We start from the raw sequence: 57,671 nt of genomic DNA on the forward strand, positions 1-57,671 counted from the left end.
AACTTCTAGGTTTGTTGGCTGGAAGTCTTTTGTTCCTTTATCAAATTTAATTTCCTTTAATTCTCTCAATATTTGAACAAGAGCAGTTGATGGATTGTTAGCCCTATGAGGATAAGCAACATGGCCCTGAATACCTATAATTGAAAGTCTGCCAGTCATACTTCCCCTTCGACCAATTTTAATCATTTCTCCCAATTTATTTGGATTAGTTGGTTCTCCAACTAAACAAAAATTAATTTTCTCTTTTCTTTTTTTTAAGTATTCGACAACTTTTTTTGTACCGTTAATAGCAATTCCTTCTTCATCACCTGTAATCAGTAAGCTTATAGAGCCATTAAATTCTTTGTTATTTTTAACAAAAATGCTGACAGCAGAAACAAAAGCTGCAATAGAGCTTTTCATGTCATTTGCTCCTCTTCCAATTAAATGTCCTTTTTTAATTGAGGGTCTGAAAGGATTTACTGTCCAATCTTTTAAGTTTCCAGCAGGTACAACATCTAAGTGACCAGCGTAGCAAAAATTTGGACCTTTGGTTCCAAGTCTTGCATAAAGATTTTTTACTGGTTTAGTGTTTTTTTCTTTAAACTCTAATATTTTAGTTTTGAAACCAAGTTTTCTTAATTGTTTTTCCAAGAATTTCATTACTCCAGCATCTATTGGTGTTATAGACGGGTAACGAATTAGCTCTTTAGCTAATTGTAATTCATTAATGGTTTGCATTTTAATCTCTTAAAAGATCGTTTACTGATGTTTTAGATCTTGTTTTTTCATCAACTTGTTTGATGATTACTGCACAATATAACGAGGGTGCAGCAGGATTATTTTTGTCTGGTAATGATCCAGGAACAACGACTGAGTAAGGAGGTATTTTACCGTGAGTTACTTCACCAGTTTTTCTATTAACGATTTTAGTTGATTGGCCAATATACATACCCATACTTAGCACTGAACCTTCACCAACTATTACCCCTTCCACAACTTCTGACATGGCACCTACAAAAACATTATCTTCAATAATGGTTGGAAGTGCTTGTGCTGGTTCTAAAACTCCACCAATACCAGTTCCTGCTGAAATATGACAATTTTTTCCAATCTGACAGCAACTACCTGCACGACTAAATGTATCCATCATTGTTCCTTCATCTATGTAAGCACCAATATTTACATAACTTGGCATTAGAACAACATTTTTAGCAACATATGATCCTTTTCTCATTGCAGTATTTGGTACCATTCTAAAACCTGCTTTTTCAAAATCAGCATTTGACCATCCGGCTGTTTTTCCTTTTAACAAATGAGCTTTATCTCTCCAAGCTGAGTAGGGACCATCTAAAGTTTCCATTCCATGAATTCTAAAACTTAGCATAATTGCTTTTTTTAAGTGTTGATGAGTTACCCATTCACCATCAATTTTTTCAGCAACTCTAGATTTACCACTATCTAGATCTTCTATTACTTGATTAATAGTATCTTTTAATTTTTGATCTGAATTTTGATTAACTTGATCTTTGTTCTCCCAAGCTTCATTTATAATGTTTTCTATACTCATAGTTTTATTGGTTTTTTAATAACCTTATTTCTTTTAAAAATAAAGTAAGATTTTCAATTTTATAATCAATATATTCTTTATCAGATTCTTTTTTGCCCCATTCCTCATCATTAATTAACCAAGCGGTAATTGTTCCTCGCTCTTTACCTATCGATAAGTTTTTTGCTATATCTTCAATGTACAAAGTTTCTTTTGGATCAATTTTGAATTTTTCTATCATTAAATCAAAAGCTTTGGCTTCTGGTTTTGGGTGATATTCTGCATCTACGATATCAAATATACCTTCAAATTGGTCGTGAATTCCTAGGGTTTTAGTGATATGCTTTACATGGTTGTGACTACCATTAGTAAAGACAAATTTTCTTAAATTTATATTCTCTAACTCATATCTTAATGCTGTATCTTTTTCTAAAAAAGATAAATCAATATCATGAACAAAATCTAAAAATTCTTTAGGATCAATTTCATGATGTATCATTAGACCATTTAAGCTTGTGTTATATTTGTGAAAGTAATTTGTCTGAAGTTCTTTGGCTTTTTTTAAATCTACATTAAGTTTACTTGAGATATATTCAGTCATTTTTCGGCTTACTTGACCAAATACAGCCTCTAGGTCGCTATATAGGACACCATCACAATCAAATAAAATATTTTTAATATGGCTTAAATTTTTCATTGTCTAATTAAAGTTCCAGATCCCTCATCTGACAAAAGTTCAAATAGAACAGAATGATTTTTTCTTCCGTCTATTATAACAACTCCTTTTACTCCGTTTCTAGCAACATCTAAGCAATTATTTATTTTTGGAATCATGCCACCAGTAATTGTTTCATTATCTATTAAGTCTTTTATAGATTCTGAATTAATTTCTGGAATTAGATTTTTATTGTTATCTAAAACGCCTTCCACGTCACTTAATATAATTAACCTTCTAGCATTAATTTTTTTAGCAATATAGCCAGCTGCAGTATCTGCATTGACGTTATAAGTTTGATCATTTTTATCTAAACCCAAGGGTGCAATAATAGGCACTTTTTTATCTGCTATAATTTTATCTATTATTGATTGATCTACATTTGTAGGAGAGCCCACGAAACCAAGCTCTTCATTTTCTTGGATAACTGTTAAAATATTATTTTCCTTGGAATTAATAGTCTGACTTTCGCAATTTTGTTTATCTAGAGCATTTATAATTTCTTTATTAAAATCAATTAATACTTCTTCTACAACTTTAATAGTTTCTTTATCAGTTACCCTCAATCCTTTTATAAATTTACTTTTTAAACCTATCTCATTAAGTTTATTACTTATTCTTTTCCCGCCTCCATGAACAATAATAGGAGTGAAACCTAGTTTATTTAGAGTTGAAATATCCTGAATAAAAATATCAAAAAGATTTTGATCAATTAAAACACTACCACCACATTTAATAACAATATATTCATCGTTATATTTTTCTAAGTATTTTTTAACTTCTTCAGTTGATGGACCATCTAGTGGTAGAATTGTTTTTAATTCTTCTTCTTTAATATCCAACATTAAGTTGTTGTTTTAACAGTGGTTCTTTTCATTATGAAAACTTGTTGTGCCATGGTTAAAATATTATTTACTGTCCAATATATTACCAACCCTGCTGGGAAAGGTGCTAAAATTATTGTTAGGAATAATGGAAAGAACATAAATATTTTTGCTTGCATTGGATCTGTTGGTGCAGGATTTAATTTTTGTTGAACCCACATAGAAACACCCATTGCAACAGGCCATGCTCCAATGACTAAAAATGATGGCACATCATAAGGCAATAATCCAAATAGATTAAACAAAGAGGTAGGGTCTCTTTCAGATAAATCTTGTATCCAGCCATAAAAAGGCATTTGTCTCATTTCAATTGTTACAAATAAAACTTTATATAAAGCAAAGAAAACTGGAATTTGCACAAGTATTGGCAAACAACCAGACATTGGGTTTACTTTTTCTTTTTTATATAGAGCCATCATCGCTTGTTGCAATTTCATTTTGTCGTCTTTGTGTAGCTCTTTCAGCCTCGCCATTTCAGGCTGTAAGGCTTTCATTTTTGCCATGCTTCTAAACGAAAAGTTTGCAAGTGGAAAAAATGCTAATCTTATACAAATTGTAATTGCTATAATCGCTAGGCCATAATTTCCAAGTAATTTAAAGAAATAATCTATTCCAAAAAATAACGGTTTGGTAATAAAGTATAAAAATCCCCAATCAATTGTTAAGTCAAATTTATCAATGTTTAAAGATTCAGCATATCCGTCAATTACATCAACTCTTTTTGCAGCAACAATGATTTGTAATGTTTCTTCAATCAATGAATTTTCATTAAGCTCTAATGGCTCTGTTGATACAAAATTTGCTCTGAACTTATCTTTATAATCAAATGTTGTTTTAAATTCTTTTTCTCTAGGTGGAATTAGCGAAGTTACCCAGTATTTATCTCCAATCCCTAACCATCCTTTTTGAGCTGTTCTTGAAAATTTTTTCTCTTGTATATCATCGTAATCTTCTTCAATAAGTTCATCATCAAGTGTTGCCACTAATCCTTCATGAAGGATATAAAAGTTAGATATATCAGGCATTTCATTTCTAATGATTTGCCCATAAGTATAAAAATCATATTTTTTATCTGTAGGATTAATTACACTTTGTTTAATTGAAAATAAATATTTGTCATCTAAGGCGATCTCTTTCTCAAATGTTATACCTTGATCATTTGTCCAAGATATTTTTATAGGTGATTGATCTGTTAACTTATTATTTCCTGAAACTTTCCAAATAGAATTTGAATTTGGAATTTCAACATTTTTATCAGATGTAATAAAACCACTTTCAATTAAATAACCATCTTTTGAATTTCTTGGTGAAAGTAGCGTAACTTTTTCTTGAGAGTCTAGACTGACATTATATTGCTTAAAAGTTAGATCATCAATAACACCACCTTTAAGTGAAATAGAACCAACAATACTCTCATTTTCAAAATTAATTCTTTCACTTTGATTTAAAGCTTCTTCTCTAGAAATTTCAGCAACATTTTCTTTTTGATCTAGTGAAGGTGTATCGCTGTTTTGTTCAACTTTATTTTCTTCAGCCATATTTTCTTTAGTAATTGGTGGAGGAGCAAAAAATAGTGAATACAAAACTATAACTGCTGCTGATAATGAAATTGCTGCTACTATATTTTTAGTATCCATATTATTTTAATTTTGTGTTTTTTTTAACAGGATCAAAACCTTCACCACCACCTAAAAATTTGATTGGGTGACAAGATAAGATTCTTTTAATGCTTAAAAATGATCCTTTTAACAGACCAAATTCTTTAAGTGCATCAATACTGTATTCTGAGCAAGTAGGTAAATATCTACAAGAATGTCCAAATAAAGGGCTAATCAAATATTTATAACCTTTGATAATTTTAATTAATATATTTGTAAAAATATTCATTATTTTATTTTTTCAAAATCCTGAAATAGAGTTTCTTTTATTAATTTGTATTCATTATTTAGCATAGATGACTTAGCGATAACAAGGAATGAATAGTTAAAATTTATTGATATTTTTTTAACTGCCTCATTTAAAATATTCCTTAATCTTCTTTTAATCTTATTTCTCTTAACAGCATTCCCTAATTTCTTTTTTGTTACAAAACTAATATTGAGTTTTTTATTATCTTTATTCATTAATTTACCAAAGAAAATAGTTACGTACTTATTTGAAAACTTTTTTTGTTTAAGTAAATTTTTAAATTCTTCGTTTTTTGAAAGAGCAACAATTTTGCTTTTCATTAATTTACACTGATACAGTTAAAGATTTTCTTCCTCTGGCTCTTCTTCTAGCTAAAAGTTTCTTTCCACCTTTAGTCTTCATTTTTGATCTAAAGCCGTGTTTTCGTGCTCTTTTTTTATTTGAAGGTTGGTACGTTCTTTTCATAAATAAATTGATTAAATTTTATAAATTTTTGCCCCTTTATATTAGCAATAATAAAAATAGCAAATAGAAGATTTAGGAATAAAATAACAATATTCATGGAAAAAACAAAAAAAATTAAATTATTTATAGGTTTATCTTACTTATTAATTGTTAGTTTATTTTTATATTTTTTCTTTTCAAAATTCAGTCTTCAGGAGATTACATCTTATGATTTTTTGAGAAATAACAGATCTTATTTAATTGATTTGAAGAATTCTAATTTATTTTTAGTTTCAATTTCTTTCTTGTTTCTAACAGTGATTTGGGTATTTCCTTTTCTGGGCTTTGGATCTCCCGTAGCACTTATGGGTGGTTTTATCTTTGGGAAATGGATTGGAACACTAGTTGTGGTAACTGGTTTAAGTGTAGGCGCAACTTTTTTGTATATATTTGGAAATTATTTTTTAAAAAATTTAATTAGAGAAAAATTTCTTAATAAATTTCAAAATCTTGAAATCAAATTTAAAAAATCTGAATTTTTTTATTTGCTCGTTTACAGATTTATTGGAGGAGTTCCTTGGCAAATAAGCTGTCTATTGCCAACATTATTTAATGTAAGAGTAAAAAATTTTCTATTAGCAACTTTTTTAGGAATAATACCTCAGATTTTTTTGGCAGTTTCAATTGGAAGTGGGATTGAAAAAGTAATCGATCAAAATTCAGAAGTTCCTGGAATAATGGATATTATATTTTCTCCAGATATCCATGTTCCTCTTTTAGCATTTTTTGTACTAATTGTGATTTCAATCATTTTTAGAAAAAAATTTTACAGAAATTAATGGTGCTCCCACCCTGTACTGACCAGGGAACTAGTCATTACCAATGACTTGTTATGCCATTTAACTACAGGAGCTAAAATACATTTAGTAATTTATTGATAATAAAGCATTTTTTTCTAATTATTGCCTTAATTTTTTGATTATAATGATCTATATCTACTAAAAAAAATGTTATGGGAATTCACTACGATTATAAATCTACAAAAGGTAACAAGCTTATGGAGAAGCAAGCTAAAAGAGAAAGAAAGCTTGCTGAAAAAAAAGCCAAACGTTTAGCTAAAGAAGGCCCAAAAAAAGAAGAGCCCACATCAAAACCATTAGATCCTAATAAACCAATATCGTTAGATTTTTTGACTAATCCCAACAAAGAATGAGTTCAAAAGATAAAAATGAGCGTTTGAGCTTAGCTTTAAGAAAAAACTTAAAAAAAAGAAAACTATTCCAAAAAAAAAACAAAAAAAAATCTAAGTAATGTCTATTCAGCCTGACTCGTGGATTAAGAAGATGTGTAAAGAGCACAACATGATTGAACCATTTTTAGATCATCAAGTTGCAGAGGGAAAAATATCATATGGATTAAGTAGCATGGGTTATGATGTTAGGATCTCTGATGAATATAGAATATTCACTAATGTAAATAATTCCTTAGTTGATCCAAAAAATTTTTCAGATGACAATTTTATAGAGAAAAAGGGACCACATTGCATTATTCCTCCAAACTCATTTGTTTTAGCTAAAACAGTAGAATATTTCAGAATTCCAAAAGATGTACTTTGTATATGTGTTGGTAAAAGCACTTATGCTAGAACAGGTATAATTTGTAATGTAACTCCTATTGAAAATGAATTTGAGGGAAATATAGTTATAGAGCTAAGCAACACTACACCCAATCCAGCAAAAATTTATTCTAATGAAGGTATAGCCCAATTTTTATTCTTTAAATCAGAGACTCAACCAGAGACAACTTATAAATCTAAGAACGGTAAATATCAGGGACAAACTACTATTCAGGTTGCTAAAATTAAAAAGTAAGTTATGGACAAATTTCTGATTGATGGTCCTAGCAAAATCAAGGGTAAAGTTTCAATATCAGGTTCTAAAAATGCTTCACTGCCAATATTAGCAGCAACATTACTTTTCGATTTACCAGTAACTCTTCATAACCTTCCAAGAGTAAAAGATATTAGTACTATGCTTAATTTACTTAAATCTCTTGGATCAAAAATTGAACTTTCCAAAGATAAAAAAACTGCAAAAATTTCAAACAATAAAAATATGAAAACTTTTGCTAGTTATTCATTAGTTAAAACAATGAGAGGTTCAATTTTAGTATTAGGACCATTAGTTGCAAAATATCATAAGTCAAAAACATCACTACCAGGTGGTTGCTTAATTGGTGCAAGACCAGTTAATTATCATTTGTCAGCTTTAGAAAAACTTGGGATGAATTATGAAATTAAGGATGGTTACATATTGGCAAAATCTTTTGGCAAACTTAAAGGAGGGTTAATTAGATTTCCAAAAATTACTGTTGGCGCAACTGAAAATTCTATAATTGCTGCATGCTTAGCAAGAGGAAAAACAGTGTTAAGAAATTGCGCTGTTGAGCCAGAAATAAAAGACCTTACTAATTTTCTTAATTCAGCTGGTGCAAAAATTAATTGGAATGGGAGAACTTGTACTATTAACGGAGTAAGTTCTTTAAATTCAACAAATTATTCAGTGATGGCTGATAGAATTGAAGCTGGTACTTTTTGCGTAGCAGCAACTTTAGCTAAAGGAACTCTAGAAATTAATAATTTAGATCCAAAAATAATAAATACAGAACTTGATTTATTAAAAAGAACAGGAGCCAAAATAAAAGTAAGCAAAAATAAAATTCATATTAATGGACCAGAAAAAATTAAGTCTATTAAAAATATCAAAACAAAAGAGTTTCCTGGAATTCCAACAGATCTACAGGCTCAATTAATGGTCTTAATGTGTAAAGCAAAAGGAAAAAGCTCAATCACTGAGAATATTTTCGAAAACAGATTTATGCATGTTGCCGAATTACAGAGATTAGGCGCAAATATTACAACCAAAAATAATAAAGCTTATATTGAGGGTAATACGAAATTTATTGGTGCAGAAGTTATGTCTAGTGATCTAAGAGCATCAGTGGCACTTGTCTTAGCAGCTTCGGTTGCACAAGGGAAATCTGTAATTAACAGGATTTATCATTTAGATCGTGGTTATGAAAAAATTGAAAATAAATTAAAAAATATTGGTGTTAAAATAAAAAGATTAAAAAGATGAACAAATATTTAGCCAAAATTATTGCTACAGACAAAGAGGGATTGCAAATGATTTCAGCTTGTAGCTCAGGAGCTAAAGTAAAAGTTTCAGACATTAAGTATCTAGAATCTAATAAAGTATTTCTATTATCAATTGAACGTATTAAAGTAGAAAATGAAAATGAGGACAAAAAAGTCAATAGTATCTGCAGATTTGATTTTGTTGATAAGGTAAAGTCAAAAAATATTGATCAATCAAATCAAGAATTGGTTTTAGAATTAGTAGGAATAGATTATTTGAAAAATAACGATGTTTATGAAATAAATCTCTTTTTTAGTAATAATGCTCATATCGCTTTGACCGCCGAAACGATTGAAGCAATATTAGAGGATCAAAGCGAAATAAATTAGAGATGAAGGTTTTAGATAGCAGTAAGAAAAATTTTGGTAAATTATTAGATAATTTATTATTGCAAAGAAAGAGAAAAGTTCAATCAAGCTTTGTTTCAGTCACTAACATTATTAAAGATGTTAAAAAAAATGGTGATAAAGCTTTATTAAAATATGAGAAAAAATTTAATAAAAATTCAGTAATCAAGCCTAGCTCAAATCAAATTCAAAAATCAATTCAATCATTAAATTCTATTGTAAAACAATCTATCGATACTGCTTACAACAGGATTTATAAATTTCATTCATTACAAAAGTTTAAAAATATTTCTTACACTGATAAATTTAAAAATAAACTTGAGTATAAATATTTACCTTTAGAGTCGGTTGCAATTTATGTACCTGGTTCAACTGCATCCTATCCATCTAGTGTATTGATGAATGCAATTCCAGCTATTGTTGCTGGTGTAAAAAGAATAGTTATGATCAACCCAGGCTATAAAGGAAAACAAAATCCTGCAGTATTATATGCTGCCAAAAAATGTAAAATTAAGGAAATTTATTCAATTGGTGGACCATCTGCTATAGCTGCAGTTTCTTATGGAACAAAAAAAATTAAAAAGGTTAATAAAATTGTAGGTCCTGGAAATGCTTACGTTGCAGCTGCAAAAAAAGAAGTTTTTGGAGATGTTGGAATTGAGGGCATGACTGCTGGTCCTTCAGAAGTTACAATAGTTTGTGACAAGCATTCTAATCCAGAATGGGTTGCAAGTGATTTAATAGGACAAGCAGAACATGATGATCTTGCACAGTGTATATTAATTTCAAAAGATAAAAACTTATTAAATAAAGTTAGAACTGAAATAATTAAACAATTAAAAGAAATTCCAAGAGAAACTATTGCAAAGAGAAGTTTGCAAAATAATGGTATTTTAATGCATGTAAATTCAGATAAAAAAATTATCGATATTGTTAACAAAATTGCTCCAGAGCATTTAGAGTTAAATGTTAAAAATTATAAATCTATTGTTTCAAAAATAAAAAATTCAGGATCAATTTGTTTAGGAAAATATGCTATTATGGCTATGACGGATTATAATGTTGGTTCAAACCATGTTTTACCAACTAACGGATCAGCAAAATATTCAAGTGGTATAAGTGTAAACGAATTCTACAAAAGAATTTCATACATAAACCTATCAAAAAAGGGTATTGAAAGTCTTGGACCATCAGTTATAACACTTGCAAATTATGAAGGCCTGGTTGGGCATGCTCAATCAGTATTAAAAAGAATAAGGAGAAAATAAATTTGTCAAAACAAGACTTACTTGAATTTAAGGGGACTGTGATAGACTTACTTCCGAATGCAATGTTTAGAGTTAAGCTAGAGAATGGTCATACGGTTACAGCTCACACAGCAGGTAAGTTAAGAAAAAACAGAATTAGAGTTCTTCAAGGTGACAATGTAACTGTGGAGATGACACCTTACGATCTTACTAAAGGAAGAATTATCTTTAGAGGATAAATAAGGCTGAGTAGCTCAGGAGTAGAGCAGAGCCCTGAAAAGGCTTGTGTCGGAGGTGCGAATCCTTCCTCAGCCACCACCACAAAGTTTGATCTTGAAATACCTGTAAAAGAAATTAACTTAATTAATATAATAAATAACAAAAGGACGAAGAAATAAGATGAGTACACTACAAGGTAAAATAAAATGGTATAATGGTAAAAAGGGATATGGCTTTATAGAGAGAGACGACAAAGAGAAAGATGCCTTTGTACATGCTTCAGCTGTAAAAGCTGCTGGAATGAGATTTCTTAATGAAGGTGATAAACTTGAATTCACATTAGAAGACGGTCCTAAAGGTCCTTCTGCAGTAAATTTAAAAAAAATAGACTAATTTTCGTAAAATTTCTAAAGGACGTTATTTCTACATTTAGTAGATTAACGTCCTTTTTTTATTTAAGCCTTGAATATTAATAATTTTTGTCTAAAAGGCTGCACATGAATATAAATATTACATACAGAATTACTTATAGAAGTACTCATAGAAACTGTTTCCATAGCCATTAGGCTATTTATTTATATTATAATTTTCATTCCACATAAAATAAGATAATAACTAAAGGATAAGCTTTGGTGGTGAAATAGTATCACGTCGGTTTGTGGATCCGAAGTCGTAGGAGCGTAACCTACCCAAAGTACCACTAAAATGGAAAAAGATAAAAAACTCAATCCTTCCTTACCATCTGGATTTGAAGATCGTTGGAATAAAAAGTTAGTTTTAAAAAAACAACTTTTAAAAGTGATTGAAAAAAATTTTTTAAAATTTGGAGCTGAACCATTAGAGACACCTTCTTTTGAGATCAGCGAAAATATTGGTTCGTTTTTAGCAGAGGATGAGGATAATCCTATGTCTGATGTATTCTCATTTAAAGATGGTGATAAAAATATTACTCTTCGATACGATCTATCTAGTCCTTTAGCTAGATTTGTTGCTCAAAACAACCAAGAGCTTCCATCAATTTACAAAAGATATGCAATTCAAAATGTTTTTAGAAATGAAAAAGCAGGAAATGGAAGATACAGAGAGTTTATGCAGGCCGATTTTGATATTGTTGGAAATGTTAATTCAGCTCAAGCTAATGCAGAACTTTGCAATTTAATCTCGAGTACACTTTTAGATTGTGGTTTGAATAAAGATCAATTTACGATCAATATTAGTAATAGAAAAATTGTACAAGGTTTAATTGATGATTTAAAAATATCTGAAGATAAACAATTAAAAGTAATTAGAGCTATTGATAAATTAGACAAACCTGGATTTGGTTTAAAAGGTGTTGAAGATCTTCTTAAAAAAGAGAGAAAAGATACAAGCGGTGCAGTTACAAAAGGGGCTGATCTAACAGATGAACAAGCATCACAAATATTAAATTTTTTAAAAATAAAAGACTTAAAACAACTAAAAGAAAATTTAAAAAATCCATTGTCTCAAAAAGGAATTAAAGAGCTTGAGGAAGTTTTTGAAATTTTAGGATTTAGTTCTAATTTAGAACAAGTACAAACCAATTTTACTATTGTTAGAGGTCTAGCTTATTATTCTGATTTTATTGTTGAAACTAACTTAAATTTTAAAGTTACAAATAATAAAGGAAAAGAAGTTGATATTGGCAGTATTTGTTCTGGAGGTTCTTATGCTAAACTTATCTCAAGATTTAAAGGGGTAGATATTCCAGGTACAGGGATTAGTTTTGGTGTGGATAGATTGTTATTTGCACTTTTACAATTGGATCAGATCAAGGTCGATGATGAAAAGCCTGTTTTAGTCTGTGTGATGGATGAAAAATATCTAAAAAATTATTACGAAATTGTAGACCAATTAAGAGAAAATAACATTAATGCAGAAATTTTTTTAGACACAAAGAAAAATTTAGGTAAGCAATTAACCTTGGCAAACAAGCGTGAATTAAATGTAGCAGTTATATGTGGTGACAATGAATTTGATGAAGGTACAGTAACGATAAAAAATCTTAAAGGTGTTAAAGGTGAAAATAGCAAAACATTTCCAAAATCAAATTTAATAGATGAAATCAAAAAACTTATCTGAAAACATTCTTAGATCAGTAAAATCTAAGGGTTACAAATATATAGATTTACCCTCAGTTATTGAGGCCAATCATATCGTTCAAAGGTCAGGAGAAAACTTTAGAAAATTCATTTTTTCATTTACTGATCAAAATGGTAGTGAGTTATGTCTTAGACCAGATTTAACAATTGCTTCTTGCCTAAGATACATAGAAAATAATTTAAAAGGAAAAGAAAAAATTTTCTATAGTGGTCAAGCTTATAGAAAATCTGAAAATAAAAGTGATTCTATTATCCGAGATCAAATTGGATTTGAAATTTTAGGTTCTAAAGATGAAAAAAATGATGATAAAGAAATTATCAATACCTCACTAAAATCTCTTCAAAATATTAAATATTCTTCAGGTAAGTTAACAATAGGGAATGTTGAGATATTTAATTTGTTAATTTCAAAACTAGATATCCCGAAAAGATGGAAATTAAGATTATCAAGACATTTTTGGAGAGAAGATTACTTTAATGATCTTCTAAAAAGATTAGAAACAAACTCTGATGTAGATCCAACTATAGTTGAAATAGATAAAAAGCGTTATTTAAAAATGCTAAAAGAAGATCTATCAAAAGTAATAGCAGGTAGAACAATTAATGACATATTAAATCGATTTGATAACAAAATTAAAGATCCAAGAAGAGCTAGTAAAGGTAAAGGTGTTTCAAAAATTATTAAAGACTTCTTAAAAATCAAATGCCCAATAAATGAGGCTGCATCTGAGTTAAACAAATTTTTTAAAAAAAATAGAATTAATTTGTTGGTTGATCAAAGGTATTTTCCTGTCTCTAAAAATAAAGTTTCAAAACTAAATGTAGTATTTTCAACTTCTTTTGGAAGACAATTGGAATATTACACAGGAATGGTTTTTAAAATTGATGTTAAATCAAAAAATAAAATAAAAAATATTATTAATGGTGGTCGTTATGATCGATTAATTTCTGATCTTGGGTCAAAAAAACAAATACCAGCAGTTGGGGCTGCATTAAATTTAAATTATTAATGAAGAAAAATATTATAAATATTGGAATTCCCAGCAAAGGCAGACTCAGAAAAGATGTCTTAAACATATTTAAAAAAAATAAATTAAATCTAATTTCAGAAAGAGGAGAAAGAGATTTATTAGGCTCAATTAAACAAAAGAAAAATGTTAAAATTTTATTCCTTCATGCAAGAGAAATTATAGAAAGACTTGGAGATGGTTCATTAGATCTAGGGTTTTCTGGTTTTGATTTATTACAGGAAAGTGAGATAAATATTCAAAAGAAAATTAATGTTATTAAAAAATATGACTTTGGGAAGGCCACGTTAGTAGTTGCAATTCCAGATCCTTGGATTGATGTCCAAACTATTGCTGATTTAGAGGAAATAGCATTTGAGTTTAGAGACAAGAAAAAGAGAAGATTAAGAGTTGCAACCAAATATCCAAATCTAACAAGAGAATTTTTATTTTCTAAAGGGGTTACTCAATTTAAATTGGTAGATAGTTTAGGTGCTACCGAGGCATATCCTTTTACTGGTTCATCAGAAATAATTACTGACATTACTTCAACAGGAGAAACTTTAAAAGCTAATAATCTAAGGATTTTAAAAGATGGTGAAATATTAAAATCAGAAGCTTGTATGATGAAATCAAAATCATCGTCTAAAAATAAATCTCTTCAAAGTTTAGCTAGATTACTTTCTAAGAATTAAATCTTTCCAATAAATAAGAATAATTTTAATAATATCTAGGTTTCGAAGGATTGCATAAACCCCAACAAGTATTCCTAAACTGATAATAATTTTAAGTATTAATAATAATTCCATTACATATTTTATATATGATATAAAGTGATTCATGGAAGCTATATTTTTAGTTATTTTAATTCTGTTACTGGGAGTAGTTTCAGCTATTCTTTACTTAAATTTAAGATCTAAGCCTCAAGATCAAAAAGAAAATAAAGAAGCTGAAGAAATTGCTAACCTAAAATCTGAAATTTCAAGTTTGAAGGATACGTTAAACACAACAATCAATAGCTCACTTGGAGCAATGTCCACTTCATTTAATAACCTGTCTACTGGAGTAACAAAAGATATGACAGCAGCTTTGACTAAAGTAGATGAAAAAGTTGGAAATTTTAATCAACAAGTTCAACTATTAAACCAAAGCCAAGAAGGAATAACAAAAATTTTGGCTGGAGTTAAAAAATATGGAACTCTTGCAGAGTTTAGTTTGGATGCACTGATTAAAGATTTACTACCAGCTTCTCAATTCATGACAAATGTGAAAATGAAAGAAAATACAAGTGAGAATGTAGAATTTGCAATCAAGCTACAAGGTGATGTTTTAGTTCCAGTTGATAGTCATTTTCCGGTGGAGAAATTTAAAGCAATTACCGATGGTCATGACGCGGAAGACAAAAGGTTAGTTGCCGATGCTAGAGCAAAATTAGCTACTGCATTTAAAGCAAAAGCCAAAAGTGTAAATGAAAAATATATAGTACCACCAAAAACTACTGACTTTGCAATTGTGTATGCTCCTACAGAAAGTTTATACAAAGAATTAACTGAATACCAAGACCCAAGTACAAAAGAATTATTAACTCAAGAATTAATGAAAAAATATAAAGTTGTAATTTGTGGCCCTAATACTTTATCAGCATATTTGCAATCTTTACACATGGGCTTCCAATCCTTGAAAGTTCAAAAGGGGGCAACTGAAATCTATAATCATTTAAAAACAATAAGCACAAGATTTTCAAAACACTTTGACAATATAGTAGTTCTTAGAAAAAAATTAGAAGATGCTATGGGTGTAGTTGATAAATTTGGAACAGATGCAAGATCAATAAATAGAACTTTGGAAAGCATAAAAGATCCAGAGCAGGTAGAGAAAGCTGTACAAACAGACAACGTTGAAAAATTCGTTGATAAACAAAGACAAATTAAAAATTAATTTCTTTTTTTTGATAATACCATTTATAAGAAATCTCATGCAATGGAATCGTAAATATGATTATCCAAAATCTTCAAGAGCAACAGTTGATGGTATTAGAAGATACCTTTTGGGAGAAGAAAAATTACCAAGTGTTACTTCAATTTTAGATGTTACTAAATCTGAGGAGGATAAAGCAGCACTAGCAAATTGGAGAGAGAGAACAGGATATAAAGAAGCTGAAGCTATCACAAAAGCAGCAAGCAGCAGAGGCTCACAGATGCATAACTACTTAGAATCTTATTTACTTGGAAGAGAAAATTTAAGTTTTTTTGATGATAATGAACAATATAAATTGATGGCAAAAGAAATAATAGATCATGGTTTAAAAAATAGATTGGAAGAAATATGGGGTGTTGAGTGTACATTGTACTATCCAGATAAGTATGCTGGCACTGCGGACTGTGTTGGAGTTTATGAAGGAAGAGAAACAATTATAGATTTTAAACAAAGCAATAAACCAAAGAAAGCTGAGTATATCGATTCATGGTTATTACAAACCAGTGCTTATTCTTTGGCTCACAATGTTGTGTATAACTCTAATATCACTTCTTGTGTAATCTTGGTCTGCACTGTAGATAAATTATTCCAAGAATTTAAAATTCAAGGACATAATTTAGTCATCTATCAAAATTTGTTTTTAGGAAGATTGAAAAAATTTCATGAACTATCTAATTTAACTTAAAATATAAGAAAATATGGACAAATTTGTAATCTACGACACTGAAACAACTAATAGCACTATTTGGGGATCAATTATTGAGGTTGGAGCTGTTGTTGTTGATAAAAATTTAAATGAAATTGGTAAATTAAATATCAGAGGCAGAATGCCAGAAGGAGAAGTGCCAAGTGCTAAAGCTCTATTGGTAAACTCAACAAGTATCGATTTACTTACTAAAGGAAATTATTCTCATTATGAATTTTTAGGAGCAGTTGAAAACTTTTTTTCAAAAGCTGCCCCAGCATTATTTATGGGATGGAGTAACTTAAATTTTGATAGACGAATGTTCCATTTCAATTTCTTTAAAGGTAACAGATATCCTTACATTACTCATTCGTCTCCAAATAAAGAACACGATGGTCTTCATGTTGCAAGAGCTGCACAAACAATTAATTCTGAAACTTTAAAAACTGAATTAACAGATGCTGGAAATGAAAGTCTTGCTCTTGAAGGTTTAGCAAGACAACAAGGATTTGATACTTCCCAACAACATACTGCGTATCACGATGCATTTACTAGTTTAAAAATTTTAAGAATTATAAAAGAAAAGCATAATGACAATTGGGAAAAATTTTTAACCACTTCCACAAAGAGTAGTGTGGAATCTATTTTAAAAGGAGAGGGTATTTATTCAATTTTTGAAAATGTTAAAGGAAGAAATATGATGTATTTAGTATCAACATTACATCCAGAGCATTGTTTTCATCCATCTTATGCTTCCTGGGGATATCTTTGGGACTTAAGAAGAGATCCAGAACCTTTTTTAAACATGTCTGTTAATGAGCTTAAAGCTAATCTTAAAAAAATAAGCCCTAAAGCTTTAAGAGTTGTTAAAACAAATAAAGCGCCTGTAGTATTAGATAAAAAATTTGCTTTAAAAGAAAAAGCCTATGCAGATCTTGATTTGGAAACAATTCAAAAAAGAGCCAAATTAGTTAGATCTAGCGAAAACTTATGTAAAAACATTCAAATTATTAATAGAGAAGCTGCTGAAGAAAAAGCGCAAACTCAAAACCAAGAAGATTTACTTCCTGAGGAAACTTTGTATGAGAAATTTATTCCAAACAAAGACACTGCCTTATTCAAAACTTGGCACAGTTCGTCGTGGGAAGACAAATTAAGATTATTAGATAAATTTCAAGATAAGAGATGTGCATGGTTTGGACAAAAAATTATTTACCAAGAAGCACCTCACGTATTGCCACCTGATTTATATAAAAATATTAAAAGTGAGATAGCTAGAAGAATTTTAAGTAAAAATAGAGAAAAGTGGCAAACTATAGCAATGGCATACACTGAAATAGACACCTTAAGAGATCAAGCATCTAATAGAGATGATGAGGAAGAACTTAAAAAATTAGATGAAATAAATGAATTTATTATGTCTATTGAAAAAAAATATGAAATTGCATAGTTGACTTTAAAACTTTAATTTATAGAAAGGATTTATGCTTATAGATTTTAAAGATGAAGATTTTGATAGTAAAATCAAAAATGAAGATGTTTCAGTAATCCAGTTTTCAGCTGCTTGGTGTGGTCCTTGCAAAGCTTTAAAACCAGTCATGGATAAATTAGCTGATGAATACAAAGGTAAAGCTGGTTTTTATTATGCTGATGTAGAAGATGGTGGAATAAACACTGGAAGTGCTGCTGGCATAAGAGGCGTACCAACTGTTATTATTTACAAAAAAGGTGTTGAAGTAGATAGAAAAGTTGGTGGGGTACCCGAAAGCCACATGAAAGAATTTTTAGAAAAAAATATCTAATTCAAATTAAGTATTTCTCCAGCTAGATAAAGAGAACCTGTAATTAAGATTATATCGTTTTTCATGACCGAAATAGACTTGATTGCATCAAATATATCTTCTTTGTACTGAACATTTTTGAATGAATTTAGTTTGTTTTTTAATTCTTTTCCACCAATTGAATTAGGTTGGTTTGGAATATCAATAGTGGTCAAGGTTGAGATATTTTTAAAATAACTAATATACTCATTATGATCCTTGTTGGACATCATACCTAAGATTATGTGTTTATTACAATCTAAAGTTTGGAGGTATTCATTTACCACTCTAGCTCCATCAGGGTTATGATCCCCAGAAACTAATAATGTATTATTTTTTACAAGTTCTTTTAGTTTTCCAGATTTAATTTCCTGTAATCTTGCAAGATTATTAATATTTTGAATACCACTTTCTATTTCATTGCTTTGAATTCCAAGATTTAAAGTTCTTATAGTTGCAATAGCAGTTGATATATTTTCTAATTGAAACTGACCAAGAACGTTCGGTAGAGGAAGTTTCATACCTCCCAATTTATCCTCGTAGTAAAAAAAACCATTCTCTTGAATTGAATAACTATAGTCTTCATTAAAAAATAACTTATTTGAAGAGTTATTTTTTATAGTTTTTTTAATACATTCCATTGTCTGTTCTTTATTTTGTTTAGCAATAATAATATTTGAATTAAGTAAGGCTGATGTTTTTTCAAAAACAATTTGCTCAATTGTTTGATTTTCTTTTGGAAGCCAGTCGAGATGGTCTTTACTTATAGATGTTACTATACTTGCAAGATTACTCTTTAAAATATTGGTAGCATCAAAACGGTGGAATAAACCACTTTCTATTAAGTTGATATTGTCAGGATATTGGGCAGCTTTATAAAAAAAACAAGCTGATAACATTTCAAAAACAGTTATTGGTTCGTTATTATTAACTTTTTCAACCTCTTCTAATAAATCAGCTAATTCCTCGTCATTTAATTCCTGATTATTAAAAATAAATCTTTCATTAATTTTTTGTATATGTGGGCTCGTATATACATTGCATTTTAAATTCTTCTCCTTAAGAATTGCATAAATAGCCTGGATGGTAGAGTTCTTTCCATTAGTTCCTACAACTGATATGGCCTTAATTTTATCTTGAGGGTTTCCTAATTTCTTACAAAGATTTTGAATTCTATCTAAAGATAAATCTATTTCTTTAGGATGCAACTTTTGAAAATTGCTGAGTATCTTCTGAAGTTTCATTTTGCTCAGAACTTATAGCAGAATTTTGTTTTAACAATATTGATAATAAAGTTCCTATTTTAGATGCTAGATCTCTTCTCTCTACGATTAAATCAACAAACCCAGTTTTCTCAACATACTCACTTTTTTGAAAACCTTCAGGCAATTCTTCTTTTACTGTTCCTTGAATAACTCTGGCACCTGCAAATGCAATTAAAGCACCAGGTTCAGCAATATGAATGTCTCCTAACATTGCATAGGAAGCAGTTATTCCTCCTGCGGTAGGGTCTGTAATACAAACTAGGTAAGGTAAACCATTTTTCTTTAATTCATTAATTGCAAGTGTAGTTCTTGTCATTTGAGATAATGAAATTAAACTTTCCATCATTCTCATTCCTCCACCAGCACTTATACATATAAATGGCGTTTGATTTTCTATTGCATGTTGAATTCCATATAAAAATGCTTCACCTTCTGCAGCAGCCATTGATGCCCCTAAAAAATCAAAATCAGATGCAACAGCAGTAATTTTAATATTATTAATTGTCCCAGATGCAACCATCATTCCACAATCTAATCCAGTTTTCTTACGAGCACTTTTTAACCTATCTTTGTAAGATTTAGAGTCTGTCCAATTTAAAGGATCATCTTTTGGAATTGGTGTTTTAAAAACTTCATAGTTGTTTTTTCCAAACAAAATATCAAATCTTTGTTTTGGTTTAATTCTATGATGTTTATTACAATCTGGACATACCCAAAGGTTTGCTTCTAAATCTTTTTTTAGAATAGGACCACGACAACAACTTGTCCATTCACTTTTTGCGATATCTTCTTTAGTAGCTCGTTCACGTATAGCAGTTTTTATCTTTTCACCTGCTTTAATAATTTTGGTTATCCAGTTCATTGAATTTTATTTCTTAATCTTTTAACGATATTAGTAACATTTGTGACAGTATTTTGTCTTCTTTCAATTGATTTAGATATTTCCTTACATATCGCACTACCAACTACTAGACCGTCAGCTTTTTTAAGAGATTTAATTGTCTTTTCTGTAATACCAAAGCCAATCACCACTTTTTTTGATTTATTTTGATTTTTAATTTTATTGTATCTTTCCAAGATTTTCTTTGGTGAAACTTTTAGTTTACCCCCTGTAGTTGACAACATGCTAATATAGTAAACCATATCATGCGAGTCTTTTATTATTTTTTTTAATCTAATTTGAGAAGTAGTAGGTGACACCAGCTGTATAAAATTCACTCCACTCTTTTTACATCTTGATGCAAAACTTTTGTTTTCAGGATAAGGCAAATCTACAACAATTAGTCCATCTACTTTTGATTTTTTACATTTATCTAAAAATTTATTTTCATCGTACTGAAAGATCATATTGTAATAACCCATTAGTATAATTGGAGTTTTTTTTTTTGATTTTTTAAAATTTTTTGCAATTGAAAATACATCCTTAATTTTTATACCATTTTTAATTGCTCTATAGGCACTGGTCTGGATTTGACCTCCATCAGCTATGGGTGTGTTGTGAGGAAAACCCAATTCACAAATATCAGCATAGTCTGAAATAGACTTAAGAATTTCTAAAGATTTTTTTTTAGTATTATCACCTGCAACTGTATAAGTCAGTAAGGCAGGTCTGTTTTCTTTTTTTGCATTTAAAAAAGCTTTTTTAAGTAGAGAGCTCATTAATGTTTTCCCAATCTTTCTCTTAAAATATCTCTATCTTTTTTTGCATCACCACAAGAGTTAACAATTATAATTGTGTCTTTGCTTAATTTTGGAGCAATTTTTATTGCCTCAGCAAAAGCATGACTTGGTTCTAAACTTGGATTAAGTTTTTCAAATTTAGTTACCATTACATGTGCATTAAGTGCATCCTCATCTGTTGCATAAGTATATCGTGCTCTTTTAGTATCTTTTAAAAAGCAATGAATAGGACTAACTCCAGGATAATCTAAACCAGCACTTATAGATTCTGTATCATTAATTTGTCCTTCATTATTTTGGCAAACATACGAAGCTGCTCCGTGCAAAATACCAACTTTTGCATTTCTACTTAGTGGTGCTGCATGAAGTTTAGATTTTTTAGGACCCCCAGCTTCTACACCAATTAATTCTATTTTTTTTTTATTAAAATCAATAAACTCACTCCAAAATCCATATGCAGAACTACCACCTCCAACACAATTAATTAACTTAATTTTATTTGGAATTTTTTTAAATTCTTCTTTAAGCTGTGTTCTTAATTCTCTAGAAATTTGTGCAGTTGACCAACCACATATTTTTACAAAGATATTCGGTCCAACAGTACTACCAACGCACATGTGTGTATTATCACAATTAGATACCCAATATCGCATACATTCACTCACTGCATCAACTAAAGTTTGACTACCAGAATAAACAGGTACTATTTCAGCACCATTTTTTCTCATAGCGTCACAATTTGGTTTTTGTCTTTTAATGTCTTTTGCACCCATAAAAATTTTACATTTAAGCCCAAATTTTTTAGCTGCCATACTTAACATTTTTCCTGCATATCCAGCACCAGTATCGCCAACGATATATTTTTTACCCATAGCTTTACAAATTAGTGCATGAACAGTGGCATTATAGATTTTATGCGCACCTCCATTTGCCTCAGAAACTACTTTTGCCCAAATTTGAGCTCCACCTAAATGATTGGACAAATTTTCTAATTTCACAAAAGAGGTTGGAGATCCAATATAATTTTTAAAATAATAATCTCTTTTTTTTAAAAAGGCTTTATTATTTCTAAGTTTCTTAAATTCTTTTGTTAAATCCTCTACTGGTTTTTTTAAAGTTTCAGGTATAAAACTACCTCCGAATTTTCCTCCCCAAAATCCTTGTTGATCATGTTGATCAATTAATGGAATACCTTTTTTAAGCTTCATTTTTAATTTCATTAACTTTATTTAAAAAAAATTCTATTTTGGATAAGTCTTTTAATCCAGATGTTTCTACACCACCAGATAAATCTATAAAATTTGCCAAATTTTTGAAACTTTTAAGCTCTTCATTGTATTGAATATTTCCAGCAATCATTAATTCTTTATTTAATTTGATATTTTTAATCAAGTCATGATCAAAAGACTGGCTTTTCTCGTAGCCCTTACTATCAAATAAATAAATATCAGTATAATCAGAATATAATTTATAATTACTCAAATCAGACTTTGATTTTATTGTGAAAGCTGTAATAATTTTCTTTTGATATTTTTCTTTTATCTCTTTTATTTCCTCTGGTGTACAATCATATAGTTGATAGTAATCAAAAGGTAAGTTTTTAATTTTCTCTAAAATATTTATATTTGGTTTTACCAGCACAGCAACATAGTAACTTTGTTTTGGATTATTGATTAAAAGTTTTTTTAAATTTTCATATTCAACATATCTAGAACTTTTTGGATAGTTGCAAATAAATCCTATAAATGTTGGTGGGTGAGGGTGATTAATTAAAAAATTTAAAGTATCAGGATCAGAAATCCCACAAATTTTACAACCCTTAATCATCAGTATAAATGATTAATTAATTTTTTAATATTATTCTTAATATTACCTTTTGTAAGAGATCTTCCAATTACCACCCCCGAAACTTTATTTTTGAAAGCATCTTTTGGTGTCATTACTCTAGCTTGATCATTTGTATTGTCACCTGGCAATCTTATACCAGGCGTGATGACTAACAAATTTTTGTATTTTTTTCTAATCATTTTTGCTTCTTTTGCAGAACAAACTATCCCATCACATCCTGATTTTTTAACAATACCAGCTTGTTTTAAAACTAGTTGGTTAACTGTTTTAGTATGACCAATTTCTTTTAACGATTTATTGTTAAGACTAGTCAACACAGTTACTCCGAGTACTTTTAAATTTTTATTAATTTGTTTAGTTTTTTCCTTGATAGCTTTAAGCATATGAAGTCCACCATTTGCATGCACAGTAATGTATTTACATTTTTTTAAATCTTTCAAACTATCAACTGCAGAAAGAGCTGTTTGTGGAATATCATTTATTTTTAAATCCAACCAAAAATCTGATTTGTATTTTTCTAAAAATTTTCTTCCATTTTTTGAGTAAAAAAACTGTAATCCAAATTTTGGAATAATTTTTAACTTCTTTGTATTAATATTTTTAAGAATTTTCTTTATTTGATCTAAATTTGAAGTATCACATGCAACGAATATAATTTTATTCCTCATTATTGATCTTTTTAAACATTTCCTTGCTCATTTTCCATGATATTACTTTCTTTTCAGGAACTGCAACTTTTTCGCCGGTTTTTGGATTTCTTCTAATGGAGGCCTTTTGAGTCTTAACTCTAAATGTTCCAAAATTCCTTAATTCAACTCCATCTCCTCTGCGAAGTGATCTTTTTATTTCATTTAAAATTATATCAGTAAATTTCTCTAAATCTTTTTTTAAGAAATTTGGGTAGTTTTGCGAGAGTTGTTTTAAAAGCTTTGATTTTACAATAGCCAATTTATAACTTCTTCAATTATTCTTTCTCTTCTTCTTTTTTCTTTAAATCTTCAGATAATGATGAAAAAGGCAGGTTTTTACCAGAACCTTCAGATCCATATTTTTCAAGAGCTTCTTTTTTCTCAATTTCTTCAAGTAACCTAATGCTTAATGTTACTTTTCTCTTATTCATGTCCAAATCTGCGATCGCACAATCTAATTTCTCACCACCTGTCCATCTACTTGGTCTAGCATCAGCAGCATTAATTGCTATTGCAGATTTTTTAATCTGGAAGTCCATTTCACAACCCTCTGGTCTTACTATAAGTCCTTTGTTATCAGTTGAAACAACTTTAACAGTTATTGTTTGATTTTTTGACTTATCTCTAAACCAGTCAAATGGATCTGTTTGAGTTTGTCTTAAACCAACTCTAATCTTTTGTTCTGAAGATTTTATTTCTAATACTTTAACTTTAAGCTTATCACCTTTTTTATACTTAGACAGTTCTTCTTCACCATTATTTGAATAAGTTAAATCATTGCAATGTAAAAAAGCGTCAATATCTAAATCTTCAATTTTAACAAATAAAGAATATTCATTTTTATTTACAACTTCTCCCTCAACAATTGTACCAACAGGATATTTTTTCTCAAATGTTTCAAAAGGATTATCTTGAGTTAATCTATGTGATATTGCAACACGTCTTTTGTCTTTGTCAATTTCAGTAATTACACAATCTATTTCATCTCCAACTTTAAACATTTTTTTTGCTGAAATATTTTTTTTTGTCCAGCTTAGTTCGCTTGAATGAAGCAAGGTAGTTAAACCTGGTTCTAGCTCACAAAAAGCTCCAAAGTCCATTAATTTTACTACTTTAACTTTGTAGATTTTATTTAATTCGTAATTTTCAATATGCTCAAAAGGATCTGGAGATAATTGTTTTACCGAACATCCAACTTGTAATTTTTCTTTATCAACACTGATAACTTTTAGGTCGTGTTTTTCACCTATATTAAATACTTCATCAGGATGATTTACTCTTGAATAAGAAATTTCTTGTAAATGTACCAATACATCTAATTCACCGTTTACATTAAAGAAGCAACCAAATGAACTGTATCCTTTTACTTCGGCACCTTTTATAATGTCTCCGACTTTATATTTCTCAACTATTTTTGCTTTATCCTCTTTCTTGAAAGATGAAATTATTTCTCTCCTTGATACGCAGGCATTACCTCTTACTTTATCTAATTTAATTAAAGCAAATTTCTGCGGCTCATTCATTAGATGACTAATATCTTTTAAAGGTTTGTCACTAATCTGCGATCCAGGTAAAAACATTAGTGAACCTGTGTCTATATGTTCGACAATACATCCACCTTTACACTTAGATGTAATTTTTCCCATAATGGGTTCATTTTTTTCATATGCTTCAACTAATTTGTCCCAACCTTTAATTTTTTGAGCTTTACTAGCAGAGACCAAAACTTCACCATTTTTATCTTCAATTTTTTCAAGTAAAACTGGAATTGTTTCCCCAACTTTAATTTTATCTGAAAGACCCATGCTCTTTAATTCATTTATATCAAGAACTGGTTCTGATTTTAGACCTTCAACAAATAAAAATACAAATTTCTCTGTAATTTTATTTATTTTACCTTCAATTATTTTACCTTCTTCTATTTGAACTTTTGAGAGTTGACTATTTAGTAATTTTTCGAATTCTTGTGATGCTGGATTTGATAAGTCTTTGTAAATTTCCATTAATTATTAATTTTCCTATCTATTATTTTTTTTATTTTTAAAAAACATGACCTTTTATTAAGGTTTGTTGTATTAATCAATAGTGAATCTTTTGTTTTCATTAATGGAGATATTTTTCTATTAAAATCACTTTTATCACGTATTTTAATGCTTTTTAAGACTTCTTTATAAGTAATTTTTTTCTTTAATCCTTTTAATTCTTTATATCTTCTTAATGCTCTGGTTTTTACATTTGCAGTTATATAAAACTTTAAATCAGCATCAGGTACAATTTTATATGTAATATCCCTGCCATCTAAACAAGAACCTTTGTATTTTTTGGGTGGGTTATAAGCAAAATTTACTTGTAGAGAATGTACCATTTTTCTTAAAGATTTAATTTTAGAAATTATTGAGGCCTCTGTTCCAATCTCATCAGACAGTAAATTCTTGTTCGAAAGATCTTTTATTTTTAAAGACATAATTTTTGATTTTATAAATTTATTATTAAATTTTTTTGGATATTTTATTTTTAAATAAGCAACAAATCTGTAAATTTTACCTGTATCAAGATAAAAAAGACCATAATGTTTAGAAATAGCTTTTGCTAAAGTCCCAGCGCCTGCAGCAGCAGGAGAATCGATAGCAATTTTTAAAATATTTTTTCTTTTAAGCACTTTTTATATTTTTAATTATTTTTAAAAAATTAGGAAACGAGGTGTTAATTGAGTCTTTATCATGAATAGTCCATCTTCCCCCAAAAGTCAAAGCCGCAATCAAACTTGTCATGAATACCCTATGATCTTTCAAATAGTTTTTAATAATGATTTTTTTGTCATAATCTAAATTTAAATTTGGGTTACCATAAATTTTAATTGAATGATTTGTTGTAATTGTTTTTATACCTAAATTTGCTAAAATTTTTTCTGCCCATTTTAATCTTGGACTTTCCTTTTGATTTAGTTCACTAAGGTTTTTAAAATAAGAAATACCTTTGGCTTTGGCTGCAACTAAAAAAATAACTAAAAACTCATCAATAGCTCCACTATTAAATTTTGTAGGACAATTAATAGCTTTTATATTTTTTGCACTGACTACTCTAATGTCTGCTTTCTTTTCCCCTTTATAAATTTTTTGTTTTTTAAATTCAATTTTTACTCCCATTTTTTTTAAAATATCGATAATACCTGTTCTTGATGGATTAATATTAACATTTTTAATAGTTAACTCTGAGTTTTTTGTTAGCGCTGTTAAAACAATAAAGAATGCGCTAGAGCTGATATCCGACGGAATGTTATAATTTATAGTTTTAATTTTTTTTATTTTTTTGATTTTAATCTCATCAAAATTTTTGTGACTTTTGATACTTATTGGTAATCTCAAGTGTTTACATAATAGTTCTGTATGATTTCTTGATTTTTTTGCTTTGATTATTGTAGTACCTTCAGTTCTCATTGCTGCAAACATAACCGAACTTTTGCATTGAGCTGAACCTCTATTTTCGTTGTATTTAATCGGTTTTAATTTGGAAGATCCACAAATTTTTAAAGGTAAAAATTTTTTATCTTTTAATTTAAACTTAGCACCAAATTTACTTAAGGGTTTACATACTCTTAAAAAATCTCTTTTGGATAAACTTTTGTCCCCAATTAATTTGATTGGCTTTGTAGAATTTACTAACAGTCCCAATATTAGTCTTCCTAATGTACCTGAATTTTTTGCATCTAATATGAGATTTTTTTTATATTTGTATCCATCAATCCCCTTTCCAAAAATTATACATTCTTTTTTTTTTATAAGTATTTTAATACCTAGTTTTCTAAGTGTATATATCGTGGCCATAACGTCCTCAGACATTAAAAGATTTTTTGCTTTTGATTTACCACTTGATAACGAAGCAAAAAGTACCCACCTAATACTCAAACTTTTGTCGCCTGGAACTTTTATTGTTTTCTTAAAATTTTCGATTTTGTTATTTATTTTAACAATGTTTGACATTAAAAATTAATTGATTTTAAAGTTTTCACCAAAATATGCATTTTTGGCATTTATATTATTTACTAAATTAGAAGGTGTGTCTTGAGCAACTATTTTGCCGTTGTTTAATATCATAGCCGTGTCAACACATGCAAGAAGGTCTCTTGCTTGATGATCACATATAATAACAGTTATAAGATTCTCTCGTTGTAAATTTACAATAATTTCTTGCAGCATTTTTATTGTTAAAACATCTAAGGCGGCGAAAGGTTCATCTAAAAGTAAAACTTTAGGGTCGCTTAATAAAGCTAATGCTAAAACTAATTTTCTTTTTTGACCGCCAGAAAGATATTTTGCTTTAATTTCTTTTAGGTTATCTAACTCAAATCTAGAAACTAAAAAATCAATTTTTTTACTTCGTAAGCTTTTTTCTTTAATCACTATTTCACTTATTGCTTTTAAATTGTCAATTAGACTAAGATCTGAAAAAAAACCTCCATATTGAGGGCAATAGCTAGTTTTGAATTTTTTTGTTCTAAAATAAACTGGATATTTATTTACTTCAGAACCACTAATTTTTATAATTCCAGAATTAGGATTTATTAGACCAACAAGTAGATTGAAAATTGTACTTTTACCAACTCCATTTGGACCTAACATACCAAATATTTCACCTCTATTAATTTTAAAATTTATATTATCTAAAATTAATCTATTACCATATGAAAGAGATACATCATTGAACTCAACAATTGAATCTGTACTTTTGAAGGATTTAATTCTAAATTTTTTAATTATTGCCATCTGAGTAATTTTTACTTTTTATATTAACTTTTTTATTTTCTTCATACATAAAAATTTTTGTATCTTTAGTATTTATATTTAATTCAATTACATCACTCTCCAAAATATTTTCTAAATTTGTAAAAATTACATTTCTTGAAACAGTCATTCTATTTTGTGAAAGCGAAAAATCTAAATATTCACCAGTAATTTTATTATCTAAATAAGTTATTACTACATTTTTAGAAAAAATTGTATCATAATTATTTGAATTATATTTTCCAAAGTCTGAAATAATATTTATTTCATCTTCATTTTTTAATTTAATTAAGGATTTTACATTTTCTAAAAATATTACATCACTATTGTTAATATCTATTTCACCCTTTTCTGCAATTATTGTATATTCATTTCCATCAGCATCTTTTGCAACATATTTAATGTTTTCAAGTAAGTTCGAATTTTTTAAATTATTTTCATTTGATATTAAGTTTTCATTTTTTTTTTCTGGAATTAATTTTAAATATGAGAATAAGAGAATTACAAAAATGAAAGAAAAAACGCCAATTTTTTTTATCATTTTAAGTTATATTTGACTGCAATATAGTATGAATGTGAACTATGCCAATTGTTTTAAAAGAATTTTTTTTACTATAAACAACTAGTGATGTAATTTTTTTTCTATTCATCAAAGCAAGAGCTTTTGCGGCAAGTTCATTTTTAATTATATAAATAGGTTTCTTAGTCATAATTTTTTTTACAGGCAATAAGTGGAACTCAGAGTTTTTTTGACTAAACCTCCTAATTTGTCCATCAGTAATAATTCCAGAAGTTTTTTTATTTTTATCTCTTACAATCAGCACTCCTAAATTTTTATCAGTCAGAATTCTAAGAGCTTTACTCATTTTTAAACTTTCATTTACAAATGGGATATCTTTTCCAGTAATCATAATATCTTCTACAGTTTTAAGTTGAGCCCCTAGACTTCCAGCAGGATGAAGTTTTTTAAAATCCATTTTACCAAATTTTTTAAATTTCATTGCTGTTATTGCAAGGGAATCGCCCAAAGCTAGTTGTGTTGTTGTGCTCGCGGTTGGTACTATTCCCTCAGCTTCATCAACTTTCGGAATAAGTAATTTGATATCTGATGACTTGTAAAGAATAGAGTCTTTTTTTGAGACAATTCCTATTAATAGAATTTTATTTCTTTTTGCAAACTGAATAATATTTTTAAGCTCTGCTGTTTCACCTGAGTTACTAATCAATACTAAAATATCTTTTTTAGAGATCATACCAAGATCCCCATGAGATGCTTCGCTAGCATTAAGACTAAATGAAGGTGTTCCTACAGAAGCCAGAGTAGCTGCAATTTTAGAGGCAATTAAACCACTTTTTCCAACTCCGCACAGCACTACTTTTGATTGACAATTTGCTATATGAAAAACTGCTTCATTAAATGATTTGTTTATATTTTTTTTTAAACTTTGTAAGGCTTTTATTTCAAGATTTATGACCTCTTTTGCAGTTGATATAAATTTCTTCTTATTCATTAATGTGACCAGATATCATCTTTAAACAGTGCAAGATCAAGATCCACTCTTGTTTTTAAAAATTTTAAACAATCATTGTAAAGTTGCATCCTTTTTTCTCGTTCTAATATTTTTTTTAATTCATTATGAATTTGGTGCAAATAAATTACATCGTTAGCACAATATTTAAGTTGTGCTGGTGTTAATTCACCTCCGAAATCAGAGCTCTGAAATTGTTTATTGATATCTATATTTACAAACTCCTTAATTAATGTTTTTAAGGAGTGATTATCAGAGTAAGATCTTGCAAGTTTTGATGCAATTTTTGTATCTAAAATATTGTTTGTGTCTGTTTTCAAATAATATTTAATATGAGCCATATCTGCTCGTCCATAATGAAAAATTTTCGTTATGTTTTTGTCATTAAGTAATTTAATTAAATTAGGTGCTTGATAATTTTCCCTATCAAATTGCACTATATGAGCATCAGAGTTACCTGAAGACACTTGAATTAAGCATAAGGGATCACGTCTGACATTTAGACCCATAAATTCACCATCTACGGCAATTATATTGCCTAAATTTAAATCATCTGGTAGATCGTTTTTGTGAAGTTGAATATTATTACTCATTTTTTAAACATATATATATGAAAGCAAAAAATTGTCTAATTTTTGGTGGAAGTGGTCAAATTGGTCGAAATTTAATTAGGAAGCTTACAAAGAACAATTATCAGGTAACTGTTGTAACTAGAAATATTCATCAAAAAAGCTACATTATAAAAACTCAAGCAAATGCAGGTTATATAGATATTGTTGAATCAAATATTTTTGAAGAACAAAAACTTAGAAAGCTTTTTGAAAAAGCGGATGTATGTATAAATTTAATTGGAATTTTATTTGAGTCAAAAAAAGGAAACACATTTAAAAATATTCACACTGTTTTTCCTTATTTGTTATCTAAACTTTCAAAAGAATATAAACTTAAGCATTTTATTCATCTATCAGCACTTGGAATAAACGAGGCAACAGACTCAGTTTATGCTAAAAGTAAATTAGAGGGAGAGGAAAAAATTCTAAAAAATTTTCCTTTAGCCACAATTTTAAGACCATCTATTGTGTATTCTGTTGATGATAACTTTACAACAAATTTTATGACACTTTTGAGTAGATTACCAGTATTCCCGCTTTATTATGAAGGTAAAACTAAGTTTGCACCAATTCATTGCTCCGACCTAACAGATGTTATTTTCAATGTTATATCAAATAATGTTAACTCCAAAATAATTGAATGTGTTGGTCCAGAAATAATTTCATTTAAAGAAATATTAGAAAAATTACTAAATTTAATTGGAAAGAAAAGATTGTTAATACCAATGCCATTGCCAATTGCACAAATGTCAGCGAAATTTTTCGAAATAATGCCAAAACCACTTTTGACTAGAGATCAATTAAAACTTTTAAAACATGATAATATTTTATCTGGCAAATATAAATCAAATTCAGAAATAGGTGTACCAAGTTTGAGATACTTCGATGAAGAAGTTAAAAAATATTGCTATATGTGGAGGGAAGGAGGTCAATTTTCCACAGAAAAATATAATTCAGATAATATGGATATTAAGACGAATTAAAATTTTAAGCAGATTGAATTTTCTTTTCAATAAATTCTGGAACTTCCTCTTTTTCTGTAACTTCTTCTTTTTTACCTTTTGGTTGATAAGCATAAAGTAAATGAAGTTTACAATAAGAGAAATCTTTTAAAGAAGATCTGCCACAAAAATAAAATTCTTTTTCATCTGGATGACCTATTGGCCACTTACATGAATTCTCATCTAGCTCTTCTAATTGTTTAGGATTTTCTGGTTCAAAATCTTTTTCAATAATTAATGATTTAAACTTACTTTTACGACCTCTACTTGATTTTGCATTATTTCCTTCAATAGAATTTTCGAAATTTTTATTTGAAGTTGCAGTTCTTGTTTTTATTTTTGCTGAAAGATTTAATCTATGGGCTTTTCCAATGACTGCGTTTCGACTAATACCACCAATGATCTCAGCTATTTGGCTAGCTGTGTTGCCTTTGCCCCATAATTCCTTTAATTTTGAAACTTTTTCTTCAGTCCAACTCATATCTATATGTTGTGTTAATTACTTTTAAAATGACAATATACTGTTATTAATTTAATTGAAACAATGAAAAAATTAGAGTTATCAACAAAAAAAGCTTAGTTCAAATAAAATTAGTTTTTCAATCATAACTTGTATCTGTGAAATAAAATTTATAAAAACAAATTTAATTTATGAGCAATTTAGCAAAAAATTATAACAGAAAAAAAATTTCATTTAAGTATGGCAAGGGAAGCTATCTTTACTCTAATAATGGAAAAAAATATCTTGATTTTGTTATGGGTATTGCTGTTAATTCTTTAGGTCATGCTCATCCAAGTTTAATCAAAACTATAAACAACCAATCAAAAAAGCTTTGGCATGTATCAAATGCTTTTCAAATTCCTGAAGGAGAAAATCTAGCAAAAAAACTTTGTAAAAAAACATTCGCTGATTATGTGATGTTTCAAAATAGTGGAGCAGAAGCTACAGAGGCAGCTATTAAAGTTGCTAGAAGATATTTTTTTTCAATAGGTAAACCAAATAAAAATAGAATTCTTTGCATTAAAAATTCATTTCATGGAAGAACATTAGCTGCAATTTATGCGAGTGGTTCTAAAAAAATGACAGAAGGATTTGGCCCTAAAGTAAAAGGATTTGATCACTTTATTTTTGGAGATCACAAAGCATTAGAAAAGAAAATTACAAAAGATACTGCAGCTATAATGGTTGAAACGATAATGGGAGAAGGTGGAATTAAAGTTATTCCAGATTTCTGTTTAAGAGAGCTTAGAAAATTGTGTGATAAGAAAAAAATTCTTTTAATTCTGGATGAAGTTCAATGTGGAATAGGCAGATCAGGAGATTTTTTTGCATTTGAAAAATCTAAAGTAAAACCAGATATAGTTCCAATAGCTAAAGGAATTGGAGGTGGGTTTCCAATAGGAGCTGTTCTTATGAATAAAAAAGTAGCCGCAGGGATGACTCCTGGTACCCATGGCTCAACATTTGGAGGCAATCCACTTGCTATGTCGGTTGGAAATAAAGTAATGGATATAGTTTCAAATAAAAAGTTTTTAAATAATGTAAAAAAACTATCTAAATATTTTTTATTAAACCTTAATAAAATTAAAGAAAAATATCCTAGTATTATTAAACAAATAAGAGGAAGAGGTTTTCTAATTGGTATACAGTTACATCAAGATCAGACAAATTTTATTAAAAAATTAATGGAAAATAAATTATTAACTATTCGTGCTGCAGAAAATGTTGTCAGAATTTTACCACCTCTTAATGTTAAAAAAAGTGAGATTGATGAAGCTTTAAAAATTATAAATAAAGTTTGTAGTCAATTTAAATTATAATGAAACATTTTATTAACTTAAAAGATATTCCCAGTAAAGATTTAAGAAAAATAATTACTGATGCAAAAAAAAGAAAAAGCTCTCGAAAAAAACTTAATACATTAGAAACAGACAAAGGTGCTCCATTAAAAGGTAAAATTTTGATCCAAATGTTTGAAAAACCAAGCCTGAGAACAAGAATGAGCTTTTATTTAGCAATAAAACAACTTGGAGGAGGCACTGTAACGCTTAGATCTAATGAACTTCATTTAGGACAAGGTGGCGAAAGTATATCAGATACAGCGAAGGTTCTATCAACTTATGGTGATGGATTTATGTTGAGAACAGATAGTGATAAAAAAATTGAGGATTTTAAAAAATATTTATCTATTCCGGTAATTAATGGTTTGAGCCCGTCCTCTCATCCAACTCAAGTACTTTCAGATGTTTTTACAGTTGAAGAGATTACAAAAAAACCTATTTCTAAATTAAATATTTGCTGGATTGGAGATTCAAATAATGTTCTGGATAGTTTAATCGCTGCTTCAGTTAAATTTTCTTTCAAATTAAGCATTGGTTGTCCAAAAAACTTCGAACCAGGAAAAGAAGTGAGAAATTGGGTAAAAAAAAATAAGAGAAAAATTTATATTTATAATGATCCAAAAAAAGCTGCTAGTGGAGCTGACGTAATTTTTTCTGATAAAGTTATTTCGTTAAATGACAAAGTAAACAAAAAGAAAAAAATTCAGGCATTTAAAAAATTTAAAATTGATAAAAAATTAATGGGTTTTGCAAATAAGAATTGTATTTTTTTGCATTGTCTGCCTAGAGGCAATGAAGTGTCTGAAGACATTTTCTTGGGAAAAAAATCTCATGTATGGATACAGGCTCTTAACAGAGTTCATGTTCAAAAAAGTATACTGTTGTATTGTTTTGGAAAATTAAGGTAGTGGAACTGGGCTATCTGAATTTTCATTTAGATATTTAATTACAGAAGCTCTATCCGCTTCTTTTCTTAAACCTGCATAAGCCATTTTTGTACCTTTAATATATTTTGCAGGTTTTTTTAGAAATCCATTTAGCTCTTCAAATGTCCATTCTTTTTCATAAGCAGCTAATGCTTTTGAATATTTATAATCTTCGACTGCTCCAACTTTTCTTCCAACGACATTATATAAAGCTGGACCTATAGCATTTTTACCACCTTTAATTATTGAGTGACAGGCTGCACACTTTTTAAATATTTTTTCTCCACTTGCTATATCTCCCATAGCCATTAATGCAGCAATGTCGACTTTTTCTTCTGCAGTAGTTGTTGTAGAAGATGATGCAGCAGATACTTGTTCAACTTCCACCGTGTAACCTGGAGTTTCTGGTTTTTCTACATGAAAAATTACATCAGATAATTTTCCTATACCAATAACAAGAAGTGCTACCATTAGAACTGCAGCTACAATTTTGTTAATTTCAAAAGAATCCATTTTTATAAATTTAATTTTGAACGTATAACATGATAAATTAAAATTTGACTAAAATTTAATGTACAAATTTGCCTCTATTTTAATTAGTGATTAATGAAAACTCTTATAATTATACCCTCTAGATTATCCGCAACTAGGCTTCCAGGAAAACCATTATTAAAAATCAATGATATTTCAATTATTTCACATGTATTTAACAAGGCAAAAGAAGCAAATATTGGAGAGGTAATTGTTGCTGCAGAGGATCAAGAGATTGTCAATGATGTTAAAAATAATGGAGGAAATGCTATTTTAACAAGTGATCAACATAAAACTGGTACAGACCGAATATATGAAGCTTATCAAAAACTCAACTTAGATAATATTGATTTTATAATGAACCTACAAGGTGACGAGCCAGCAATAAATATTCAGGATATTGTAAACCTAAACCAAATGATGATAGATCACAAAGCAAAAATAGGAACCCTTGCTGCTAAAATTGAGAATAAATCAGATTTAGCAAATGAGAATATAGTTAAAGTTATTACTGAAAATAATTTAGAAGATGACCCGTTTTCTAAAGCAAAAATATTTTTAAGGAATTCTGAAGATACCTCAAATATTTATCACCATATTGGAATTTACTGTTATTCATCTGAAATTCTTAAAAACTTTGTTGAATTACCACAATCAAAAAATGAAATTGAAAATAAATTAGAACAACTTCGAGCTCTAGACAATAATATCAAAATAAATGTTGCTCTAGCAAGCAAAGCCCCTATAGGAGTTGATACAGAAGAAGATTATCTGGCCTTAAAAAAAATAATGGAATATAAGTCCTGATGGGTAAAATATATTTTCAAGGAACATTTGGAGCTTATTCTCATTTAGCAGCATTATCAATCGACCCTGATGCTGAAATTTTACCTTGTAAAACTTTTGATGATTGTTTTAATAAAGCTTCAGAAGAACCCGATTGTAGAATAATAATACCAGAGTCTAACAGAATTACAGGAAATATAGGTATCGAATATTTAATTTTTAAACATAGATTGAATATTTACCAAGAGCACTTTCAAAAAATCGAACATAATTTATTAGGTCAAAAGGGAGCTAAACTGTCTGATATAAAAGAAGTTTATTCTCATGCACAGGGTTTGTCGCAATGTTCAAATTTCATAAAAGAAAATAATATTGCCGAACATATAAGAGCAGATACAGCTGGATCAGCCGAAATGATTTCTAAAACAAAAGACAAAAAACAGGCAGCAATAGCATCATCTCTAAGTGCTGAAATTTATAATCTTGATGTAATTAAAAAAAATATAGAAAACGAGAGTGGAAATTTAACACGATTTCTTGTTATGGGAAAAAATATATCTCAACCTGAGTTTGGAAATAAAAAATATATAACTTCATTTTTATTTAAACTTAAAAGTAAACCTGCAGCTCTTTATCAATCGCTTGGAGGATTTGCTATCAATGGAGTAAATCTTACTAAGCTTCAAAGTTACCCTGAAAAAAATTCTTTCGACTCTTATTTTTTCTTATGCGATTTAGATGGACATATTGAAGATCCAAAAGTTCAAAAATCTCTTGAAGAGCTAGGCTTACATTGTGAGGATTTTCACGTCCTAGGTGTTTTTGAAGCCGATAGTTTGAGACAAAAAAAACAATAATCTTTTCTTGTAGATTAGAAATTTTAACTGCTATAATAGATTTGGAGGCTAGAGGTGGATGCTGCTTGAACCCGACCAGATCTTAACGGAAGCAGTCGTAGAGACAGTTATTCAGGTTCTAGTCTCCTTAAAAAATTTATGAATAACAATTCAAAAGTACTAGCTCTTAAATATAGACCTCAAATATTTGATGATCTTATTGGTCAAGAAGTTGTTGCTGAAACAATTATAAACTCGATAAAAGCTGACAAAGTACCTAATGCATATTTATTTACTGGAATTAGAGGGATTGGAAAAACTACAACTGCAAGAATTGTAGCAAAAGCATTGAATTGCTCAAATGGTATTGAAAAAATGTGCATTGATAATTTGTGTGAAAATTGTCAGTCGATTGCAAATTCAAGTCACATTGATGTGCTTGAAATGGATGCGGCCAGCAAGACAGGAGTTGATGATGTTAGAGATCTAATTGAGTTTTCTAGATATGGGCCTACTTCTGCAAAGTACAAAATATTTATAATTGATGAAGTTCATATGTTAAGTAAACAAGCTTTTAATGCTTTACTAAAAACATTAGAAGAACCACCTTCATATTTGAAATTTATATTTGCCACAACAGAAATAAAAAAGATTCCTATAACAGTTGTTTCAAGGTGTCAGCGTTTTGATCTTTCAAGGATTAAATCTTCTGAATTGTTAGATTTTATAAAAAAAATTAAAGATAAAGAAAACGGAAAAGTTACTGATGACGCTCTAAAATTAATTGTAAAAATATCAGAGGGTTCAGTAAGAGATGCATTATCTCTATTAGATAGAGCGTTATTGAGTTTAGATAATGATAAAGAGCTAGATTTAAATTCTGCTCAAAAGATTTTTGGTTATTTTGATAAATCACAATTAATTGATTTATTTGAATTGATATTAAGAGGAGAAGAAGAAAAGGTAATAAAAATTTATAGAAAAATTTATGATCAGGGAGTTGAACCAAAAATATTTTTAAATGATTTTTTAGAACTGTTATATTACTTTAAAAATATAAATTCTTTAACTTTAGAAAGCACAAATTTTTCTCTCAATGATGAGGAATTTAATAAAATAAAAAATATTTCTAATCAAATCCAACCAGACGTATTAATTTTATTTTGGCAATTTTCTATCAAGTCGTTAGAAGAATTAGATATTGTATCAAATCAACATTTATCAATTGAGATGTTTTTGATTAGATTAATGCATTTAAGTTCTGCAAAACAAGTTAAACAAATAGATACAAAACCTAAAGAAGAAAATTCAACTAGCAAAATTGAAATAAAAACAGAGACTAAAATTATTGACCAAATAAAAAATATTTCTCAAGAAGAAAAAAAGAATCCTGAAATACAAACTGAAGTTAAAGCAGAAATTAAAACTCAAATTAATTCTTTTGATGAATTAATTGCTACTTGCACAAGTAAAAGAGAATTAAAACTTAAATTTGAATTAGAGAAAAATGTCAATTTGGTTAAATTTGAAAAAAATAGGATTGAGATTTCATTTAATGACAGCCTTGATAAAGATTTTGTAAAAGATCTTTCCACAAAGCTTTTTGAATGGACAAAAGAAAGATGGATTATCACACTTAGTAAATCAAAAGGAGATCTCTCAGTTAGAGAAAAGAAAGAAAATGAAAAAAAAATATTAATTGAAAAAGCTAAACAAACTGAAATTTATAAAAACTTTATGGAAAATTTTCCTGATGCAGAACTGGTAGATGTTAAATCGATAACTAAGGAGGATAAGGATAATGACTGATTTTAATAAAATATTAGATAAAGCAAAAGAACTTGAAGCAAAAATGAAAGAGAGTCAGCAAAAAATTAAGGAGATTAGAGTAGAGGGTGTTTCTGGCTCAAATTCAGCAAAAATCGTCTTGGATGGAGAAGGTGAAATGCAATCAATTAAACTATCAGATGAAATAATGAAAGAAGACAAATCAATAATAGAAGATTTAATTGTAGCTGCACATAATAACGCTAAATCACAATTAAAGTCGAAAACATCAGAAGAGATATCAAAAGCTACAGGTGGATTTGGGATACCTGGTTTTAAGTGGCCACTATAGTAGATGCAAAATATTAACGAGATTGAAGAGTTAATAAAATTAATTTCAAAGCTTCCAGGTTTAGGACCAAAATCTGCCAAAAGGATTGTTTTAAAACTCATTAATAACCGTGATGAATTAGTAAAACCAATGGCAAATACATTGGCTCAAGTTTATAAAAATGTAACTAGATGTAATTCTTGTGGTTCACTTAAATCAATTTCAACTGGATGTATAAATTGTGAAAATACAAAAAATAAATATTCAAAGATTTGTGTTGTAGAAGACATTGCAGATCAATGGTCAATTGAAAATTCAAATATTTACCAAGGGTATTTTCATATTCTTGGAGGCACCATTTCATCAGTAGGTCAAAGAAAAGAAGATTTACTTGTAAATTCGTTGGTTGAGAGAGTTAACCGAGATAAAATTGAAGAAGTCATATTAGCCACAAGTGCAACTGTTGAAGGTCAAACAACTGCTTACTACATTCAAGATAGCCTAAAAAATTCTAATGTAAAAATTACAAAACTTGCACAGGGTTTACCTGTAGGTGGAGAAATTGAAAGTTTAGATGATGGGACTTTGTTTTCTGCTTTTAAAAATCGGTCTAATTTAATTTCTAATTCAGATTAGACTTTTTAGTAAGTCTATTTAAATGCAGTAAGGGTTCAGTATAACCAGATGGCTGTTCTTTTCCTTTAAATACCAAATCACATGCAGTTTGAAATGCAATTGAATTTTCAAAGTTATCACTCATTCTTACGTAATTAGTGTCATTTTTATTTTGATCATCAACAATTTTAGCCATGTCTTTAAGAATTTCTACAACTTGAATTTTTGTTGTAATTCCGTGATGTATCCAATTTGCAATATGTTGAGATGAAATTCTAAGAGTGGCTCTATCTTCCATCAAACCTACATTGTTTATATCTGGTACTTTGGAGCATCCAACGCCCTGATCAATCCATCTGACCACATAACCTAATAAAGTTTGAGCTGAGTTAGAAATTTCTTTATTAATTTCATCTACAGACCAATTTGGTCTATCAGCAGTAGGTATTGTTAAAAGATCATCAAGCTTTGCTTGTTCTCTATTTTTAATTTTTTGTTGTTCATCAAAAATATTTATTTCATGATAATGTAGCGAATGTAAAGCTGCAGCAGTCGGAGATGGAACCCATGCACAATTTGCTCCTGCTTTTAAATGTCCAGTTTTTTGCTCCATCATATCTTTCATTTTATCAGGCATTGCCCACATTCCTTTTCCAATTTGAGCTTTTCCAGATAATCCACATTTTAAACCAATATCAACATTGTTGTTTTCATATGCTGTAATCCATTTTGAAGTTTTCATGTCACCTTTTTTAATCATCGGACCAGCTTCCATAGAGGTGTGCATTTCATCACCAGTTCTGTCTAGAAAACCTGTATTTATAAAGAAAACTCTATTTTTTAACGATCTAATGCACTCTTTTAAATTAGCTGAAGTTCTTCTTTCTTCATCCATTATTCCAATCTTGCAGGTATATTTTGGCAAACCTAAAACTTCTTCAACTTTTGAGAAAAGCAAATCAGTAAATGCAGTTTCATCTGGTCCATGCATTTTTGGTTTAACGATATAAATAGAACCAGTTCTTGAATTAGTTTTTTTCTTAATATCATGAAGGGCTGCAGCTGTAGTAATGAATGCATCCATTATTCCTTCTGGAACTTCACTACCATCTTTTAAAATTATTGATGGATTAGTCATTAAGTGACCAACATTTCTAACTAGCAGCAAACTTCTTCCATGAAGCTTTAAACCTTTTCCATCTTTTGAAATATAGCTTCTATTAGGATTAAGTTTTCTTTCATATAATTTTCCTTCTTTTTCAAATTTTGATTTTAGATCACCTTTCATCAGACCTAGCCAATTTCTATAACAAACAATTTTATCTTCTGCATCTACAGCAGCTACACTATCTTCGTTATCACATATAGTTGACACCGCAGATTCTAAAATTATGTCACTAATCCCAGCATGATCTTGTTGAGCTGCAAAAGCTCTTGAGTCTTTTAAAATTTCTATATGTAAATTGTTATTTTTTAAAATTATAGCAGACGGGTTGTCAGCTTCACCCCTATGGCCAATAAACTTATTCTCATCTAACAAATCATAAATATCAGCACCTTTTAAAGCTTTAAATTTTCCATACTTAACCGCAAAACTTGTAATTTTTTGCCAACTCAATCCTGCTAATGGAAAATATTTATCTAAAAAATCTCTTCCATATTTTATTACCATCTCACCTCTTAATGGGTCGTATCTTTCAGATACACTATCTTCTGATTGTTCAATTACATCTGTTCCATACAGACTATCGTACAAGCTCATCCATCTAGCATTAGCAGCATTTAATGCATATCTCGCATTCATTACTGGTACAACAAGTTGAGGTCCAGCAATACTTGTTATTTCCTCATCAACATTTTGAGTTGATATTTCAAAATCGTCACCTTCTTCTTTCAAATAACCAATTTCTGTTAAAAATTTTTTATATTCTGACAAATTAAATTCATTTCCCTTATTTTTTATATGCCAATTGTCTATTTGTTTTTGTAAGTCTTCTCTAAATTTTATTAATTCTTTATTTTTAGGTGCTAATTCATTGACTGTTTTCTCGAACCCTAACCAAAAATTATCAACAGATAGATCTGTTTCTTTTAATAGCTCGTCGCTAATAAATTGAGAAAGTTTTTCAGATACTTTTAAAGTATTTATATTTATATATTTTTCTTGCATATCACCTAAATTACCCCATCTGTATTTTTGCCTGAGAGTTTTGCTCCTTCGGCGGAATTAATTCTCTTTCCAGAGTGTTATGCAACTATCGGTCCTTTTTACCTGAGAGTTTCCGGGGTGGTTGCTCCTTCGGTGCTAAATCTATTAGTCTCTCCCGACAGCAAAATATGTATCTTCTTCTAGAAAAGAGTCAATTAATAACAATTACACTTTAAATTAAATATCATTTTATTGCCTTTTTTATGAATTAACCATCCGCTATAACCATATTATGAAAAATTATCTTAATTTTGAAACTGAGATTAAAGATTTAGAGACAGAATTGGAAAAATTAAAAGATCCCTATAATCAAGAGGGATTGTCAGAAGTAGATACGCAAAAAATTTCAAAAACACAAGTTGAGTTAGATCAAAAATTAAATGATATATATTCAAACCTAGATCCATGGCAAACCACCATGGTTGCAAGACATGAAGACAGACCAAAGTCTAAATTTTTCATAGATAATTTATTCGAAGATTTTATTTCTCTATCTGGAGACCGTTATTATGGCGAAGATAAATCTGTACTTACAGGTTTTGCAAAATTCAATGGTTATTCGGTTTTGGTTATTGGCCAAGAAAAGGGTGATGATTTAGATAGTAGAATCGAAAGAAATTTTGGGATGATGCGACCTGAGGGTTATAGAAAAACTATTCGATTAATGAATTTAGCAAATAAATTTAAAATTCCAATTATCTCTTTTATAGATACGCCAGGCGCTTATCCTGGTGTAGGTGCAGAGGAAAGAGGTCAAGCTGAGGCAATAGCAAAATCAATTGAATGTTGCATGGAACTTAAGGTGCCAACTATTGCAATAATTATAGGTGAAGGTGGCTCAGGTGGTGCGATTGCATTAGCATCGTCTAACAAAGTTATCATGCTAGAAAATGCTATTTATTCAGTTATATCTCCTGAAGGCTGTGCAACTATATTGTGGAGAGATCCAAAAAAAATGCTTGATGCAGCAAAAGCAATGAAGCTTTCTGCAAAAGATTTATTTAAATTAAAAGTTATTGATGAAATAATCCCAGAACCTTTAGGTGGTGCTCACAGGGATAGAGACCTGATATTAGACAATGTTAGAAAATCTATTTCTAAAAATTTAGATCAATATAAAGAAATGACGTCAGAAGATATAACGAATGAAAGAAAAAATAAATTTTTAAAAATTGGAAGAAATGATGGTTTTATGAACAATGTAGAAGATTTAAGCAATTTGATTATTAAGAAAAATAATTTTGATAATATTTTCAAATCAAAAAAATTATTATTTGGTATTGGTGCAGGTTTATTATTTTTAGTTTCCTTATTTTTTCTTTTTTAAGAATTACAAAGCTCCATGGCAATGTTTAAACTTCTTGCCTGATCCACAGAAGCAAGGTTCATTTCTTCCCATTTTTTTGGTTTGTGGTTTTGGATTTACTCTTTCCTCATTGGAAGGTCTTTCTTCTGTTATAACTTTTAAATTCATTAAAATTGTAACGTAGTCTAACTTTAGTTTTTCTAATAAATTTGAAAATAAATCAAAAGCTTCTTTTTTATATTCAACTAAAGGATCTCTTTGACCGTAAGATCTTAATCCAATTACTTGTCTAAGTTGTTCTAAATATTGTATATGTGATTTCCAATTCAAATCTATTGTTTGCAAAAATATTCTTTTTTCAATTTCTTTGGCATGCTGCTCGTTTAGAACTTTAATTCTTTCATTACGTGTCTCATTAAATTTTGAAGATATTTGCTCTTTTAGTTCATTATCTTTTGCAGAAATCAAACTTTCAAGTTCAGTATCATTAAAACTTTTCCCAACAATTTGCCTAACTTTGTTGTTAAATTCATTACTTTTTGGATTAGATAAATTTTGAATTTTTAATTTTATCAAATCTTCTGATATTTCTTTTAAAAATTCGTCGGAATAATCGAAAATATTTTCACTATTCATTGCGTTCTTTCTTTGAGAAAACACAACATGTCTTTGGTCATTCAAAACATTATCAAATTTGATAAGTGTTTTTCTGATATCAAAATTTCTGGCTTCAACTTTTTGTTGAGCTCTTTCTAATGCTTTGTTGATCCAGGGGTGATCAATACTTTCACCATCTTTTAAACCAAGTTTTTCAAGCATATTATTCATAGATTCTGAGCCAAAAATTCTCATCAAATCATCTTCTAAACTTACATAAAATACAGAACTACCCTCATCTCCTTGTCTTCCAGCTCTTCCTCTTGCTTGATTGTCCACTCTCCTAGACTCCATTCTTTCTGTACCAATTACAAATAAGCCACCTAGAGATTTAATTTTTTCTTTATCTATTTTTAACTGATCATCAGGAATTGATCCTTTTTTTCCACCAAGCTGGATGTCAACACCTCTACCAGAAATACTGGTTGTAATTATCAAAGATTTTTCTTTTCCAGCATTTGCAATAATTTCGGCTTCATTTTCATGGTTCTTTGCATTTAAAACTACGTGTTTAATATTTTTTTCATTTAATAATTTAGAATAAACTTCAGATTTGTTGATACTAGATGTGAAAACTAAAATTGGTTGACCAACTACATGTTTTTCAATGATCTTATTAATTATTGCATCATTTTTTTCTTTTTCAGTTCTAAAGATCAAATCATTATAGTCCTTTCGGATCATTTCTTTATTTGTTGGTATTACAACGACTGAAAGATTATATATCTCAAAAAATTCCTCAGACTCTGTGACTGCAGTACCAGTGCAACCTGATATTTTCTTATACAGTTTAAAATAATTTTGATAGGTAATAGATGCTAAAGTTTGATTTTCAGCCTGTATCTGAATTTTTTCTTTAGCTTCAAGAGCCTGATGAAGTCCATCTCCAAATCTTCTTCCTTCTAGAATTCTACCAGTCAACTCATCTATAATTTTAAGAACTCCATCTTTTACAATGTAATCTTTTCCTTTTTCAAATAAATGATTTGCACGAAGTGCTTGATTTACGTGGTGAACTAAATGAAGATTTTCCGGGTCATAAAAATTATTATTTTTTAATATACCTGCATTAGAAAAAAGTTTTTCAACATTATTGATACCCTCGTTTGTTAAAAGTATATTTTTTTCTTTCTCATCTATTTCAAAATCTTTATTATTTAAAATTTTAACAAGTTTATCTATTGCTAGATATTGAGCAGTTTTATCTTCTGCAGCTCCAGAAATTACTAGTGGAGTTCTTGCTTCATCAATTAAACAGGAATCTATTTCATCTACAATTGAAAATACATGAGATCTTTGAACCATCTCTTTTTGAGAAAACTTCATGTTATCCCTTAGATAGTCAAATCCTAATTCACTGTTGGTTGCATAAGTAATGTCACAATTATAGTTTTTCTTTCTTTCTAGATCATCTTGGTCATTATTTATAAATCCAGAGGTAAGACCTAAAAAATTATATATGAGACCCATTTCCATCGAATCTCTTTTTGCCAAGTAATCATTAACTGTTACTATATGAACTCCATCTTCAGAAAGCGCATTTAAATAAGCCGCTAAAGCAATAGTGAGCGTTTTTCCTTCACCCGTTCTCATTTCAGCAATTTTACCTTCGTGAAGAACTACTCCCCCAATAAGTTGAACATCAAAGTGTCTTTCTTGTCTTGTTCTTTTTGCAGCTTCTCTTACTAGTGCAAATGCTTCAGGTAGAATTTCGTCTAAACTTTTTCCATTTTTTAATTGATTTTTAAATTCAACTGTTTTTTTTGGAAAGTCTGTATCGCTTAATTTTATGAATTGTTCCTCGTGTGAATTTATTTTTTCTACAATTTTTCCAATTCTATCTAGTTCTTTTTGATTACTAGATTTGATAAATTTTGTAATTAGGTTAAGCGGGTTAAACATGACTATTTGATTTATTCTTTAAATATATTGTTTAATATATGTATTAAACAATTATTTTAAATATCATGGGTATTAATTTAACAAATTTTTTAAATTCGAAATCAAAAAATACCAGAATGATGGATTTTCAGGATCTTGATCACATAGATGGCTTATCTATTTCAGCTCTAAGTGCAGATTTATACAAAACTAAAAGAGATGATTTAGTAATGTTTTACTTTAGAGATGGTGCAAATCATGCCTCTGTCTATACACGGTCAAAAATTATCTCAGAAAATATCAAATGGAATATAAATCAAAAATCAAAAAAAATTTATTCTCTTATTGTAAATACTAGAAATGCAAATGCTTTCACAGGTAAACAAGGTTACGAAAGTCTTGCAAAAATTGCTGATTTAACTTCTGAGCAATTATCAAAAAAACAAGTTGAAGATGAAGATTATCCTAAAAAAATTACTTCAAAGGAAATTATTTTTGGATGCACAGGTACAATAGGTGAAACTTTTCCACGTGAGAAGATAATAAATCAAATTCCAAACTTGATTAAAAAAATTAACTATACACAAAACAAATTTCTTTGGATGAAAGCAGCTTTAGGAATAATGACCACTGATACAAAACCAAAACTTGCGATGGAGCAATGTAAAATTGGAGATAAAGAGGTAAAAATTTATGGTGTTGCCAAAGGTTCAGGTATGATATTTCCAAATATGGGAACCACCTTGGCATACATATTTACTGATGCTAACTTATCGAATGATATTTTGAGTAAATTATTAAAAAAAAATATTACAAATACATTTAACGCTATCTCATGTGATGGAGATACAAGCACAAATGATATGGTTAGTATTTTTGCAACAAATAAAGCAAACAATTCAAATATTAAAAGTATTAATGATATAAAACTAAAAAAATTCGACAGAGCATTAAACAATGTTTTGTTAAATTTAGCCAAAAGAGTAGTTTCTGATGGAGAAGGAGCATCAAAATTTGTCACTATAAATATTAATAAAAGCAAAAGCGAACAAGATGCAAAGACAATTGCTTTCTCAATATCAAATTCAGCTTTGGTAAAAACAGCTATTGCGGGTGAAGATCCAAACTGGGGACGAATAGTGATGGCAATAGGAAAAGCAGGACCAAAAATAAATTTAAATAAATTAGGTTTGAAATTTGGAAATTATCAAATAATTCAGGATGGAAAATTACATAAGAACTACGATGAAAAATTAGTAGCGGAATATATGAAAGGTGAAAATATAGATGTCACTGTAGATTTGTTTACTGGTACTAAAAGCTTTACTGCTTTTACTATGGATTTTACAAAAAATTATGTTGAGATTAATGCTGATTATAGAAGTTGAACATATTGAAATATAAATTTTGATAACTAATTCTATACTATGATTAAATACAAACTTTTGTGTAACGAATGTGAATTGAAGTTTGATAGCTGGTTCTCATCCTCATCAGAATATGAAAAATTAAAAAAGAAAAAACTTTTAATCTGTCATAACTGTAATTCTGAAAAAGTTGAAAAAACATTAATGGCTCCTCAGCTAATAAGTGGAAAAGCTAAAAATGAAGAAAAATTTGATACTCAGAAGTACAAAAAAATTAAGAAAACAATTAAAAATTACCAAAAGTTTATAAAAGATAATTTTAAGTATGTTGGAGATAATTTTGCATATGAAGCTAGATCTATTCATTACAATAGTAAGAAACCTGCAAAGGGGATATATGGCAAAGCCTCTCAGAAAGACATTAAAGAGCTCAAAGAAGAGGGCATAGATACACAATTAATTCCATGGGTTGATGAAAAAGAAAATTAGTTTTTCTTAAATTCAGCAATATAATTTACTGATAAATCTTTAGAAACATTCCATTCATCCTTCAGAATATTAAAATTCATTCCATCTATTTTTTTGAGATTAAGATTGTTTTTGATTAGTATACTTTTTAATTCCTCAGGCTTAACAAACTTTTCCCATTCATGGGTGCCAATAGGAAGCCATCTCAAAACATATTCCGCACCAACAATTGCAAATATATAAGATTTTAAGGTTTTATTTATAGTTGCAACAAACATTAATCCATTTTTTTTTAAAAGGTTAGCACATGATTTTAAAAAAAAATCAACATCCTCAACATGTTCAACAATCTCCATGTTCAAAATTACATCAAATTTTTTTGTAGTTTTTAGTTTTTCGGGCGATGAACATATATAGTTTATTTTAAGATTGTTTTTTTTTGCATGCAAGTTTGCTATGGTAATATTTTTATTTGAAGCATCGATTGCTGTAACATTAGCACCTAATCTACACATGGGCTCAGATAACAATCCACCTCCACATCCAATATCAAGGACATTTATTCCAGAAAGAGGATATTTTTTATTTTTAAGTTGAAATTCCTTAATTATATTTTCTTTAATATATTTTATTCTTATAGGATTAAATTTATGAAGAGGTTTAAATTTTCCTTCTGGATCCCACCATTCGGCCGCCATATTTGAAAATTTTTCTATTTCTTTTTTATTAATACTGTTCATAATATATAATTAGTTGACATAACAATTAAGATGTACTTTATCAATTTATAATTAAATTATATTAATTCAACTGATCATGAAAACTGTTGTACTAAAATTTGGCGGAACTTCTGTTGGTAGTATCGATAGGATAAAAAAAGTATGCAAAATTATAGCTGCTTATAAAAAGAAAAAAAATAGAGTTTTGGTGATTTCGTCAGCAATGAGTGGAGTTACCAATGAGCTTGTAAAAAAATCGAAGCAAATTAGTAATAATTTTAGCAGATCTGAGTATGATGCACTTGTCTCCACTGGAGAACAGGTTTCATGTGCTTTAATTGCAGGAAGACTTACTCATGATGGTTTTAAATCTAGGTCATGGGTTTCTTGGCAATTACCAATAATTACTGATGGACCTTATTCTGGAGCAAGAATAAATAAGATAGTTACAAAAGAATTAAATAATTATGTGAAACAAGGCGGGATTCCAATTGTTACTGGTTTTCAAGGAATTAATAATGAAAATAGAATTACCACAATAGGAAGAAGTGGTTCTGACGCCACTGCAATCATGTTAGCAAAATTTATTAAAGCTGATGAATGTATTATTTATACAGATGTTGATGGTGTTTATACTACTGATCCAAGACAACACAAAAAAGCAAAGAAAATTAAAAAAATATTTTATGATGAAATGTTAGAAATGGCATCTTTAGGATCAAAAGTGATGCAACCAACATCAGTTCAAGATGCAAAGTTAAATAACATTGATATTAAAGTTAAATCTTCATTTGCTAATAAACCAGGCACATTAATAACAGGCTCTAAAAAAGCATTTAGCGATCAAATAATTACCGGCATATCTTCAACTAAAAATGATGCTAAGATTACAATTGTAGGAGTTAAAGATAGACCTGGTGTCGCTGCTTCAGTTTTTAGACCACTATCAAGAAATTTAATTAACGTTGATATGGTTGTACAAAATATTTCTCAAAATGGAAAAGATACTGACTTAACTTTTACAATTAAATCTGATGATCTAAAAAAAACCGAGAAATTAATTAAGCAAAATAAATCGATATCTTATAAAAAACTTTCTTTTGATAAAAATCTTTCCAAAGTTTCTATAATTGGAGTTGGGATGATTACTACACCTGGAATTACTTACAGGATGTTTCAAGCCTTAGCTTCAAAAAAAATAAACATTTTAGTTATATCAACATCTGAAATTAAAATTTCAGTATTAGTTTCATCAAAAAATGTAAAAAAAGCAATAGCCGCTCTTCATAAAGAATTTAAACTAGATTAAACTTATGAATATAAGACCATTTAGAAATATAAATCGAAAAAAAACTAAAGTAATTAACGTTGGTAATGTTAAAGTTGGTGGTGACAATCCAATATCAGTTCAATCAATGACCAATACTTTGACTACAGATATTTCAGCTACTATAGAACAAATAAATAAAATTCATGAAGAGGGTGCTGACCTAGTAAGAGTTTCCTGTCCAGATGAAGACTCTTCAAAAGCCTTAAAAGAAATCACAAAAAATGTTCAAATACCTGTAATTGCAGACATTCATTTTCATTATAAAAGAGCTGTAGAAGCTGCAGAAAATGGAGCAAAGTGTTTAAGAATAAATCCTGGAAATATTGGTGATAAAAACAAAATCTATGAGGTTTTAAGCGCAGCAAAAAATAATGATTGTTCAATTCGAATAGGAGTTAATGCAGGTTCTCTAGAAAAAGATATTCTAGAAAAGTATAAAGAGCCATGCCCAGAGGCATTAGTAGAGAGCGCAAAAAGAAACATTAGAATATTAGAAGATCAAGATTTTTTTAATTTCAAGATAAGCGTCAAGTCCTCTGATGTATTTTTGTCAATTGCAGCTTACAGACAGCTTTCGGATGCTACTGATTATCCTCTTCATCTTGGAATAACTGAGGCTGGAAGTTTTGTATCAGGAAGTGTTAAGTCTTCAATAGGACTAGGTTCATTGCTATTAGATGGAATAGGTGACACCTTAAGAGTTTCTTTATCAGATGATCCTGTAAAAGAGGTTAAGATTGGAAATGAAATACTTAAATCTTTAGGATTACGAAATAGAGGAGTTAAAATAATTTCTTGCCCATCTTGCGCAAGGCAAGCATTTCAAGTTATTGATACAGTTAAAATTTTAGAGGAAAAATTATCTCATATAAAAACTCCAATTACCCTATCGATTATTGGCTGTGTTGTGAATGGACCTGGTGAGGCTGCTTTAACTGATATTGGAATAACTGGAGGTGGAAAAGGTAATAATATGCTTTATTTATCTGGAGTTCAAAGTGAAAAAGTATCTACTAATGATATAGTTAATAAAGTCGTAGCAGAAGTTGAAAAAAAGGCCTCTGAATTAGAAAATTAACAATGATACCAACAAAGACTATTGAAGAATTAATTACAAAACATTCTACACTTGAAAAAGACCTATCATCAGGAAGTTTAGATAACAAAGCATTTGCTGAAAAGTCAAAAGAATATTCGGATGTTAATGAAATAATTTTAAATGCTAAAAAATATTTATCGTTCGAAAATGAAAAGCAAGAATTAGAGAAAATATTAGAGGATAACTCATCAGATAAAGAGTTAAAAAATATGGCTGAGTTAGAACTTGTTGATTTGAAATCTCAACATGAGATCAATGAAAAAAAATTAAAATTATTTCTACTACCAAAAGATGAAGCAGATAAAAAAAATGCAATAATAGAAATAAGAGCTGGAACAGGCGGACTAGAGGCAAGTTTATTTGCTTCAGACCTTTTCAAAATGTATGAAAAAGTAAGTCATAAAAAAAAATGGTCATTAGAACTTATTTCTATTTCTAGAAGTGATGCGGGAGGTTTAAAAGAAGTAATTGCATCGATTAAAGGTACAAATATATATTCAACATTAAAATATGAGAGTGGTGTACATAGAGTTCAAAGAGTTCCAGATACAGAAACACAAGGAAGAGTGCATACATCTGCGGCCACTGTTGCTGTATTACCTGAAGCTGAAGAGGTAGATTTAAAAATAAACGACTCTGACTTAAGAATTGACGTTTTTCGAGCGGGTGGTCCAGGTGGACAATCAGTTAACACAACAGATAGCGCTGTTAGGATAACTCATATACCTACCGGTTTATCAGTTTCTCAACAAGATGAAAAATCACAGCACAAAAATAAAGCAAAAGGAATGAAAATTTTAAGAGCAAGATTGTATGAACTTGAAAGATCAAGAATTGATCAAGAAAGATCACAAGATAGAAAAACTAAAATTGGTACTGGAGATAGATCAGAAAGAATTAGAACTTATAATTTTCCACAGGGTAGAGTTACAGATCACAGAATAAATTTAACTTTGCACAAATTAGAGGAATTTCTTGAAGGTGAAGCGTTTGATGAAATGATAGAGTCACTTACACTGCAAGCACAAGAAGAAAGTTTAAGTAATTTAAAATAAATGAATATTCAATCAGCAATAACTCAAGGTGCTCAAATTTTAAAAGATAAATTTTGTTTAAATCCTTATTTAGACTCAGAAATTTTAATGTCAAAAGCAATTAATAAAGATAAAAAATACTTAATACTTAATTCTCAAGAAAAAATAGAAGAAATAAATTTAAATTTGTTTCAAAAACTAATTAATGAAAGGTCCAAAGGTAAGCCGGTATCTCATTTAACTAATAAAAAGTTATTTTGGAATTCAGAATTTTTTGTAACAGAAGATACTTTAATACCTCGTCCTGATACTGAGCTAATTGTTGAAAATATTTTAAATTTAACAAAAAATAAAAGTAAACTTGGTATTTTAGATATTGGCATAGGATCTGGATGTATACTTTTGTCTATATTAAAAGAGAGAAAAAATTTTTATGGAACTGGAATAGATATAAGCAAAAATTGTTTAAAAATAGCTAATTTGAATGCAACTAGTTTAAAAGTCCATACTAGACTTAAATTATATAAATCTAATGTTGACAAATTTAGTTTGGGCAAATATGATTTAATTGTTTCTAATCCTCCTTATATTAAAAGACATATTATAAAATATTTGGATAAAGGAGTTGCTAGGTTTGAACCAAAAATAGCATTAGATGGTGGATTAGATGGATTATCAGAAATCAGAAAAGTTATTAAAAAATCATCTGAGCTGATTAAAAAAAATGGTAAATTTATTTTAGAGATTGGTTTTGATCAAAAAAATAAAGTAATTAAATTATTAAATAAAGAGGGTTTTTATATAAATAGTGCTCTAAAAGATCTTGCTAATAATGATCGATGCATAATCTGCACAAAAATATAATTTTTTAAATCATGGTAACATTTAGGAATAACAGCAATAACAACAATAGAAGAAATAATTTTAGAAGAAACGATAGAAATTTTAAATCTAATGGTGACAGGCAGAAATTTAGTTCAAATTTTTCTAATGGTGATAATTTTAAAAGAAAATCTCCAGGAAGAAACAATCACAATGCGCCAAAATTGATTGAAAAGTATAATGATCTAGCTAGAGAAGCTTTGTCAAATGGTGACAAAATTCTCTCTGAAAATTACCTTCAGCACGCTGATCATTTTACCAGGATACTAAATGAAAGAGAAAGTTTCAAAAGAGAGAGAAATTTAGAAGATAAATCTGATGAAAACGGAAAAGACACAAACGAGATTTCAAAAAAGGTAGATGTTTCTGAAAAAAATTTAGAAGATAATTCTAACATAGATCTTAAAAGTGAAACAGTAGCAGAAGCTAATTAATTTAAACCTATTATCTTTTCAGATTTAAGAACATCTAATTTAATTTTTTTTGTTTCAAATAACTTTCTTTCTTGACCTTTTAATATTTTACCTGATGGAAGTTTTAGTTTTTGAGAATTAACTTTTTTTCCATTTACAATTACTTCGTAATGCAAATGAGGTCCAGTAGATTTACCTGTAGAACCGACGTAACCAATTGTTTGACCCTGTTTTACTCTTACTCCTGCTTTAATACCTCGAGCAAATTTTGACATGTGGGCATAAACTGTTTGATAAGTTGAGTTGTGTCTTATCTTTACACAATTTCCACCTCCACCACACCATCCAGCTTTTTTTATAACACCATCACCAGATGCCATTATTGGTGTTCCTGTTGGTGCTGCAAAATCAGTACCTCTATGCATTTTATTGTATCCATCTATAGGATGTTTTCTCATACCAAAAGGAGATGAAAGTCTTGCTCCATTAATTGGAGTTTTCATTAAAGCTTTTTTAACACTCTTACCATTTTTATCATAATGTCCTTCGCTTCCTTCTTTATCAAAATAGTAAAGTCCATTATCTTGACCACTTAATTTTAAATTTGCGAAAAGTATTTCTCCTGTTTCAATAATTTCATTTTTATCATTAAGGAAAATTTCATACATTATTTGAAACTTATCTTGTTTTCTTATATCTCTTTGAAAGTCTACTTGAAAACCATATATCCTAGCAAATTCAATTATTATGTTTGCTGGTATTTTTTCATCTGTTGCAGCTTTATATAGACTTTGTAAAATTAAATTTTCTTTGTAGACTATTTTTTTATCCAATTTAATTGATATAATTTCATCATTAAAAGTGTTTTTAGAATTATCTCTTACTAAAAATATTTTTTGTTTATTTGATATTTGAAAAGTAAATTCATTAATTTGATTAGTAGTTTTATCTAAACTGAACTCTATAATTTGTTTCGTATTTAATTTATTAAGATTAACTTTTTTTTTTAAAGCATTTTTTATTTCTAATATTTCTTTTTTTTGTATTAGATAATTCTCTAAAATTTTATCAAATGTTTCACCAGATCTTATTTTATGTTTTATTTTTTTGTATTTTGGTTCAAGGTTCTCAACTATGTGTGTAAGTGTTTTTTTAAAATAGATGTTATCAATAAAATTATCATAGATTTCTAAACTCTCTTTTTTTGTTGAATTAAAATAACTAGTGGAGATAGCAGTAAGGAAAATCAATAAAACTAAGCTAAAAATTTCAAAGTTTTTTTTAATCTTACTCAATAGAATTTTAAACATTTTAAATTTAAGTGAACACAATTATTAGTTTACAGAGTGGTAAAAATCAAAAAAAAGCCCTTAAAATGGGGTGTTTTTATTTAAAAATTTATTCTTAAATGCTTGATTTCCATTATTTTTAGCCTATAAGCACTGGACTTTCTCAATAAAATTATTGTTAATACAATAAATTAGTGAGGATTATTGAGCTTTTTTTGCTCAATTAGCTATTTTAAAAGTTAAAATTTAAGAAGAGAAGTGTGGACGGTTAAGGTTACCAAAAATTTGTCGTACACACTTCAATCACATATAAATTTTATTCTTAGAATTTATATGGAAGCTAGTGTGCGCCGTTTTTAAACTTGAGAGTTTGATCATGGCTCAGAACGTACGCTGGCGGCACGCCTAACACATGCAAGTCGAACGAAGTAGCAATACTTAGTGGCAGACGGGTGAGTAACATGTGGGTATCTACCCTTTGGCCTGGAATAACACGAGGAAACTTGTGCTAATACCGGATAAGTCTTTACGGAGAAAGCTTTATGCACCATTGGATGAGCCTGCACTTGATTAGTTTGTTGGTGGGGTAATGGCCTACCAAGACTGTGATCAATAGCTGATTTGAGAGGATGATCAGCCACATTGGGACTGAGACACGGCCCAAACTCCTACGGGAGGCAGCAGTGGGGAATCTTGCACAATGGAGGAAACTCTGATGCAGCGATGCCGCGTGAGTGAAGAAGGCCTTTGGGTTGTAAAGCTCTTTCGTCGGGGAAGAAAATGACTGTACCCGAATAAGAAGGTCCGGCTAACTTCGTGCCAGCAGCCGCGGTAATACGAAGGGACCTAGCGTAGTTCGGAATTACTGGGCTTAAAGAGTTCGTAGGTGGTTGAAAAAGTTAGTGGTGAAATCCCAGAGCTTAACTCTGGAACTGCCATTAAAACTTTTCAGCTAGAGTATGATAGAGGAAAGCAGAATTTCTAGTGTAGAGGTGAAATTCGTAGATATTAGAAAGAATACCAATTGCGAAGGCAGCTTTCTGGATCATTACTGACACTGAGGAACGAAAGCATGGGTAGCGAAGAGGATTAGATACCCTCGTAGTCCATGCCGTAAACGATGTGTGTTAGACGTTGGAAATTTATTTTCAGTGTCGCAGCGAAAGCGATAAACACACCGCCTGGGGAGTACGACCGCAAGGTTAAAACTCAAATGAATTGACGGGGACCCGCACAAGTAGTGGAGCATGTGGTTTAATTCGAAGATACGCGCAGAACCTTACCAACACTTGACATGTTCGTCGCGACTCTAAGAGATTAGAGTTTTCGGTTCGGCCGGACGAAACACAGGTGCTGCATGGCTGTCGTCAGCTCGTGTCGTGAGATGTTGGGTTAAGTCCCGCAACGAGCGCAACCCTCACTTTTAGTTGCCATCATTAAGTTGGGCACTCTGAAAGAACTGCCAGTGATAAGCTGGAGGAAGGTGGGGATGACGTCAAGTCCTCATGGCCCTTACGTGTTGGGCTACACACGTGCTACAATGGTATCTACAACAGGAAGCAAGACTGCGAGGTCAAGCAAATCCTTAAAAGATACCTCAGTTCGGATTGCACTCTGCAACTCGAGTGCATGAAGCTGGAATTACTAGTAATCGTGGATCAGCGTGCCACGGTGAATGCGTTCCCGGGTCTTGTACACACCGCCCGTCACACCATGGGAGTTGGTTCTACCTTAAGGCAAGGTTTAAAACCCTTGACCACGGTATAGTCAGCGACTGGGGTGAAGTCGTAACAAGGTAGCCGTAGGGGAACCTGCGGCTGGATTACCTCCTTTCTAAGGATGAATGAAAGTAAAATTTCATTCTAAATAATATACAGGTAATGTTGACCGTCCTCATTTCTCTTCTTAAAGTAGTGTTTCTCTTTGCATAGGGGCCGGTAGCTCAGTTGGTTAGAGCACACCCTTGATAAGGGTGGGGTCGAAAGTTCGAGTCTTTCTCGGCCCACCAATTTAAGATCATGGGGGATTAGCTCAGCTGGGAGAGCGCCTGATTTGCATTCAGGAGGTCAGCGGTTCGATCCCGCTATCCTCCACCAAAACACTTAGCTATAAAAAATTGTAAATAATTAATAATTAATATCAATATCTATATCCGAACATTAGTAATGTTATTAGCTAATGTTCAAAATAAAAATTTGATTCAACACAGAATTTTTTTCTGTGCATAAATCAAGCGTTTAAGGGCGTGTAGTGGATGCCTTGGCACTGAAAGCCGATGAAGGACGTGATATACTGCGATAAGTTTCGGGGAGCTGTATGTAAGTTTTGATCCGAAAATTTCCGAATGGGGAAACCCACCACTTTATGTGGTACTTTAAACTGAATACATAGGTTTAAAGAGACAACCTGGAGAACTGAAACATCTAAGTAACCAGAGGAAAAGAAATCAATTGAGATTCCGTTAGTAGTGGCGAGCGAACGCGGACTAGGCCAGTAGTTTTGTTAAAAAAATTTGAATAGTTTGGAAATGCTAACCATAGAGGGTGATAGTCCCGTATGAGTAATGTTTAACAAAATTCTTGAGTAAAGCGGGACACGTGAAATCCTGCTCGAATATAGGGGGACCACCCTCTAAGCCTAAATACTCTTCAGTGACCGATAGTGAACTAGTACCGTGAGGGAAAGGTGAAAAGAACCCCTATTAGGGGAGTGAAATAGAACCTGAAACCGCATGCCTACAATCAGTCGAAGCTCTTTTTAGAGTGACGGCGTACCTTTTGTATAATGGGTCAGTGACTTAATTTATAAAGCAAGCTTAAGCCATCTAGGTGTAGGCGCAGCGAAAGCAAGTCTTAATAGGGCGATTAGTTTTATGAATTAGACCCGAAAACGAATGAGCTTACCATGAGCAGGTTGAAAGTTGGGTAACACCAACCGGAGGACCGAACCAGTTGACGTTGAAAAGTCTTTGGATGACTTGTGGTAAGGGGTGAAAGGCCAACCAAATTCGTAGATAGCTGGTTTTCCGCGAAAACTATTTAGGTAGTGCGTTGAATAAATAGACATTTAGAGGTAGAGCACTAAATGGGCTAGGGGGAAGAGATTCTTACCAAACCTAATAAAACTCCGAATGCTAAATGTTGTTCTTCAGCAGACAGACTGTGGGTGCTAAGGTCCATGGTCGAGAGGGAAAGAGCCCAGACCACCAGATAAGGTCCCCAAATTATGATTAAGTGTGAAAGGATGTGGAAATTCCTTAACAGCCGGGAGGTTGGCTTAGAAGCAGCCATCCTTTAAAGATAGCGTAACAGCTCACCGGTCTAATAGAGTTTCTGCGCCGAAGATGTAACGGGGCTAAAATCATATACCGAATCTGTGGATTTATAATTTTTTCGAAAATTATAACTGGTAGCGGAACGTTCTGTAAGCCTGTGAAGGGGTACCCGTGAGGGGTCCTGGAGGTATCAGAAGTGCGAATGCTGACATAAGTAACGATAAAAGAAGTGAAAAACTTCTTCGCCGAAAATCCAAGGGTTTCTGCGCAAGGTTAATCCGCGCAGAGTTAGTCGGCACCTAAGGCGAGGGCGAAAGCCGTAGTCGATGGAAATAAGGTTAATATTCCTTAACCAGATGGTAGTGACGGATCTTGTAAGTTGTGAGTTCTTAATGGATTGAACTTGCCGCGAAAAGGTTCCAAGAAATAGCTCCATCATTAGACCGTACCCTAAACCGACACAGGTGGATTAATAGAGTATATTTAGGCGCTTGAGAGAATGATGTTGAAGGAACTCGGCAAAATGCTTCCGTAACTTCGGGATAAGGAAGACCTGTTTTTAGGCAACTAGAGATGGGTGGCACAAGCCAGGGAGAAGCGACTGTTT

Annotated in this window: 59 protein-coding genes, 3 tRNA genes, 2 rRNA genes and 1 riboswitch (2 of these 65 cut by a window edge); of the genes, 36 read left to right on the top strand and 28 right to left on the bottom strand. The window is 29.9% G+C overall.

The features are described 5' to 3' along the window. The 8 genes in view from dapE to rpmH are tightly spaced (at most 4 nt apart) and all read right to left on the bottom strand, a layout consistent with a single transcriptional unit that may run on beyond the window. Window positions 1-720: the 5' portion of a succinyl-diaminopimelate desuccinylase gene (gene dapE / locus ACTTA4_RS01800; RefSeq protein ID WP_440633283.1), read on the bottom strand. Its footprint begins 438 nt before the window's first position; the window shows 720 of its 1,158 coding nt (coding positions 1-720); the start codon lies at window positions 718-720; the stop codon falls past the left edge of the window. A 1-nt stretch (window position 721) separates the two neighbouring features. Further along, on the bottom strand, window positions 722-1,549 hold the full coding sequence (gene dapD / locus ACTTA4_RS01805) for a 2,3,4,5-tetrahydropyridine-2,6-dicarboxylate N-succinyltransferase (protein WP_440619350.1): 828 nt from the start codon (window positions 1,547-1,549) through the stop codon (window positions 722-724). 4 nt (window positions 1,550-1,553) lie between these two features. After that, the gene (locus tag ACTTA4_RS01810; RefSeq protein ID WP_440633284.1) at window positions 1,554-2,225 is read right to left on the bottom strand and encodes a pyrimidine 5'-nucleotidase; all 672 of its coding nucleotides are present in this window, start codon (window positions 2,223-2,225) and stop codon (window positions 1,554-1,556) included. Further along, window positions 2,222-3,088: an acetylglutamate kinase gene (argB, locus tag ACTTA4_RS01815; protein WP_440633285.1), complete on the bottom strand. Its 867-nt coding sequence runs from the start codon at window positions 3,086-3,088 to the stop codon at window positions 2,222-2,224. Before argB ends, ACTTA4_RS01810 begins: the two co-directional genes overlap by 4 nt. Then, complete coding sequence (gene yidC / locus ACTTA4_RS01820; protein ID WP_440633286.1) at window positions 3,088-4,764, bottom strand: membrane protein insertase YidC; 1,677 nt, start codon at window positions 4,762-4,764, stop codon at window positions 3,088-3,090. The genes argB and yidC overlap by 1 nt, the downstream gene beginning before the upstream one ends. 1 nt (window position 4,765) lies before the next feature. Then, complete coding sequence (gene yidD / locus ACTTA4_RS01825) at window positions 4,766-5,014, bottom strand: membrane protein insertion efficiency factor YidD (protein ID WP_075505949.1); 249 nt, start codon at window positions 5,012-5,014, stop codon at window positions 4,766-4,768. Continuing rightward, a complete protein-coding gene (rnpA, locus tag ACTTA4_RS01830; protein ID WP_440633287.1) occupies window positions 5,014-5,355 on the bottom strand; it encodes a ribonuclease P protein component in 342 nt (113 codons plus the stop codon). The genes yidD and rnpA overlap by 1 nt, the downstream gene beginning before the upstream one ends. A 4-nt stretch (window positions 5,356-5,359) precedes the next feature. After that, window positions 5,360-5,500: a 50S ribosomal protein L34 gene (gene rpmH / locus ACTTA4_RS01835; protein WP_023854404.1), complete on the bottom strand. Its 141-nt coding sequence runs from the start codon at window positions 5,498-5,500 to the stop codon at window positions 5,360-5,362. A 95-nt stretch (window positions 5,501-5,595) separates the two neighbouring features. On the opposite strand from rpmH, the gene ACTTA4_RS01840 reads away from it, so the two are divergent. From ACTTA4_RS01840 to ACTTA4_RS01915, 16 genes are all read left to right on the top strand, one after another. Next, window positions 5,596-6,318: a TVP38/TMEM64 family protein gene (locus ACTTA4_RS01840; RefSeq protein WP_440633288.1), complete on the top strand. Its 723-nt coding sequence runs from the start codon at window positions 5,596-5,598 to the stop codon at window positions 6,316-6,318. Between the two features lie 173 nt (window positions 6,319-6,491). Then, window positions 6,492-6,692, top strand: a complete 201-nt coding sequence (locus ACTTA4_RS01845; RefSeq protein ID WP_075505952.1) for a hypothetical protein — start codon at window positions 6,492-6,494, stop codon at window positions 6,690-6,692. A gap of 97 nt (window positions 6,693-6,789) precedes the next feature. Further along, complete coding sequence (dcd, locus tag ACTTA4_RS01850; RefSeq protein ID WP_075505953.1) at window positions 6,790-7,350, top strand: dCTP deaminase; 561 nt, start codon at window positions 6,790-6,792, stop codon at window positions 7,348-7,350. Between the two features lie 3 nt (window positions 7,351-7,353). Continuing rightward, the gene (murA, locus tag ACTTA4_RS01855) at window positions 7,354-8,616 is read left to right on the top strand and encodes a UDP-N-acetylglucosamine 1-carboxyvinyltransferase (RefSeq protein WP_440633289.1); all 1,263 of its coding nucleotides are present in this window, start codon (window positions 7,354-7,356) and stop codon (window positions 8,614-8,616) included. Next, window positions 8,613-9,005, top strand: coding sequence for a DUF2948 family protein (locus ACTTA4_RS01860; protein WP_440613489.1), 393 nt, complete (start codon window positions 8,613-8,615; stop codon window positions 9,003-9,005). The genes murA and ACTTA4_RS01860 overlap by 4 nt, the downstream gene beginning before the upstream one ends. Before the next feature lie 2 nt (window positions 9,006-9,007). Further along, entirely contained in the window at window positions 9,008-10,291 is a 1,284-nt protein-coding gene (gene hisD / locus ACTTA4_RS01865) for a histidinol dehydrogenase (protein WP_440633290.1), read from the top strand. 2 nt (window positions 10,292-10,293) lie between these two features. After that, a complete protein-coding gene (gene infA, locus ACTTA4_RS01870) occupies window positions 10,294-10,509 on the top strand; it encodes a translation initiation factor IF-1 (protein WP_023854397.1) in 216 nt (71 codons plus the stop codon). 4 nt (window positions 10,510-10,513) lie between these two features. Further along, window positions 10,514-10,588, top strand: a tRNA-Phe gene (locus ACTTA4_RS01875). An 81-nt stretch (window positions 10,589-10,669) separates the two neighbouring features. Continuing rightward, on the top strand, window positions 10,670-10,882 hold the full coding sequence (locus ACTTA4_RS01880) for a cold-shock protein (protein ID WP_075505957.1): 213 nt from the start codon (window positions 10,670-10,672) through the stop codon (window positions 10,880-10,882). A 312-nt stretch (window positions 10,883-11,194) separates the two neighbouring features. Continuing rightward, the gene (gene hisS, locus ACTTA4_RS01885; RefSeq protein WP_440633291.1) at window positions 11,195-12,589 is read left to right on the top strand and encodes a histidine--tRNA ligase; all 1,395 of its coding nucleotides are present in this window, start codon (window positions 11,195-11,197) and stop codon (window positions 12,587-12,589) included. Next, the gene (locus ACTTA4_RS01890) at window positions 12,567-13,619 is read left to right on the top strand and encodes an ATP phosphoribosyltransferase regulatory subunit (protein ID WP_440633292.1); all 1,053 of its coding nucleotides are present in this window, start codon (window positions 12,567-12,569) and stop codon (window positions 13,617-13,619) included. Before hisS ends, ACTTA4_RS01890 begins: the two co-directional genes overlap by 23 nt. Further along, window positions 13,619-14,311 (top strand): ATP phosphoribosyltransferase, encoded by a 693-nt coding sequence (hisG, locus tag ACTTA4_RS01895; protein WP_440633293.1) that lies wholly within the window; start codon window positions 13,619-13,621, stop codon window positions 14,309-14,311. Before ACTTA4_RS01890 ends, hisG begins: the two co-directional genes overlap by 1 nt. A 145-nt stretch (window positions 14,312-14,456) precedes the next feature. Next, entirely contained in the window at window positions 14,457-15,554 is a 1,098-nt protein-coding gene (locus ACTTA4_RS01900) for a DNA recombination protein RmuC (RefSeq protein WP_440633294.1), read from the top strand. Between the two features lie 37 nt (window positions 15,555-15,591). Then, complete coding sequence (locus ACTTA4_RS01905; protein ID WP_440633295.1) at window positions 15,592-16,278, top strand: hypothetical protein; 687 nt, start codon at window positions 15,592-15,594, stop codon at window positions 16,276-16,278. A 13-nt stretch (window positions 16,279-16,291) separates the two neighbouring features. Beyond that, the gene (locus tag ACTTA4_RS01910; RefSeq protein WP_440633296.1) at window positions 16,292-17,728 is read left to right on the top strand and encodes an exonuclease domain-containing protein; all 1,437 of its coding nucleotides are present in this window, start codon (window positions 16,292-16,294) and stop codon (window positions 17,726-17,728) included. Window positions 17,729-17,762: 34 nt separating this feature from the next. Beyond that, a complete protein-coding gene (locus tag ACTTA4_RS01915) occupies window positions 17,763-18,080 on the top strand; it encodes a thioredoxin family protein (protein WP_075505964.1) in 318 nt (105 codons plus the stop codon). On the opposite strand, the gene ACTTA4_RS01920 is transcribed toward ACTTA4_RS01915, so the two are convergent. Genes ACTTA4_RS01920 through ACTTA4_RS01985 form a run of 14 tightly spaced genes read right to left on the bottom strand, consistent with a single transcriptional unit; the run spans window position 18,077 to window position 30,483 of the window. Next, window positions 18,077-19,342: a bifunctional folylpolyglutamate synthase/dihydrofolate synthase gene (locus ACTTA4_RS01920; protein ID WP_440633297.1), complete on the bottom strand. Its 1,266-nt coding sequence runs from the start codon at window positions 19,340-19,342 to the stop codon at window positions 18,077-18,079. The genes ACTTA4_RS01915 and ACTTA4_RS01920 overlap by 4 nt on opposite strands. Beyond that, on the bottom strand, window positions 19,296-20,225 hold the full coding sequence (locus tag ACTTA4_RS01925) for an acetyl-CoA carboxylase carboxyltransferase subunit beta (RefSeq protein WP_075505966.1): 930 nt from the start codon (window positions 20,223-20,225) through the stop codon (window positions 19,296-19,298). The genes ACTTA4_RS01920 and ACTTA4_RS01925 overlap by 47 nt, the downstream gene beginning before the upstream one ends. After that, window positions 20,222-21,022 carry a tryptophan synthase subunit alpha gene (gene trpA / locus ACTTA4_RS01930; protein ID WP_440633298.1) on the bottom strand — a complete coding sequence of 267 codons (801 nt, stop codon included), beginning with the start codon at window positions 21,020-21,022 and terminating at the stop codon, window positions 20,222-20,224. The genes ACTTA4_RS01925 and trpA overlap by 4 nt, the downstream gene beginning before the upstream one ends. After that, on the bottom strand, window positions 21,022-22,251 hold the full coding sequence (gene trpB, locus ACTTA4_RS01935; protein ID WP_440633388.1) for a tryptophan synthase subunit beta: 1,230 nt from the start codon (window positions 22,249-22,251) through the stop codon (window positions 21,022-21,024). Before trpB ends, trpA begins: the two co-directional genes overlap by 1 nt. Further along, window positions 22,241-22,870 carry a phosphoribosylanthranilate isomerase gene (locus ACTTA4_RS01940; protein ID WP_440633299.1) on the bottom strand — a complete coding sequence of 210 codons (630 nt, stop codon included), beginning with the start codon at window positions 22,868-22,870 and terminating at the stop codon, window positions 22,241-22,243. Before ACTTA4_RS01940 ends, trpB begins: the two co-directional genes overlap by 11 nt. Beyond that, complete coding sequence (pyrF, locus tag ACTTA4_RS01945) at window positions 22,870-23,559, bottom strand: orotidine-5'-phosphate decarboxylase (protein ID WP_440633300.1); 690 nt, start codon at window positions 23,557-23,559, stop codon at window positions 22,870-22,872. Before pyrF ends, ACTTA4_RS01940 begins: the two co-directional genes overlap by 1 nt. Then, on the bottom strand, window positions 23,549-23,839 hold the full coding sequence (locus tag ACTTA4_RS01950; protein WP_440633301.1) for an HU family DNA-binding protein: 291 nt from the start codon (window positions 23,837-23,839) through the stop codon (window positions 23,549-23,551). Before ACTTA4_RS01950 ends, pyrF begins: the two co-directional genes overlap by 11 nt. Window positions 23,840-23,855: 16 nt before the next feature. Next, complete coding sequence (locus ACTTA4_RS01955; RefSeq protein ID WP_440633302.1) at window positions 23,856-25,583, bottom strand: S1 RNA-binding domain-containing protein; 1,728 nt, start codon at window positions 25,581-25,583, stop codon at window positions 23,856-23,858. Continuing rightward, on the bottom strand, window positions 25,583-26,239 hold the full coding sequence (locus tag ACTTA4_RS01960; RefSeq protein ID WP_440633303.1) for a (d)CMP kinase: 657 nt from the start codon (window positions 26,237-26,239) through the stop codon (window positions 25,583-25,585). The genes ACTTA4_RS01955 and ACTTA4_RS01960 overlap by 1 nt, the downstream gene beginning before the upstream one ends. Next, entirely contained in the window at window positions 26,232-27,560 is a 1,329-nt protein-coding gene (aroA, locus tag ACTTA4_RS01965; protein WP_440633304.1) for a 3-phosphoshikimate 1-carboxyvinyltransferase, read from the bottom strand. Before aroA ends, ACTTA4_RS01960 begins: the two co-directional genes overlap by 8 nt. Before the next feature lie 6 nt (window positions 27,561-27,566). Beyond that, entirely contained in the window at window positions 27,567-28,343 is a 777-nt protein-coding gene (locus ACTTA4_RS01970; protein ID WP_440633305.1) for an ATP-binding cassette domain-containing protein, read from the bottom strand. Next, the gene (lptC, locus tag ACTTA4_RS01975) at window positions 28,330-28,902 is read right to left on the bottom strand and encodes an LPS export ABC transporter periplasmic protein LptC (protein WP_440633306.1); all 573 of its coding nucleotides are present in this window, start codon (window positions 28,900-28,902) and stop codon (window positions 28,330-28,332) included. The genes ACTTA4_RS01970 and lptC overlap by 14 nt, the downstream gene beginning before the upstream one ends. Before the next feature lies 1 nt (window position 28,903). Continuing rightward, entirely contained in the window at window positions 28,904-29,872 is a 969-nt protein-coding gene (locus tag ACTTA4_RS01980; RefSeq protein ID WP_440633307.1) for a KpsF/GutQ family sugar-phosphate isomerase, read from the bottom strand. Then, window positions 29,872-30,483 carry a ribonuclease D gene (locus ACTTA4_RS01985; RefSeq protein WP_440633308.1) on the bottom strand — a complete coding sequence of 204 codons (612 nt, stop codon included), beginning with the start codon at window positions 30,481-30,483 and terminating at the stop codon, window positions 29,872-29,874. The genes ACTTA4_RS01980 and ACTTA4_RS01985 overlap by 1 nt, the downstream gene beginning before the upstream one ends. A 17-nt stretch (window positions 30,484-30,500) precedes the next feature. Here ACTTA4_RS01985 and ACTTA4_RS01990 point away from each other — a divergent pair, with 17 nt between their 5' ends. Then, a complete protein-coding gene (locus ACTTA4_RS01990; RefSeq protein ID WP_440633310.1) occupies window positions 30,501-31,484 on the top strand; it encodes a complex I NDUFA9 subunit family protein in 984 nt (327 codons plus the stop codon). Between the two features lie 4 nt (window positions 31,485-31,488). Here ACTTA4_RS01990 and ACTTA4_RS01995 read toward each other — a convergent pair whose 3' ends face one another. Then, window positions 31,489-31,983, bottom strand: coding sequence for a GcrA family cell cycle regulator (locus ACTTA4_RS01995; protein ID WP_440633311.1), 495 nt, complete (start codon window positions 31,981-31,983; stop codon window positions 31,489-31,491). A 170-nt stretch (window positions 31,984-32,153) separates the two neighbouring features. Here ACTTA4_RS01995 and ACTTA4_RS02000 point away from each other — a divergent pair, with 170 nt between their 5' ends. Together ACTTA4_RS02000 and argF are read left to right on the top strand one after the other, a co-directional pair. After that, complete coding sequence (locus ACTTA4_RS02000; RefSeq protein ID WP_440633312.1) at window positions 32,154-33,323, top strand: aspartate aminotransferase family protein; 1,170 nt, start codon at window positions 32,154-32,156, stop codon at window positions 33,321-33,323. Next, window positions 33,323-34,252 carry an ornithine carbamoyltransferase gene (argF, locus tag ACTTA4_RS02005; RefSeq protein ID WP_440633313.1) on the top strand — a complete coding sequence of 310 codons (930 nt, stop codon included), beginning with the start codon at window positions 33,323-33,325 and terminating at the stop codon, window positions 34,250-34,252. The genes ACTTA4_RS02000 and argF overlap by 1 nt, the downstream gene beginning before the upstream one ends. Here the strand turns inward: argF and ACTTA4_RS02010 are convergent. Then, window positions 34,244-34,783 carry a c-type cytochrome gene (locus tag ACTTA4_RS02010; protein ID WP_440633314.1) on the bottom strand — a complete coding sequence of 180 codons (540 nt, stop codon included), beginning with the start codon at window positions 34,781-34,783 and terminating at the stop codon, window positions 34,244-34,246. The genes argF and ACTTA4_RS02010 overlap by 9 nt on opposite strands. Window positions 34,784-34,876: 93 nt before the next feature. Here ACTTA4_RS02010 and kdsB point away from each other — a divergent pair, with 93 nt between their 5' ends. The 5 genes from kdsB (at window position 34,877) to recR (ending at window position 39,157) form a co-directional block, all read left to right on the top strand. Next, a complete protein-coding gene (gene kdsB / locus ACTTA4_RS02015) occupies window positions 34,877-35,608 on the top strand; it encodes a 3-deoxy-manno-octulosonate cytidylyltransferase (protein ID WP_440633315.1) in 732 nt (243 codons plus the stop codon). Continuing rightward, window positions 35,608-36,444, top strand: coding sequence for a prephenate dehydratase domain-containing protein (locus tag ACTTA4_RS02020; protein WP_440633316.1), 837 nt, complete (start codon window positions 35,608-35,610; stop codon window positions 36,442-36,444). Before kdsB ends, ACTTA4_RS02020 begins: the two co-directional genes overlap by 1 nt. A gap of 138 nt (window positions 36,445-36,582) precedes the next feature. Then, the gene (gene dnaX / locus ACTTA4_RS02025) at window positions 36,583-38,232 is read left to right on the top strand and encodes a DNA polymerase III subunit gamma/tau (protein ID WP_440633317.1); all 1,650 of its coding nucleotides are present in this window, start codon (window positions 36,583-36,585) and stop codon (window positions 38,230-38,232) included. Next, window positions 38,225-38,542 (top strand): YbaB/EbfC family nucleoid-associated protein, encoded by a 318-nt coding sequence (locus ACTTA4_RS02030; RefSeq protein WP_262590178.1) that lies wholly within the window; start codon window positions 38,225-38,227, stop codon window positions 38,540-38,542. Before dnaX ends, ACTTA4_RS02030 begins: the two co-directional genes overlap by 8 nt. A gap of 3 nt (window positions 38,543-38,545) precedes the next feature. After that, entirely contained in the window at window positions 38,546-39,157 is a 612-nt protein-coding gene (recR, locus tag ACTTA4_RS02035; protein ID WP_440619406.1) for a recombination mediator RecR, read from the top strand. Here the strand turns inward: recR and ACTTA4_RS02040 are convergent. Beyond that, a complete protein-coding gene (locus ACTTA4_RS02040) occupies window positions 39,144-41,306 on the bottom strand; it encodes a malate synthase G (protein ID WP_440633318.1) in 2,163 nt (720 codons plus the stop codon). The genes recR and ACTTA4_RS02040 overlap by 14 nt on opposite strands. Before the next feature lie 79 nt (window positions 41,307-41,385). Next, a riboswitch (glycine riboswitch) is annotated at window positions 41,386-41,473 on the bottom strand. Window positions 41,474-41,577: 104 nt separating this feature from the next. Between ACTTA4_RS02040 and ACTTA4_RS02045 the strand changes: the two genes are divergently transcribed. After that, complete coding sequence (locus ACTTA4_RS02045; RefSeq protein WP_440633319.1) at window positions 41,578-42,672, top strand: acetyl-CoA carboxylase carboxyltransferase subunit alpha; 1,095 nt, start codon at window positions 41,578-41,580, stop codon at window positions 42,670-42,672. Window positions 42,673-42,675: 3 nt separating this feature from the next. On the opposite strand, the gene secA is transcribed toward ACTTA4_RS02045, so the two are convergent. Continuing rightward, window positions 42,676-45,210: a preprotein translocase subunit SecA gene (secA, locus tag ACTTA4_RS02050; RefSeq protein ID WP_440633320.1), complete on the bottom strand. Its 2,535-nt coding sequence runs from the start codon at window positions 45,208-45,210 to the stop codon at window positions 42,676-42,678. A gap of 65 nt (window positions 45,211-45,275) precedes the next feature. Between secA and argJ the strand changes: the two genes are divergently transcribed. Both argJ and ACTTA4_RS02060 read left to right on the top strand, forming a co-directional pair. After that, window positions 45,276-46,577 (top strand): bifunctional glutamate N-acetyltransferase/amino-acid acetyltransferase ArgJ, encoded by a 1,302-nt coding sequence (gene argJ, locus ACTTA4_RS02055; protein WP_440633321.1) that lies wholly within the window; start codon window positions 45,276-45,278, stop codon window positions 46,575-46,577. A 39-nt stretch (window positions 46,578-46,616) separates the two neighbouring features. Further along, a complete protein-coding gene (locus ACTTA4_RS02060; protein WP_440633322.1) occupies window positions 46,617-47,045 on the top strand; it encodes a DUF1178 family protein in 429 nt (142 codons plus the stop codon). Here the strand turns inward: ACTTA4_RS02060 and ubiG are convergent. After that, on the bottom strand, window positions 47,042-47,764 hold the full coding sequence (ubiG, locus tag ACTTA4_RS02065) for a bifunctional 2-polyprenyl-6-hydroxyphenol methylase/3-demethylubiquinol 3-O-methyltransferase UbiG (protein ID WP_440633323.1): 723 nt from the start codon (window positions 47,762-47,764) through the stop codon (window positions 47,042-47,044). The genes ACTTA4_RS02060 and ubiG overlap by 4 nt on opposite strands. A gap of 76 nt (window positions 47,765-47,840) precedes the next feature. Here ubiG and ACTTA4_RS02070 point away from each other — a divergent pair, with 76 nt between their 5' ends. From ACTTA4_RS02070 to ACTTA4_RS02090, 5 genes are read left to right on the top strand one after another with little or no spacing between them, the layout of a single operon-like run. Next, on the top strand, window positions 47,841-49,052 hold the full coding sequence (locus ACTTA4_RS02070) for an aspartate kinase (protein WP_440633324.1): 1,212 nt from the start codon (window positions 47,841-47,843) through the stop codon (window positions 49,050-49,052). A 4-nt stretch (window positions 49,053-49,056) separates the two neighbouring features. Next, a complete protein-coding gene (gene ispG, locus ACTTA4_RS02075) occupies window positions 49,057-50,151 on the top strand; it encodes a flavodoxin-dependent (E)-4-hydroxy-3-methylbut-2-enyl-diphosphate synthase (RefSeq protein WP_440633325.1) in 1,095 nt (364 codons plus the stop codon). 2 nt (window positions 50,152-50,153) lie between these two features. Beyond that, window positions 50,154-51,227: a peptide chain release factor 1 gene (prfA, locus tag ACTTA4_RS02080; RefSeq protein ID WP_440633326.1), complete on the top strand. Its 1,074-nt coding sequence runs from the start codon at window positions 50,154-50,156 to the stop codon at window positions 51,225-51,227. Then, complete coding sequence (gene prmC / locus ACTTA4_RS02085; RefSeq protein ID WP_440633327.1) at window positions 51,228-52,070, top strand: peptide chain release factor N(5)-glutamine methyltransferase; 843 nt, start codon at window positions 51,228-51,230, stop codon at window positions 52,068-52,070. An 11-nt stretch (window positions 52,071-52,081) separates the two neighbouring features. After that, on the top strand, window positions 52,082-52,522 hold the full coding sequence (locus tag ACTTA4_RS02090; protein ID WP_440633328.1) for a DUF4167 domain-containing protein: 441 nt from the start codon (window positions 52,082-52,084) through the stop codon (window positions 52,520-52,522). Here ACTTA4_RS02090 and ACTTA4_RS02095 read toward each other — a convergent pair. Continuing rightward, the gene (locus ACTTA4_RS02095) at window positions 52,519-53,811 is read right to left on the bottom strand and encodes a peptidoglycan DD-metalloendopeptidase family protein (RefSeq protein ID WP_440633329.1); all 1,293 of its coding nucleotides are present in this window, start codon (window positions 53,809-53,811) and stop codon (window positions 52,519-52,521) included. The two genes, ACTTA4_RS02090 and ACTTA4_RS02095, sit on opposite strands and share 4 nt — an antisense overlap. A 337-nt stretch (window positions 53,812-54,148) precedes the next feature. Here ACTTA4_RS02095 and ACTTA4_RS02100 point away from each other — a divergent pair. The 4 genes from ACTTA4_RS02100 to ACTTA4_RS02115 form a co-directional block, all read left to right on the top strand. Next, window positions 54,149-55,623, top strand: a 16S ribosomal RNA gene (locus tag ACTTA4_RS02100). Between the two features lie 98 nt (window positions 55,624-55,721). Further along, a tRNA-Ile gene (locus tag ACTTA4_RS02105) sits at window positions 55,722-55,798 on the top strand. A 12-nt stretch (window positions 55,799-55,810) separates the two neighbouring features. Further along, window positions 55,811-55,886 (top strand) — tRNA-Ala (locus tag ACTTA4_RS02110). 131 nt (window positions 55,887-56,017) lie between these two features. Continuing rightward, window positions 56,018-57,671: ribosomal RNA gene (locus ACTTA4_RS02115) — 23S ribosomal RNA — on the top strand; it runs 1,099 nt beyond the window's last position. Together the 16S and 23S rRNA genes with 2 tRNA genes alongside form the textbook arrangement of a ribosomal RNA operon.

Origin of the sequence: Candidatus Pelagibacter sp. HIMB1485 (assembly GCF_052048055.1) — a bacterium.
GTDB lineage: Bacteria > Pseudomonadota > Alphaproteobacteria > Pelagibacterales > Pelagibacteraceae > Pelagibacter.

Bases quoted from the DNA above. Each gene is read 5' to 3' on its own strand.
- ACTTA4_RS01915 (WP_075505964.1), top strand. From the start codon at position 17,763: ATGCTTATAGATTTTAAAGATGAAGATTTTGATAGTAAAATCAAAAAT.
- ACTTA4_RS02030 (WP_262590178.1), top strand. From the start codon at position 38,225: ATGACTGATTTTAATAAAATATTAGATAAAGCAAAAGAACTTGAAGCA.
- hisD (WP_440633290.1), top strand. From the start codon at position 9,008: ATGAAGGTTTTAGATAGCAGTAAGAAAAATTTTGGTAAATTATTAGAT.
- ACTTA4_RS01860 (WP_440613489.1), top strand. From the start codon at position 8,613: ATGAACAAATATTTAGCCAAAATTATTGCTACAGACAAAGAGGGATTG.
- pyrF (WP_440633300.1), bottom strand. From the start codon at position 23,559: ATGAGGAATAAAATTATATTCGTTGCATGTGATACTTCAAATTTAGAT.
- ACTTA4_RS01905 (WP_440633295.1), top strand. From the start codon at position 15,592: ATGCAATGGAATCGTAAATATGATTATCCAAAATCTTCAAGAGCAACA.
- ACTTA4_RS01985 (WP_440633308.1), bottom strand. From the start codon at position 30,483: ATGAGTAATAATATTCAACTTCACAAAAACGATCTACCAGATGATTTA.
- ACTTA4_RS02090 (WP_440633328.1), top strand. From the start codon at position 52,082: ATGGTAACATTTAGGAATAACAGCAATAACAACAATAGAAGAAATAAT.
- ACTTA4_RS01810 (WP_440633284.1), bottom strand. From the start codon at position 2,225: ATGAAAAATTTAAGCCATATTAAAAATATTTTATTTGATTGTGATGGT.
- ACTTA4_RS01970 (WP_440633305.1), bottom strand. From the start codon at position 28,343: ATGGCAATAATTAAAAAATTTAGAATTAAATCCTTCAAAAGTACAGAT.
- hisS (WP_440633291.1), top strand. From the start codon at position 11,195: ATGGAAAAAGATAAAAAACTCAATCCTTCCTTACCATCTGGATTTGAA.
- ACTTA4_RS01845 (WP_075505952.1), top strand. From the start codon at position 6,492: ATGGGAATTCACTACGATTATAAATCTACAAAAGGTAACAAGCTTATG.
- ACTTA4_RS01900 (WP_440633294.1), top strand. From the start codon at position 14,457: ATGGAAGCTATATTTTTAGTTATTTTAATTCTGTTACTGGGAGTAGTT.
- ACTTA4_RS01920 (WP_440633297.1), bottom strand. From the start codon at position 19,342: ATGAAACTTCAGAAGATACTCAGCAATTTTCAAAAGTTGCATCCTAAA.
- ACTTA4_RS01925 (WP_075505966.1), bottom strand. From the start codon at position 20,225: ATGAACTGGATAACCAAAATTATTAAAGCAGGTGAAAAGATAAAAACT.
- ACTTA4_RS01840 (WP_440633288.1), top strand. From the start codon at position 5,596: ATGGAAAAAACAAAAAAAATTAAATTATTTATAGGTTTATCTTACTTA.
- trpB (WP_440633388.1), bottom strand. From the start codon at position 22,251: ATGAAGCTTAAAAAAGGTATTCCATTAATTGATCAACATGATCAACAA.
- yidC (WP_440633286.1), bottom strand. From the start codon at position 4,764: ATGGATACTAAAAATATAGTAGCAGCAATTTCATTATCAGCAGCAGTT.
- ACTTA4_RS01880 (WP_075505957.1), top strand. From the start codon at position 10,670: ATGAGTACACTACAAGGTAAAATAAAATGGTATAATGGTAAAAAGGGA.
- murA (WP_440633289.1), top strand. From the start codon at position 7,354: ATGGACAAATTTCTGATTGATGGTCCTAGCAAAATCAAGGGTAAAGTT.
- ispG (WP_440633325.1), top strand. From the start codon at position 49,057: ATGAATATAAGACCATTTAGAAATATAAATCGAAAAAAAACTAAAGTA.
- dcd (WP_075505953.1), top strand. From the start codon at position 6,790: ATGTCTATTCAGCCTGACTCGTGGATTAAGAAGATGTGTAAAGAGCAC.
- dapD (WP_440619350.1), bottom strand. From the start codon at position 1,549: ATGAGTATAGAAAACATTATAAATGAAGCTTGGGAGAACAAAGATCAA.
- argB (WP_440633285.1), bottom strand. From the start codon at position 3,088: ATGTTGGATATTAAAGAAGAAGAATTAAAAACAATTCTACCACTAGAT.
- kdsB (WP_440633315.1), top strand. From the start codon at position 34,877: ATGAAAACTCTTATAATTATACCCTCTAGATTATCCGCAACTAGGCTT.
- rnpA (WP_440633287.1), bottom strand. From the start codon at position 5,355: ATGAAAAGCAAAATTGTTGCTCTTTCAAAAAACGAAGAATTTAAAAAT.
- hisG (WP_440633293.1), top strand. From the start codon at position 13,619: ATGAAGAAAAATATTATAAATATTGGAATTCCCAGCAAAGGCAGACTC.
- argF (WP_440633313.1), top strand. From the start codon at position 33,323: ATGAAACATTTTATTAACTTAAAAGATATTCCCAGTAAAGATTTAAGA.
- ACTTA4_RS02010 (WP_440633314.1), bottom strand. From the start codon at position 34,783: ATGGATTCTTTTGAAATTAACAAAATTGTAGCTGCAGTTCTAATGGTA.
- trpA (WP_440633298.1), bottom strand. From the start codon at position 21,022: ATGAGCTCTCTACTTAAAAAAGCTTTTTTAAATGCAAAAAAAGAAAAC.
- ACTTA4_RS01990 (WP_440633310.1), top strand. From the start codon at position 30,501: ATGAAAGCAAAAAATTGTCTAATTTTTGGTGGAAGTGGTCAAATTGGT.
- prmC (WP_440633327.1), top strand. From the start codon at position 51,228: ATGAATATTCAATCAGCAATAACTCAAGGTGCTCAAATTTTAAAAGAT.
- ACTTA4_RS01910 (WP_440633296.1), top strand. From the start codon at position 16,292: ATGGACAAATTTGTAATCTACGACACTGAAACAACTAATAGCACTATT.
- recR (WP_440619406.1), top strand. From the start codon at position 38,546: ATGCAAAATATTAACGAGATTGAAGAGTTAATAAAATTAATTTCAAAG.
- dnaX (WP_440633317.1), top strand. From the start codon at position 36,583: ATGAATAACAATTCAAAAGTACTAGCTCTTAAATATAGACCTCAAATA.
- ACTTA4_RS01995 (WP_440633311.1), bottom strand. From the start codon at position 31,983: ATGAGTTGGACTGAAGAAAAAGTTTCAAAATTAAAGGAATTATGGGGC.
- ACTTA4_RS02095 (WP_440633329.1), bottom strand. From the start codon at position 53,811: ATGTTTAAAATTCTATTGAGTAAGATTAAAAAAAACTTTGAAATTTTT.
- ACTTA4_RS01955 (WP_440633302.1), bottom strand. From the start codon at position 25,583: ATGGAAATTTACAAAGACTTATCAAATCCAGCATCACAAGAATTCGAA.
- ACTTA4_RS02070 (WP_440633324.1), top strand. From the start codon at position 47,841: ATGAAAACTGTTGTACTAAAATTTGGCGGAACTTCTGTTGGTAGTATC.
- ACTTA4_RS01890 (WP_440633292.1), top strand. From the start codon at position 12,567: ATGAAATCAAAAAACTTATCTGAAAACATTCTTAGATCAGTAAAATCT.
- secA (WP_440633320.1), bottom strand. From the start codon at position 45,210: ATGTTTAACCCGCTTAACCTAATTACAAAATTTATCAAATCTAGTAAT.
- ACTTA4_RS02020 (WP_440633316.1), top strand. From the start codon at position 35,608: ATGGGTAAAATATATTTTCAAGGAACATTTGGAGCTTATTCTCATTTA.
- ubiG (WP_440633323.1), bottom strand. From the start codon at position 47,764: ATGAACAGTATTAATAAAAAAGAAATAGAAAAATTTTCAAATATGGCG.
- ACTTA4_RS02060 (WP_440633322.1), top strand. From the start codon at position 46,617: ATGATTAAATACAAACTTTTGTGTAACGAATGTGAATTGAAGTTTGAT.
- ACTTA4_RS02045 (WP_440633319.1), top strand. From the start codon at position 41,578: ATGAAAAATTATCTTAATTTTGAAACTGAGATTAAAGATTTAGAGACA.
- argJ (WP_440633321.1), top strand. From the start codon at position 45,276: ATGGGTATTAATTTAACAAATTTTTTAAATTCGAAATCAAAAAATACC.
- lptC (WP_440633306.1), bottom strand. From the start codon at position 28,902: ATGATAAAAAAAATTGGCGTTTTTTCTTTCATTTTTGTAATTCTCTTA.
- ACTTA4_RS02040 (WP_440633318.1), bottom strand. From the start codon at position 41,306: ATGCAAGAAAAATATATAAATATAAATACTTTAAAAGTATCTGAAAAA.
- ACTTA4_RS01980 (WP_440633307.1), bottom strand. From the start codon at position 29,872: ATGAATAAGAAGAAATTTATATCAACTGCAAAAGAGGTCATAAATCTT.
- yidD (WP_075505949.1), bottom strand. From the start codon at position 5,014: ATGAATATTTTTACAAATATATTAATTAAAATTATCAAAGGTTATAAA.
- ACTTA4_RS01940 (WP_440633299.1), bottom strand. From the start codon at position 22,870: ATGATTAAGGGTTGTAAAATTTGTGGGATTTCTGATCCTGATACTTTA.
- rpmH (WP_023854404.1), bottom strand. From the start codon at position 5,500: ATGAAAAGAACGTACCAACCTTCAAATAAAAAAAGAGCACGAAAACAC.
- ACTTA4_RS02000 (WP_440633312.1), top strand. From the start codon at position 32,154: ATGAGCAATTTAGCAAAAAATTATAACAGAAAAAAAATTTCATTTAAG.
- aroA (WP_440633304.1), bottom strand. From the start codon at position 27,560: ATGTCAAACATTGTTAAAATAAATAACAAAATCGAAAATTTTAAGAAA.
- prfA (WP_440633326.1), top strand. From the start codon at position 50,154: ATGATACCAACAAAGACTATTGAAGAATTAATTACAAAACATTCTACA.